General features: G+C 45.1%; 59 protein-coding genes and 1 tRNA gene (1 of these 60 only partly in view). 49 read left to right on the top strand and 11 right to left on the bottom strand.

What is annotated here, in order from left to right; translation table 11 throughout:
- Nucleotides 1-745 carry the 3' portion of a tyrosine-type recombinase/integrase gene (locus tag BQ9856_RS16560; protein WP_268875595.1) on the top strand. Its footprint begins 236 nt before the window's first position, so 745 of the gene's 981 nt are visible here — the last part of the coding sequence; its start codon lies beyond the left edge, outside the window; it ends in the stop codon at nucleotides 743-745.
- 182 nt (nucleotides 746-927) lie between these two features.
- On the opposite strand, the gene BQ9856_RS16555 is transcribed toward BQ9856_RS16560, so the two are convergent.
- Nucleotides 928-999: transfer RNA gene (locus tag BQ9856_RS16555), tRNA-Arg, on the bottom strand.
- Nucleotides 1,000-1,111: 112 nt separating this feature from the next.
- Between BQ9856_RS16555 and BQ9856_RS16550 the strand changes: the two genes are divergently transcribed.
- From BQ9856_RS16550 to argH, 13 genes are all read left to right on the top strand, one after another.
- Nucleotides 1,112-1,930, top strand: coding sequence for a hypothetical protein (locus BQ9856_RS16550; protein WP_077612027.1), 819 nt, complete (start codon nucleotides 1,112-1,114; stop codon nucleotides 1,928-1,930).
- 64 nt (nucleotides 1,931-1,994) lie between these two features.
- A complete protein-coding gene (queA, locus tag BQ9856_RS16545; protein WP_077612026.1) occupies nucleotides 1,995-3,062 on the top strand; it encodes a tRNA preQ1(34) S-adenosylmethionine ribosyltransferase-isomerase QueA in 1,068 nt (355 codons plus the stop codon).
- Between the two features lie 146 nt (nucleotides 3,063-3,208).
- On the top strand, nucleotides 3,209-3,676 hold the full coding sequence (locus BQ9856_RS16540; RefSeq protein WP_077612025.1) for a cupin domain-containing protein: 468 nt from the start codon (nucleotides 3,209-3,211) through the stop codon (nucleotides 3,674-3,676).
- A 375-nt stretch (nucleotides 3,677-4,051) separates the two neighbouring features.
- Nucleotides 4,052-4,180 carry a hypothetical protein gene (locus BQ9856_RS25480; RefSeq protein ID WP_268875594.1) on the top strand — a complete coding sequence of 43 codons (129 nt, stop codon included), beginning with the start codon at nucleotides 4,052-4,054 and terminating at the stop codon, nucleotides 4,178-4,180.
- Nucleotides 4,177-5,886, top strand: a complete 1,710-nt coding sequence (locus BQ9856_RS16535; protein ID WP_077612024.1) for an ABC-ATPase domain-containing protein — start codon at nucleotides 4,177-4,179, stop codon at nucleotides 5,884-5,886. The genes BQ9856_RS25480 and BQ9856_RS16535 overlap by 4 nt, the downstream gene beginning before the upstream one ends.
- Before the next feature lie 22 nt (nucleotides 5,887-5,908).
- On the top strand, nucleotides 5,909-6,571 hold the full coding sequence (locus tag BQ9856_RS16530; RefSeq protein WP_077612023.1) for a redox-sensing transcriptional repressor Rex: 663 nt from the start codon (nucleotides 5,909-5,911) through the stop codon (nucleotides 6,569-6,571).
- 17 nt (nucleotides 6,572-6,588) lie between these two features.
- Nucleotides 6,589-7,506, top strand: coding sequence for a LysR family transcriptional regulator (locus BQ9856_RS16525; protein WP_077612022.1), 918 nt, complete (start codon nucleotides 6,589-6,591; stop codon nucleotides 7,504-7,506).
- A 125-nt stretch (nucleotides 7,507-7,631) separates the two neighbouring features.
- Complete coding sequence (locus tag BQ9856_RS16520; RefSeq protein ID WP_077612021.1) at nucleotides 7,632-8,822, top strand: iron-containing alcohol dehydrogenase; 1,191 nt, start codon at nucleotides 7,632-7,634, stop codon at nucleotides 8,820-8,822.
- Between the two features lie 146 nt (nucleotides 8,823-8,968).
- Nucleotides 8,969-9,766, top strand: a complete 798-nt coding sequence (locus BQ9856_RS16515; RefSeq protein WP_077612020.1) for a sirohydrochlorin cobaltochelatase — start codon at nucleotides 8,969-8,971, stop codon at nucleotides 9,764-9,766.
- The gene (locus tag BQ9856_RS16510; RefSeq protein ID WP_077612019.1) at nucleotides 9,763-10,764 is read left to right on the top strand and encodes an FAD:protein FMN transferase; all 1,002 of its coding nucleotides are present in this window, start codon (nucleotides 9,763-9,765) and stop codon (nucleotides 10,762-10,764) included. The genes BQ9856_RS16515 and BQ9856_RS16510 overlap by 4 nt, the downstream gene beginning before the upstream one ends.
- Nucleotides 10,765-10,855: 91 nt before the next feature.
- Nucleotides 10,856-11,284 carry a GtrA family protein gene (locus tag BQ9856_RS16505; protein ID WP_235839234.1) on the top strand — a complete coding sequence of 143 codons (429 nt, stop codon included), beginning with the start codon at nucleotides 10,856-10,858 and terminating at the stop codon, nucleotides 11,282-11,284.
- Between the two features lie 15 nt (nucleotides 11,285-11,299).
- Entirely contained in the window at nucleotides 11,300-14,155 is a 2,856-nt protein-coding gene (locus tag BQ9856_RS16500) for a YfhO family protein (RefSeq protein ID WP_077612017.1), read from the top strand.
- Complete coding sequence (argH, locus tag BQ9856_RS16495) at nucleotides 14,152-15,525, top strand: argininosuccinate lyase (RefSeq protein ID WP_077612016.1); 1,374 nt, start codon at nucleotides 14,152-14,154, stop codon at nucleotides 15,523-15,525. The genes BQ9856_RS16500 and argH overlap by 4 nt, the downstream gene beginning before the upstream one ends.
- A 54-nt stretch (nucleotides 15,526-15,579) precedes the next feature.
- On the opposite strand, the gene BQ9856_RS16490 is transcribed toward argH, so the two are convergent.
- The 6 genes from BQ9856_RS16490 to BQ9856_RS16465 all read right to left on the bottom strand — a co-directional run bounded on the left by BQ9856_RS16490 (nucleotide 15,580) and on the right by BQ9856_RS16465 (nucleotide 20,340).
- Nucleotides 15,580-16,323 carry an ABC transporter permease gene (locus BQ9856_RS16490; protein ID WP_077612015.1) on the bottom strand — a complete coding sequence of 248 codons (744 nt, stop codon included), beginning with the start codon at nucleotides 16,321-16,323 and terminating at the stop codon, nucleotides 15,580-15,582.
- A complete protein-coding gene (locus tag BQ9856_RS16485) occupies nucleotides 16,310-17,044 on the bottom strand; it encodes an ABC transporter ATP-binding protein (protein ID WP_077612014.1) in 735 nt (244 codons plus the stop codon). Before BQ9856_RS16485 ends, BQ9856_RS16490 begins: the two co-directional genes overlap by 14 nt.
- A 69-nt stretch (nucleotides 17,045-17,113) precedes the next feature.
- Complete coding sequence (locus tag BQ9856_RS16480) at nucleotides 17,114-17,863, bottom strand: MerR family transcriptional regulator (RefSeq protein ID WP_077612013.1); 750 nt, start codon at nucleotides 17,861-17,863, stop codon at nucleotides 17,114-17,116.
- An 85-nt stretch (nucleotides 17,864-17,948) separates the two neighbouring features.
- Nucleotides 17,949-18,827, bottom strand: coding sequence for an L-serine ammonia-lyase, iron-sulfur-dependent, subunit alpha (gene sdaAA / locus BQ9856_RS16475; RefSeq protein WP_077612012.1), 879 nt, complete (start codon nucleotides 18,825-18,827; stop codon nucleotides 17,949-17,951).
- A gap of 18 nt (nucleotides 18,828-18,845) precedes the next feature.
- Nucleotides 18,846-19,505, bottom strand: a complete 660-nt coding sequence (sdaAB, locus tag BQ9856_RS16470) for an L-serine ammonia-lyase, iron-sulfur-dependent subunit beta (RefSeq protein ID WP_077612011.1) — start codon at nucleotides 19,503-19,505, stop codon at nucleotides 18,846-18,848.
- A gap of 37 nt (nucleotides 19,506-19,542) precedes the next feature.
- Nucleotides 19,543-20,340, bottom strand: a complete 798-nt coding sequence (locus tag BQ9856_RS16465) for a histidinol-phosphatase HisJ family protein (protein ID WP_077612010.1) — start codon at nucleotides 20,338-20,340, stop codon at nucleotides 19,543-19,545.
- Between the two features lie 249 nt (nucleotides 20,341-20,589).
- Here BQ9856_RS16465 and BQ9856_RS16460 point away from each other — a divergent pair, with 249 nt between their 5' ends.
- The 12 genes from BQ9856_RS16460 (at nucleotide 20,590) to holA (ending at nucleotide 37,687) form a co-directional block, all read left to right on the top strand.
- Complete coding sequence (locus BQ9856_RS16460; protein WP_077612009.1) at nucleotides 20,590-22,260, top strand: Na/Pi cotransporter family protein; 1,671 nt, start codon at nucleotides 20,590-20,592, stop codon at nucleotides 22,258-22,260.
- Between the two features lie 156 nt (nucleotides 22,261-22,416).
- Nucleotides 22,417-23,448, top strand: a complete 1,032-nt coding sequence (gene gap / locus BQ9856_RS16455; protein WP_077612008.1) for a type I glyceraldehyde-3-phosphate dehydrogenase — start codon at nucleotides 22,417-22,419, stop codon at nucleotides 23,446-23,448.
- 129 nt (nucleotides 23,449-23,577) lie between these two features.
- Nucleotides 23,578-24,789: a phosphoglycerate kinase gene (locus BQ9856_RS16450; RefSeq protein WP_077612007.1), complete on the top strand. Its 1,212-nt coding sequence runs from the start codon at nucleotides 23,578-23,580 to the stop codon at nucleotides 24,787-24,789.
- A gap of 368 nt (nucleotides 24,790-25,157) precedes the next feature.
- On the top strand, nucleotides 25,158-25,910 hold the full coding sequence (gene tpiA, locus BQ9856_RS16445) for a triose-phosphate isomerase (RefSeq protein WP_077612006.1): 753 nt from the start codon (nucleotides 25,158-25,160) through the stop codon (nucleotides 25,908-25,910).
- A 199-nt stretch (nucleotides 25,911-26,109) separates the two neighbouring features.
- Entirely contained in the window at nucleotides 26,110-27,648 is a 1,539-nt protein-coding gene (gene gpmI, locus BQ9856_RS16440; protein ID WP_077612005.1) for a 2,3-bisphosphoglycerate-independent phosphoglycerate mutase, read from the top strand.
- 179 nt (nucleotides 27,649-27,827) lie between these two features.
- Complete coding sequence (locus tag BQ9856_RS16435; RefSeq protein ID WP_077612004.1) at nucleotides 27,828-29,075, top strand: hypothetical protein; 1,248 nt, start codon at nucleotides 27,828-27,830, stop codon at nucleotides 29,073-29,075.
- 8 nt (nucleotides 29,076-29,083) lie between these two features.
- Nucleotides 29,084-30,865: an ABC transporter ATP-binding protein gene (locus BQ9856_RS16430; protein WP_077612003.1), complete on the top strand. Its 1,782-nt coding sequence runs from the start codon at nucleotides 29,084-29,086 to the stop codon at nucleotides 30,863-30,865.
- A 12-nt stretch (nucleotides 30,866-30,877) separates the two neighbouring features.
- A complete protein-coding gene (locus BQ9856_RS16425) occupies nucleotides 30,878-31,744 on the top strand; it encodes a DegV family protein (protein ID WP_077612002.1) in 867 nt (288 codons plus the stop codon).
- A 27-nt stretch (nucleotides 31,745-31,771) separates the two neighbouring features.
- Nucleotides 31,772-33,214, top strand: coding sequence for a sensor histidine kinase (locus BQ9856_RS16420; protein WP_077612001.1), 1,443 nt, complete (start codon nucleotides 31,772-31,774; stop codon nucleotides 33,212-33,214).
- 21 nt (nucleotides 33,215-33,235) lie between these two features.
- Nucleotides 33,236-34,219, top strand: coding sequence for a GerMN domain-containing protein (locus BQ9856_RS16415; protein WP_077612000.1), 984 nt, complete (start codon nucleotides 33,236-33,238; stop codon nucleotides 34,217-34,219).
- A 77-nt stretch (nucleotides 34,220-34,296) separates the two neighbouring features.
- A complete protein-coding gene (locus tag BQ9856_RS16410) occupies nucleotides 34,297-36,702 on the top strand; it encodes a ComEC/Rec2 family competence protein (RefSeq protein ID WP_235839233.1) in 2,406 nt (801 codons plus the stop codon).
- Nucleotides 36,703-36,715: 13 nt separating this feature from the next.
- On the top strand, nucleotides 36,716-37,687 hold the full coding sequence (gene holA, locus BQ9856_RS16405) for a DNA polymerase III subunit delta (RefSeq protein WP_077611998.1): 972 nt from the start codon (nucleotides 36,716-36,718) through the stop codon (nucleotides 37,685-37,687).
- An 86-nt stretch (nucleotides 37,688-37,773) separates the two neighbouring features.
- Here holA and BQ9856_RS16400 read toward each other — a convergent pair whose 3' ends face one another.
- The 3 genes from BQ9856_RS16400 to BQ9856_RS16390 are packed head-to-tail and all read right to left on the bottom strand — an operon-like array spanning nucleotide 37,774 to nucleotide 38,980.
- Nucleotides 37,774-37,959 carry a DUF6774 domain-containing protein gene (locus BQ9856_RS16400; protein ID WP_077611997.1) on the bottom strand — a complete coding sequence of 62 codons (186 nt, stop codon included), beginning with the start codon at nucleotides 37,957-37,959 and terminating at the stop codon, nucleotides 37,774-37,776.
- A gap of 59 nt (nucleotides 37,960-38,018) precedes the next feature.
- Nucleotides 38,019-38,474 (bottom strand): ImmA/IrrE family metallo-endopeptidase, encoded by a 456-nt coding sequence (locus BQ9856_RS16395; protein WP_077611996.1) that lies wholly within the window; start codon nucleotides 38,472-38,474, stop codon nucleotides 38,019-38,021.
- 23 nt (nucleotides 38,475-38,497) lie between these two features.
- A complete protein-coding gene (locus BQ9856_RS16390; RefSeq protein ID WP_077611995.1) occupies nucleotides 38,498-38,980 on the bottom strand; it encodes a helix-turn-helix domain-containing protein in 483 nt (160 codons plus the stop codon).
- Between the two features lie 140 nt (nucleotides 38,981-39,120).
- On the opposite strand from BQ9856_RS16390, the gene BQ9856_RS16385 reads away from it, so the two are divergent.
- From BQ9856_RS16385 to BQ9856_RS16305, 20 genes are all read left to right on the top strand, one after another.
- Nucleotides 39,121-39,375, top strand: coding sequence for a hypothetical protein (locus BQ9856_RS16385; RefSeq protein WP_077611994.1), 255 nt, complete (start codon nucleotides 39,121-39,123; stop codon nucleotides 39,373-39,375).
- Between the two features lie 116 nt (nucleotides 39,376-39,491).
- Nucleotides 39,492-39,905, top strand: coding sequence for a phage tail terminator family protein (locus BQ9856_RS16380; protein WP_077611993.1), 414 nt, complete (start codon nucleotides 39,492-39,494; stop codon nucleotides 39,903-39,905).
- Between the two features lie 13 nt (nucleotides 39,906-39,918).
- Nucleotides 39,919-40,116, top strand: a complete 198-nt coding sequence (locus BQ9856_RS16375) for a hypothetical protein (RefSeq protein ID WP_235839232.1) — start codon at nucleotides 39,919-39,921, stop codon at nucleotides 40,114-40,116.
- A complete protein-coding gene (locus tag BQ9856_RS16370; protein WP_077611992.1) occupies nucleotides 40,110-41,408 on the top strand; it encodes a phage tail sheath family protein in 1,299 nt (432 codons plus the stop codon). Before BQ9856_RS16375 ends, BQ9856_RS16370 begins: the two co-directional genes overlap by 7 nt.
- A 17-nt stretch (nucleotides 41,409-41,425) precedes the next feature.
- Nucleotides 41,426-41,899, top strand: a complete 474-nt coding sequence (locus BQ9856_RS16365; protein ID WP_077611991.1) for a phage tail tube protein — start codon at nucleotides 41,426-41,428, stop codon at nucleotides 41,897-41,899.
- A gap of 22 nt (nucleotides 41,900-41,921) precedes the next feature.
- Nucleotides 41,922-42,350: a phage tail assembly chaperone gene (locus BQ9856_RS16360; protein ID WP_077611990.1), complete on the top strand. Its 429-nt coding sequence runs from the start codon at nucleotides 41,922-41,924 to the stop codon at nucleotides 42,348-42,350.
- A 14-nt stretch (nucleotides 42,351-42,364) separates the two neighbouring features.
- Complete coding sequence (locus BQ9856_RS24915) at nucleotides 42,365-42,532, top strand: hypothetical protein (RefSeq protein ID WP_200801319.1); 168 nt, start codon at nucleotides 42,365-42,367, stop codon at nucleotides 42,530-42,532.
- Nucleotides 42,533-42,592: 60 nt separating this feature from the next.
- On the top strand, nucleotides 42,593-45,061 hold the full coding sequence (locus BQ9856_RS16355; RefSeq protein WP_077611989.1) for a phage tail tape measure protein: 2,469 nt from the start codon (nucleotides 42,593-42,595) through the stop codon (nucleotides 45,059-45,061).
- Nucleotides 45,061-45,729, top strand: coding sequence for a LysM peptidoglycan-binding domain-containing protein (locus tag BQ9856_RS16350; RefSeq protein WP_077611988.1), 669 nt, complete (start codon nucleotides 45,061-45,063; stop codon nucleotides 45,727-45,729). Before BQ9856_RS16355 ends, BQ9856_RS16350 begins: the two co-directional genes overlap by 1 nt.
- Before the next feature lie 15 nt (nucleotides 45,730-45,744).
- On the top strand, nucleotides 45,745-46,701 hold the full coding sequence (locus BQ9856_RS16345; RefSeq protein ID WP_077611987.1) for an XkdQ/YqbQ family protein: 957 nt from the start codon (nucleotides 45,745-45,747) through the stop codon (nucleotides 46,699-46,701).
- Nucleotides 46,694-47,008: a DUF2577 domain-containing protein gene (locus BQ9856_RS16340; protein ID WP_077611986.1), complete on the top strand. Its 315-nt coding sequence runs from the start codon at nucleotides 46,694-46,696 to the stop codon at nucleotides 47,006-47,008. Before BQ9856_RS16345 ends, BQ9856_RS16340 begins: the two co-directional genes overlap by 8 nt.
- Nucleotides 47,009-47,024: 16 nt before the next feature.
- Nucleotides 47,025-47,426: a DUF2634 domain-containing protein gene (locus tag BQ9856_RS16335; protein ID WP_077611985.1), complete on the top strand. Its 402-nt coding sequence runs from the start codon at nucleotides 47,025-47,027 to the stop codon at nucleotides 47,424-47,426.
- 129 nt (nucleotides 47,427-47,555) lie between these two features.
- The gene (locus tag BQ9856_RS16330; RefSeq protein ID WP_235839231.1) at nucleotides 47,556-48,506 is read left to right on the top strand and encodes a baseplate J/gp47 family protein; all 951 of its coding nucleotides are present in this window, start codon (nucleotides 47,556-47,558) and stop codon (nucleotides 48,504-48,506) included.
- Nucleotides 48,490-49,044, top strand: a complete 555-nt coding sequence (locus tag BQ9856_RS16325) for a putative phage tail protein (protein ID WP_159442019.1) — start codon at nucleotides 48,490-48,492, stop codon at nucleotides 49,042-49,044. The genes BQ9856_RS16330 and BQ9856_RS16325 overlap by 17 nt, the downstream gene beginning before the upstream one ends.
- Entirely contained in the window at nucleotides 49,034-50,935 is a 1,902-nt protein-coding gene (locus BQ9856_RS16320; RefSeq protein WP_077611982.1) for a hypothetical protein, read from the top strand. Before BQ9856_RS16325 ends, BQ9856_RS16320 begins: the two co-directional genes overlap by 11 nt.
- 11 nt (nucleotides 50,936-50,946) lie before the next feature.
- Entirely contained in the window at nucleotides 50,947-51,105 is a 159-nt protein-coding gene (locus tag BQ9856_RS24595; RefSeq protein ID WP_159442018.1) for a hypothetical protein, read from the top strand.
- Between the two features lie 288 nt (nucleotides 51,106-51,393).
- Entirely contained in the window at nucleotides 51,394-51,540 is a 147-nt protein-coding gene (locus tag BQ9856_RS16315) for an XkdX family protein (protein WP_077611981.1), read from the top strand.
- An 11-nt stretch (nucleotides 51,541-51,551) separates the two neighbouring features.
- Nucleotides 51,552-51,971 carry a phage holin family protein gene (locus BQ9856_RS16310; protein WP_077611980.1) on the top strand — a complete coding sequence of 140 codons (420 nt, stop codon included), beginning with the start codon at nucleotides 51,552-51,554 and terminating at the stop codon, nucleotides 51,969-51,971.
- A gap of 82 nt (nucleotides 51,972-52,053) precedes the next feature.
- Nucleotides 52,054-52,209 carry a hypothetical protein gene (locus BQ9856_RS24910; RefSeq protein ID WP_200801318.1) on the top strand — a complete coding sequence of 52 codons (156 nt, stop codon included), beginning with the start codon at nucleotides 52,054-52,056 and terminating at the stop codon, nucleotides 52,207-52,209.
- A gap of 1 nt (nucleotide 52,210) precedes the next feature.
- A complete protein-coding gene (locus BQ9856_RS16305; RefSeq protein WP_077611979.1) occupies nucleotides 52,211-53,041 on the top strand; it encodes a peptidoglycan recognition protein family protein in 831 nt (276 codons plus the stop codon).
- 136 nt (nucleotides 53,042-53,177) lie between these two features.
- On the opposite strand, the gene rpsT is transcribed toward BQ9856_RS16305, so the two are convergent.
- On the bottom strand, nucleotides 53,178-53,441 hold the full coding sequence (gene rpsT, locus BQ9856_RS16300; protein WP_077611978.1) for a 30S ribosomal protein S20: 264 nt from the start codon (nucleotides 53,439-53,441) through the stop codon (nucleotides 53,178-53,180).
- Nucleotides 53,442-53,618: 177 nt separating this feature from the next.
- On the opposite strand from rpsT, the gene gpr reads away from it, so the two are divergent.
- The 3 genes from gpr to BQ9856_RS16285 form a co-directional block, all read left to right on the top strand.
- Nucleotides 53,619-54,596 carry a GPR endopeptidase gene (gene gpr, locus BQ9856_RS16295; RefSeq protein WP_077611977.1) on the top strand — a complete coding sequence of 326 codons (978 nt, stop codon included), beginning with the start codon at nucleotides 53,619-53,621 and terminating at the stop codon, nucleotides 54,594-54,596.
- 109 nt (nucleotides 54,597-54,705) lie between these two features.
- The gene (locus BQ9856_RS16290; RefSeq protein WP_139348718.1) at nucleotides 54,706-56,100 is read left to right on the top strand and encodes a stage II sporulation protein P; all 1,395 of its coding nucleotides are present in this window, start codon (nucleotides 54,706-54,708) and stop codon (nucleotides 56,098-56,100) included.
- A gap of 745 nt (nucleotides 56,101-56,845) precedes the next feature.
- Nucleotides 56,846-57,671, top strand: an 826-nt coding sequence (locus BQ9856_RS16285; protein ID WP_139348793.1) for a GTP-binding protein, incomplete at its 3' end; no start/stop codon positions are given.

Here is a 57,671-nt window from a genome sequence, read left to right as displayed (position 1 = left end):
AGTATTCCAGTGTGCTTACAATTCTCAAAATATAACCTTTGATCCATGCCCTGCTGTTCAATTGCCGATTGAACGTAATATGAAGGTAAAAACGAAAAAGACAGAAATTTTGCCGGAAGACATAACTGAAAAAATGTATGAGTTCAACAATACATTACGACAGAGTAATAATCAGTTCTTCAAGCATATGCCAGTTCTGCTGCTGATTTTAAATGCAGGAATGCGAATTGGCGAGGCGTTAGCATTGGAATGGGACGATATTGACTTTAAGAATAAAGGTTTAAGGGTAAATAAAACCTTAACTAAGGCAAAAGAACGTGATGATAAAGGATATGTTGTGGGAAAGAGTAAAAAGACTTTTTGCGATATTACGAAAACAGAATCAGGCAATCGGTTGATACCTTTGAATGACATGGCTATTTCTCTTCTGAAACAAATTAAGGATTATAATAAGCTCAAGAATATTAAGACTGACCATGTTGCAAGCACAGTTGATGGAGGATATGTGTCAGAACGGAATATTCTCAGAACATATAAAAATGTTCCAGGTATTGTAGGGGCAGAGGATTATACGATTCACGCACTCAGACATACCTTTGCTTCCCGTTTGTTAAAGGCTGGAACAGAAATAAGCGTTGTTAGCAAACTTCTGGGACACGCTGATATTAAAACTACATACAGCACATATATCCACGTTTTAAACGATCAAATGACAAATGTAATGTCCGGTATTTCCAAGGTTTAAAGGGATTATTTTGACCCATTATCTCATCCATTATAGACCCATTATATTTCAGTAAAAATCAGAAAAAACCAGTAAAAAGTAGTAAAATCAGGGAAACAGTTAGGATTGAGAAAAACTAATAAAGCCGAGAAAACCTTGTAAAATAAAGGCTTTTAGAGGGTTAAAATTAGATAAACAAAAAGTGCATCTGATAGGAATCGAACCTACGCACGCGGCTCCGGAGGCCACTGCTCTATCCACTGAGCTACAGATGCATCTTTTACATTCTACTATAGATTCTTTTAAAGCGCAAGAGTATTTGTTGATTTTTATCTGTTTTTTTGTTAGAATGAAGAGGAGATTGATTCTCCAGGAGGTCAAGCCCATATGAAGGACTTATTAGAAAAATGGAAAAAGGGCTCAAAAGAAGAAACCAAACGGGTTTTAAAATTTCTGGCCATTCCGCTGATAGCGATAGTATTGATAATTGTCGTAGTTATATTGGATAAGCCCGGTCAGGAAGGTAAGGAGCCGGAAAATGTTTCGGCGGCAGCGAAAGGCTCGCCTGCAGGAGATGAGGAAGGTACGGCGAAAGAGCCTGTAAAAGCAGATTTTACGCTTCAGGAAGAGGCCATACCGGAGATCCATGATTTGATGGAGGCTTATTTCAAAGCCAGAGAGACTTGTGATGCGGATGCACTCTCAAAAGTGTATGGCGGTACGTGTACTCAGGAGCAGCTGAATGACCAAAGTGCCAAGATGGAAGAAGAGGTGAAATTTTATCAGAGTTTTGAGAATCTGGTATGCTATACAGCCCCCGGCGTGGAGGATGGCGACTATGTGGTTTATGCAAGGTTTGATATCAAATTCCGGCAGGCGGAGACCTTAGCGCCCAGTCTGATCGTATGCTATGCGAAGACTGCTGCGGATGGAGGCCGTTATCTGGTTGCTGATACCAGTGCAGAGCAGTCCCAATATATGGAGGAGGCAAACCGGTCGGACGGAGTGCAGGCCATGGCAAAAGAAGTGAACGATGGCCTTGAGAAGGCCTTAAAGTCTGACGAAAATCTTCTGGCTGTCTATCATATCCTGATGGATGGAACGGAAGAGCCGGAAGGGACAGACAACGCCCCGGGCACGGAAGCGGATTCTGCAGAAGAGACAGAAGCCGTTCCGGATTCAGGCAGCGAACCGGATAATATGTAAAACAGATGCTTCTCTGCGTGGCACCGTGCAGAGGGGCATTTTTGGCAAAGGAGAGAATTACTTTATGAACGTTAGAGACTTTTATTTTGATTTGCCCCAGGAACTGATTGCACAGGATCCGCTGGAGGACCGGTCTGCTTCCAGGCTTCTGGTATTAGATAAGCATACCGGGGAGATAGAACACAGGCATTTTAGAGATGTTCTTTCTTATTTAAAAAAAGGGGACTGCCTGGTCGTTAATGATACCAAGGTGATTCCGGCCAGACTGTTCGGTGTCAAAGATGGGACAGAAGCAAAAATAGAAATACTATTATTAAAAAGAAGAGATAACGACGTTTGGGAAACCCTTGTAAAGCCTGGGAAAAAGGCAAGGGTGGGAACTGTGATTTCCTTTGGTGACGGGCTCTTAAAAGGTACGATAATCGATGTGGTGGAGGAAGGAAACCGGCTTATCCGGTTTACCTATGAGGGGATATTTGAAGAAATTCTGGACCGTTTGGGGCAGATGCCGCTGCCGCCCTATATCACCCACCAGTTACAGGATAAGAATCGTTACCAGACTGTTTATGCAAAACATGAGGGGTCCGCAGCCGCGCCCACAGCCGGACTGCATTTTACAAAGGAACTGTTAAAAGAGATTGAGGATATGGGAGTTTCCATCGCTCATGTGACCCTTCATGTAGGTCTGGGTACCTTTCGCCCGGTGAAGGTGGATGAGATTGAGGAGCATCATATGCATTCCGAGTTTTATGTGGTGGAAGAGGAAGAGGCTAAAAAAGTCAATGATGCGAAGAAAAACGGCGGCCGGATCGTATGCGTGGGCACTACCAGCTGCCGTACGGTGGAATCCGCCTCTACGGAAGCTGGAATTCTGAAGGCAGGAAGCGGATGGACGGAAATCTTTATTTATCCAGGATACCGATTTAAGCTTCTGGACTGTCTGATAACCAACTTCCACCTGCCGGAATCTACCCTGGTGATGCTGGTTTCCGCGTTGGCCGGACGGGAGCATGTGCTCCATGCTTATGCGGAAGCAATCAGGGAGCGGTACCGTTTCTTCAGCTTTGGTGATGCAATGTTTATAGGAACGACCCCAAATGTTAAAAATGTAAGCAAAAACGAAAATCAGTAATATTTCACGAAGAGAAAAATAGAATATTGAGATAAGAGAAAGCCCAAGGAAACATAGGTATTCCAGGAGCTTAACTTAGATAGTCAGCTAAATCTTTAGTATTCTATCCGTAAAAATTAATTATATTTACGAAGGGGGAACTATATTTGGATATAAATAGCGTGGATAAATTATCAAAACAATATATTTGGCAAGATGCTGTTGGTCTTATTACAAAATCACTGGGTGAAGCAGCAGGAAGTCAAAAAATTTATGTAAATATTGATTATGTCCCACCCAAAGCGTACAGTACGAAATATCACAGCCATTCACAGCAGGAAGAATTTTTTATGATCCTTTCCGGAACGGGAACTCTACGCCTTAATGATGAGGAAAAAACCGTTAGACAGGGGGATTTCATAGCAAAACCGGCAGGAAAAAATATTGCCCACACATTTTATAATTCTGGTAACGACATTTTGACCATTTTGGATGTTGGGACAAATGAAAGTGAGGATACCTGCTATTATCCTGATGCCGATATGTATATGCAAAAATCTAATGGATTAAAACGAATTTTTAGTGGAGCCAATTTAAATACTTCATGGTCGCCAGAGCCGAATCCTAAAGAATAAAGATAATCTGAATCTAAATAGCTGAATACGATAAAGCTATTAGCTATCAAATTAGGTTAGTAGTTTTTTATGTAGCAATCCAGTCGGGAAAACTGAAATTTTTAGTATAAACAAGGGGGAAGGAAAATTGACATTATATACATGATATGCTACAATATATTTAACAAGACAGCCGGAAGATAGCTCAAGCCTATCCGTTCTGGTGAATAAAGATTAAAAAATAGCGCTTATCCGACCAGAGACAGGGCGCTATTTTTTATGTGTATAGTTGAGAATAGAAGAAGTGTTTACAGCAGTAGTTGCATTATAAAAGTATTTAAGGTAAAATTTTAAAAGAGCGAATACTAAAAAATAATTGAAAGTGGATGTTATAAAATGGGTAGAAAAATAAATGCTACAAAAGTAAGAAAAAATGCCGCCCCTGCAATCATAGGGAATACCATGTTTATTACGGATCTTCATGATAACAGACAGGAGCGGGAATCCTGGAGGAGGGGAGAATGAAAGCATCCGAAGATTTGAGACAGTTTCTTCGTTCCATAGACAGGAAAGGGTATCCTGCCTATAAGGGGGCGAAGGGAGAATACCGTTTTCCTGATTATGTGCTTTCTGTTGACCATGTACAGGGAGATCCTTTTGCTTCGCCTTCCAGAGTCAGCATCCGCGTGGACGGGAAAAGAGCGGGGTTTCCCGCTGCCTCCTATGACCGGTATTATAAGAGAATTGCCCTTGAGGATTATCTCTTAAGGCGTTTCGGGGAAAAGGTGGAACCGTTTCAGTTTAAGGCAAAGGGGTCCGGGAAAAGCGGTCTTATTACAGTAAGCTGTCCGGGCCAGGAGATTTTAGAGCGGACGGCCTGCTGCATCCGGGAGGCGGATGGAAGCCTGCTGCTAAGACTGGAAGTCGGGTTCCCGGCCAATGGCAGGACGATTAATTCTGCGGAGCTTATAAAAATACTTTTTGATTTTTTGCCTGCCTGTGTAGCTGAGACCTGTTTTTTCGGAAAATATACGGTTGAAGAAAAAATCCGGGTAGAAGAAGTGAGAAAGCTTTCCGAAGATCAGGAAGAGATAAGGAGGCAGCTTGCAGCCATGGATCTGGCGGCGTTTGTAGCAAACGGTTCTATTCTTCCGCGCCAGTCCGGCGTGTCAAAAAAGCCTTTAAAAAAGGCGGTGCCCTTTCAGGCTCCTGAACGTATGGAGGTGGAATTAAGCCTTCCTAACCGAGGAAAGATAAAGGGAATGGGCATTCCCAAAGGCGTTACTCTGATCGTAGGAGGAGGCTATCACGGAAAATCCACGTTGCTGAAATCTCTGGAATGCGGCATTTACAATCACATTGCAGGGGACGGCAGGGAACTGGTGATCACCGATGCTTCGGCTGTGAAATTAAGAGCTGAGGACGGAAGAAGCGTCAGGGAAGTGGATATCTCTCTGTTTATAAAGAATCTTCCCGATAAACGGGACACGATCCATTTCTGTACAGAGGATGCCAGCGGAAGCACCTCACAGGCCGCCGGTGTGGTGGAAGCCATGGAAAGCGGAGCCCATGTGTTTCTGGTAGATGAGGACACCAGTGCCACTAACTTTATGATAAGGGATCAGCTGATGCAGCAGGTGGTGAACCGGGAGAAAGAGCCTATCACCCCTTTTATAGAACGGGTAAGGGGACTTTATGACCAGAATGGGATTTCTACCATTCTGGTCGCAGGGAGCTCAGGGGCTTATTTCCATGTGGCCGATCATGTTATCCAGATGGATTCTTATCTGCCGAAGGAAATTACCGGGCTTGCAAAAGAAGCGGCAGGAGCTTATGGGGAAGAAGTTCATTCTCTGCCAGTGTCTTTAGTGAGCCTTCATCGCGTTCCCTCCGGTCTGCACACAGGAGGAAAAGAGGAACGTTTCCGGATGAAGGTCTTAGGACGGGACAGCCTTAAAATTGGCCGGGAAGTGGTGGATCTGCGGTTTGTGGAACAGCTCGCGGATACGGAACAGATTGCAGCACTGGGTTATTTCCTGAAATATGGGGCAAGTCATTTGATCAACGGTAAAAGGACGCTGGTCCAGGTGGTGGATGAGCTGGAGAAAAAGGTCAGGGACCACGGACTGGCTTCTCTGGAAGAGGACGGCTATCTGCCTGTTGATCTTGCACTTCCAAGAAGGCAGGAGATTTTCGCAGCATTTAACCGGTGCCGGAGTTTGATGTTTTAAAGGAGGGGCAGGGGACATACCTATGGAAGAGAAAAAACATATGGTCGGAGGCATTTCCAGGAAGACTCTGGAACGTCTTCCGGTATACCATCATTACCTGGAGCGGAAATGCAGGGAAGGAGCAGAGACAATATCAGCGCCATCCATTGCTTTGGATCTTCAGCTTAATGAGGTTCAGGTACGCAAGGATCTGGCAATGGTGACAAGGACAGCCGGAAAACCTAAAATGGGATATCTGGTGAAGGATTTAATCGGGGACATGGAAGAATTTCTGGGCTATCACAATGCAAACCAGGCCGCGTTGGTGGGAGTGGGATCTCTCGGTAAAGCCCTGCTGTCTTATAAAGGATTTGAACAATACGGGGTGGAAATCGTCATGGCTTTTGACTCGGATGGAAGAAAGGTGAATACCAAAATCGGAGGAAAGATGGTCCTGCCTCTGGAAAAGCTTGAAAATCTCTGTCAGAGAATGAACATTCACATCGGCATCATTACGGTTCCGGCGGAATATGCCCAGGATGTATGCAACCGTCTGGTCGCCGGAGGTGTGAAGGCAGTCTGGAATTTTGCCCCCATCCATCTGGCCGTACCGGATCACGTGCTGGTGCAGAACGAGAACATGGCCGTGTCACTGGCAGCTCTGTCCAAATATCTTTACGAGGCGGATAAGGAAGGCGGGCAGTAGACAAAGGAGGAAGATGATTGAATACTGTATTATTAAAATATGCCGTAGAGGTGGAAAAGACGGGTTCCATTACCCAGGCGGCGGCCAACCTTTATATGGACCAGCCGAATTTAAGCAAGGCGATCAAAAGTCTGGAAGAAGGCCTTGGCGCACCCATTTTCAAACGGACTCCCAAAGGGGTGATTCCTACGGCCAGAGGAAGGATTTTTCTGGAATATGCCAGAAATGTCCTGGTCCAGATCGAGGAAATGGAACATTTATATAAGCCGGAACAGGGGAACGGAATGGAATTTTCCCTGTCAATGCCCAGGGCCAGTTACTTAAGCTATGCTTTTTCCAGATTTATCCGAAATCTGGGCCATGAGGAAATCATGAATGTGTGGCTGCGGGAAACGAATTCTGCAGATACCATAAGAGATGTGGAAACAGGGGAATATAATCTGGGAATCATACGGTACCCTTACGCTTCTGAAAAATACTATGCCCGGACAGCGGCGTCAAAAGGACTTGTGCCTGAAACGGTTTTTGAATATCCGTCAAGGCTTCTCATGTCAGCAGACCATCCGCTTGCGGGGAAGAATGACATTGAACCGGAAGATTTGATGCCATACATTGAGATTACCCATGGTGATGGAACATCGGGCCCCAGGGAAGATCATGAAAAAGGGAAGAAAATTCCGGAATCCTCAAAGCACATCTACATATTTGAGCGGGGGAGCCAGTTTCAGCTTCTGTGTGAAGATCCGGATACGTACATGTGGGTGTCCCCTATGCCGTCGGAAATTCTTACAAGGTTTCATCTGGTGGAGCGGCATTGCAGAAAACAGGCCGGAAAATTCCGGGACGTTTTAGTATACCGGAAGGGATACCCTTTAACGGTCTGGGATAAAAAATTCTTAAAAGAACTGGAAACAGTGAAAGAAACTTTATCATAATCTGAATGTTAAATATATATCAGTATTTATATACTGATATATATTTTTTTACCTTTGTATTTCCTGTCCAATTGAACTACAATATTACACAGAAAGTACTGGAGATTCATAAGGAGGGTTTTACAATGGCTAGATTTACATTACCGAGAGACTTATATCACGGAAAAGGCGCCCTGGAAGAACTAAAGAATTTGGTAGGAAAAAAGGCAGTCGTGGTCGTTGGCGGCGGTTCGATGAAACGTTTTGGATTTCTTGATCGGGTTGAAGCTTACTTAAAGGAAGCTGGAATAGAAGTAAAGCTGTTTGAAGGAGTGGAACCGGATCCAAGTGTGGATACGGTTATGAAGGGCGCTGAAATGATGCGTCAGTTTGAGCCGGACTGGATCGTTGCGATCGGCGGGGGTTCCCCCATTGATGCGGCAAAGGCTATGTGGGCGTTCTATGAATATCCGGAAACCACATTTGAGGATTTGTGCATACCATTCAATTTCCCGACCCTGAGAACAAAGGCAAAGTTCTGCGCCATTCCGTCTACTTCCGGTACTGCTACCGAAGTTACGGCATTCAGCGTAATCACAGATTATAAAAAGGGAATCAAGTATCCGCTGGCAGACTTTAACATCACACCGGATGTAGCGATCGTTGATCCGGATCTGGCTGAGACAATGCCGCAGAAGCTGACTGCACATACGGGTATGGATGCGTTGACTCACGCGATTGAAGCTTATGTATCGACCCTTCATTGCGATTATACCGATCCTCTTGCGCTTCATGCGATTAAGATGGTACATAATGACTTAATTGATTCTTACAACGGAGATACGGAAGCACGTGCCCGCATGCATAATGCCCAGTGTCTGGCCGGAATGGCATTCTCCAATGCTCTTTTAGGCATTGTTCATTCCATGGCTCATAAGACAGGCGCTGCTTACTCTGGCGGACATATTGTGCATGGCTGTGCAAATGCCATGTATCTGCCGAAGGTAATTAAGTTTAATTCCAAGGTTCCCGAGGCTGCAAAGCGCTATGGGGAGATTGCCCGCTTTATTGATTTAAAGGGCAATGATGACAAGGAACTGATTGATGCATTGATCGCAGAAATCCGTTCCATGAACGAAAAGCTGAATATTCCCACCTGTATCAAGGAATATGAGGGCGGAATCATTGACGAAGCAGAGTTCAATGAAAAATTAGCGTCAGTAGCTGAGTTGGCAGTAGGTGATGCATGCACCGGCTCCAATCCAAGACCGGTTACTCCGGCCGAGATGGAGAAACTGTTAACCTGTTGTTACTATGATAAAGAGGTAGATTTTTAAATAATCTCCGAAAAATGAATGCAATGTGTGTCATGGGCGCAGAACCTTTTGGTTTTGCGCCCATGGTGCGTGAAAAGGGATTTGACAGCAAAATTCATCTGTGATATGGTAGTCAGGAAAATGGAAAGAAAGCATGGGACGGAAAGATGAAACAGGCAATTTTAGTAGTGAGCTTTGGGACAAGCTATAATGAAAGCAGGATAAAAACCATTGAGGCCATTGAACGGGCCATGAAAGATGAATTTGCGGATTACGAGTTACGCCGGGCGTTTACAAGCCGGATCATCATAGAGATACTGAAAAAGCGGGACGGCATCTATGTAGACAGTGTACCGGAGGCCATGGAAAAGCTGGCAAAGGCCGGATATGAACGGGTTATCATACAGCCGACACTTGTCATGGGCGGGGAAGAGAATGACTGTATGCTGGCTGCGGTAAAAGAATATGAGGAACAGTTCGACCGGGTTGTATGCGGAAAACCTCTGCTTTCCGAGGAAGAGGATTACCAGAGGCTTTCTGATATATTAGCAGATGATACAAAGGAATATGACCGGGAAGGAACGGAGATTATATTAATGGGCCATGGCACAGAACATGCGGCCAATGGTACCTATGAACGTCTGGCCGGAGTTTTCCGTCAAAAAGGTTATGGCAGGTATCATATCGGAACCGTGGAAGCCGAGCCGTCATTTAAAACCGTAAAAGAAGAGGTAGGGAAAACGGATTCCAGCCGGATGGTATTGCAGCCGCTTATGATCGTTTCCGGCGATCACGCCCATAACGACATGGCCGGAAGGGACGCAGATTCCTGGAAAAGCCAGCTGGAGTCTGATGGATACCAGGTGGTCTGTCTGTTAAAAGGCATGGGAGAACTGGAAGGAGTCCGTCAGATGTTTGTGGATCATGCAAAGACGGCGCAAAGGAAGATGGAGGATATGGGATGAAGAAAGGAAGAATCGTTGTTTTAACCGCCGGCCTGGTTATGTTTTTGCTTACCGGATGTGAGAGAAAGGTGGAGCCGGTCAGCAAGTCCGGCTTTATGCTCAATACCTTTGTGACTGTGACGCTCTATGATAAGGATGATCCGGAAATATTGAATGACTGTCTGGATTTGTGCCGGTCATATGAGAATATTTTCAGTAAAACCCTGGAAGGAAGCGAGGTCTACAAGCTGAATCACAGGCCTGCCGGGGAACAGGCCGTAACGGTATCAGCGGATGTGGCTGCATTGGTTTCCAAAGGGCTTTCTTATTCCCAGATGTCGGACGGAGCCTTTGATATAACCGTGGAACCGTTGTCATCGCTATGGGATTTCACTTCTCCTGATCCTGTGATCCCGCCAAAGGAGGACATCAGGCAGGCAGTGGAGAAAGTGGATTACCGGAATTTAAAGCTTGAGGAAAATACCCTTACTTTTTTATCAGCCGATACTTCTCTTGATTTTGGGGCAATTGCCAAAGGATATATTGCAGACCGGATGAAGGATTACCTCCTGAAACAGGGAGTGAAAAGTGCGGTCATTAATTTAGGCGGAAATGTTCTCTGCGTGGGGCAAAAGCCTGATGGCACTCCTTTTAAGGTCGGGCTTCAGAAACCATATGCGGACCGGAACGAGACCATAGAAACGCTGGATATCAGGGATATGTCAGTGGTATCCTCCGGTGTTTATGAACGCCACTTTGAAAAGGATGGGGTGAACTATCATCATATTTTAAATCCAAAAGACGGTTATCCTTATGAGAACGGTCTGGTGTCCGTCACCATTTTATCAAAGCTGTCCGTAGACGGAGATGCCTTATCCACCACCTGCTTTTCCCTGGGGCTGGAAAAAGGGATGGAGCTGGTGGAATCCATGGACGATGTGTACGGTGTGTTTATTACAGATGATTATAAGATCCATTATTCTGACGGTGCCAGGCAGTTTCTGGCAGCGAAGCCATAGAATCCCTTTACAATTTCCTCTCCCTATAATACAATGGGTACAAGTGAGATTCATGATCCAATAGTAGAAATGTAAATTTACAGGAGAAAAGATGATGATTAAAAAAATATGGGACAAGGTCATGAACCGTGAAGTCATTTCCTATCTGTTTTTTGGAGTGCTGACAACGCTGGTGAACTGGGCTGTCTACGCCGGGATGGTGAAGACCGGCATCGATTACCGGATCGCAACAGCGGCTGCGTGGGTGGTATCGGTCCTGTTTGCCTTTATTGTAAATAAAATCTTTGTTTTTCAAAGCTATGACCTGCATCTGGGCTTTGTCATGAAGGAAATCGTTTCATTTACCGCATGCAGAGCAGCGTCAGGCGTCATGGAAATGGTTTTTATGGTGATGATGGTTTCCTGGCTCAATATGGATGAATATGTAAGTAAAGTACTGGTATCCATAGTTGTTGTGATTGTAAACTATGTATTCAGCAAGCTTTTCATATTCCGTAAGAGTGAGGAAAAACCCCTGTAAAGAGAGGTAAATGAAATGGAACACGATGACGAGATTGAAAAGATTTCAAAAGAACTAGAGGATATGCTAAGGATGACATCAGGTGAAAAAGAAGATACAGCAGGGGATAAGGTTTTGAAAGCCGGGGAAGAAGAGAAGGCGGAAATTCTCAGATCCCATGGGGAAGAGGCGGCTTTGGATTTTAATGAGGCATCCATGCCGGGGATACGTCTGGATATTCCGGTTGAAGGTATGGAAGAGCTGTTTGATGAAGATATGGAATATGCGGAAGAAGAAAGAATAAAGCCGGATCCTATTGATGAACACATAGGGCTGGAGGCCTTAAACGAAAGTACGTCCCGGAAGAAAGAGCGGAAACACTCCAATCTGGTGAAGCCTTCCGATGGCCTTGCGGCAGCGTTCTTTGTGCCAATAGCTATCATGATCATCATATTTGCCCAGCGCGGGATTTTTCCGTTTGGTGAGGAGAGCTTTCTTCGGACCGATATGTATCATCAGTATGCCCCGTTTTTTTCGGAGTTCCAGTACAAGCTGACTCATGGAGGAAGTCTTCTGTATAGCTGGGATATCGGCATGGGCGTGAACTTTGCGGCTCTTTATGCCTATTATCTGGCAAGCCCTTTGAATTGGCTGATCGTCCTTTGCCCGAAGAACTATATCATAGAGTTCATGACTTATATGATCGTTTTTAAAATCGGGTTAAGCGGTCTTACGTTTGCCTGGTATTTGCGCAGGCATAATAAAACCAATGATTTCGGAATCGCCTTTTTTGGCATCTTTTATGCGTTATCCGGATATATGGCAGCCTATAGCTGGAATATCATGTGGCTGGACTGCATCTTTCTCTTTCCGCTCGTCATGCTGGGATTGGAACGGCTGGTCAAAGAAAAGAAGTGTTTCCTATATTGTATAACTCTTGGGTTATCGATTTTATCTAATTATTACATATCTATTATGATATGTATATTTATGGTATTCTATTTCGTTGCGCTTCTCGTTTTAGAAGGAAGGGAGCCATGGAAGGAAATTTTTATTCACACAGGGCATTTTGCCTTGTTTTCCCTGTTGGCCGGAGGGCTTGCGGCGGTCGTTCTGCTGCCGGAAATTTATGCACTGCAGTCGACTGCTTCCGGGGATTTTAATTTTCCGCAGACCATTAGTTCCTATTTTTCCATATTTGATATGATAGCAAGACATCTTCCGGCAGTGGAGACGGAAATCGGACTGGATCATTGGCCAAATATCTATTGCGGAGTGGCAGTCCTCATGTTCTTCCTTCTGTACCTGGGCTGCCGGCAGATCCGGCAGAGGGAAAAGATTGTGATGTGTACGCTGCTGCTGTTTTTCTTTGCCAGCTTTTCGATAAATGTGCTGAACTTTATCTGGCATGGATTTCATTATCCGAACAGCCTGCCATGCAGACAATCCTTTATCTATATTTTCCTGATGCTGCTTGTGTGTTACAATGCTTATATCCATTTGGATGAAATTCCATGGAAGCATGTGGTATTGGCCTTTTTTGCTTCGGTAATTTTTGTTTTGATGGCCCAGAAGCTGATCACCGATGAAGCTTACCATTTTTCCGTATTTTACGCAGCCATTTTGTTCCTTTCCGTTTATGCCGGACTCATAGGTTTGTACCAGAGGGGAGTCAGCAGAAATGTGCTGGTCCTTTTGACTCTTGGCGTCATTTCCTTAGAAGCGGCGGTCAATACTACGGTAACCAGCGTGACAACCACCAGCCGGACCGGTTATGTAAAGGACAATAAAGCCTCCTCGGACCTTGCGGACAGCCTGATGCCCAATGCTTCTTTTTACCGGGTGGAAAAGGTAACCCGCAAAACCAAGAATGACGGAGCCTGGCTGAACTTTCCGACGGTATCCTTATTTTCGTCCACTGCCAATGCGGATCTTTCCAGTTTCTTTAAAAAACTGGGCTGCGAGAGTTCTACCAATGCTTACAGCATTACAGGAAGCACACCTCTGGTGGATGCTCTGTTTGCGGTCAAATATGCGCTGTATTCCGAAGAGGCAGAGAATACAGGCACTTCGGCCATGATTTCCATGAAAGATGAGATGTATCTCCATGAGAATACCTATGCATTGTCTCTGGGGTTCATGGTTCCTTATGACCTGGAGAACAACTGGCAGCTGGAGCTTACAAATCCGGCGGAGGTTCAGAATGATCTTTCTGTGGTTTTAGGAGCCGGCCCCGTGCTGTCGGAGGTTCCAAGCGAGATTTCGGGAACGAGCTTTACCTTTACACCTGAGGCCGATGGGGACTATTATGTGTTTGTAAACAATAAGAAGGTGGAAAAGGTAACTGCTTTTATAGGAGAAAGGACCAGGAGCTTTGAAAATGTGAGCCGCGGATATTTACTGGAGCTTGGGTTTTTAAAATCAGGAGAGCAGGTCACACTCCGCAACGATGACAATGAGCAGGATCTGGTGGCAGCAGCCTATTGTTTTCTGCCGGAGGGGCTTCAGTCCGTGTATAATATTTTAAACCGGAATCCCTTGAAGCTCACAAAATGGACGGATACTCAGATCCAGGGAACCGTAGAGGCCGAGCGGGCCGGACTTTTGTATTTAAGTATTCCTTATGATAAGGGCTGGACCATCAAGGTTGACGGAAAGACAGTGGAACCCTATAAAATATTTGATACGTTTTTAAGTGTGCATATGACTGCAGGAAGCCACGAAGTTTCTCTTGAATATATGCCCCAGGGCTTAAAAGCCGGCGGTATGATCACGGCAGGAACGGTTCTGATTCTGCTGGTTCTTGCAGGGGTGTCCGTAAAAAAAGACCAAAAGCGCAGGCCTATGCGGGTTCATTCAATTAATAAAGGGAAGAGGAGATCTGAATTATGAAACTATGGGGCGGACGCTTCACAAAAGAAACCAATCAGCTGGTTCACAATTTTAATGCATCCATATCATTTGACCAAAAATTCTATCATCAGGATATTGAAGGCAGCATTGCCCATGTAAAGATGCTGGCGAAACAGGGGATTCTTACGGCCGGGGACAGGGATCGGATCGTAGAAGGCCTTTTGGGGATCAGAGCCGATTTAGAGAGCGGAGCCTTAACCATTACTTCCGAGCATGAGGATATCCATTCCTTTGTGGAAGCAGTCCTAACGGAGCGGATCGGAGAGGCGGGAAAACGTCTTCACACCGGGCGCAGCCGCAATGACCAGGTGGCTCTGGATATGAAGCTGTATACAAGAGATGAGATTGATGAACTTTCCGGACTGGTAAAGGGTCTGCTAAAGGAACTTCTAAAGCTGATGGAAGAGAATCTGGATACTTATATGCCCGGATTTACCCATTTACAGAAAGCACAGCCAATCACCCTGGCCCACCATATCGGAGCTTATTTTGAAATGTTTGACCGGGATGATTCCCGGCTTCACGATATTAAGAAGAGAATGAATTACTGTCCATTGGGCTCCGGCGCTCTGGCCGGAACCACCTATCCCCTGGACCGGGAATATACGGCAGAGCTTCTTGGCTTTGACGGACCGACCCTTAACAGCATGGATTCGGTAGCTGACAGAGATTATCTGATCGAGCTTTTAAGTGCATTGTCGACCATTGCCATGCATTTGAGCCGGTTTTGTGAAGAGATCATCATCTGGAATACCAATGAATACCGTTTTGTGGAAATTGATGATTCCTACAGTACCGGAAGCAGCATCATGCCCCAGAAGAAGAATCCGGACATTGCAGAACTGATCCGCGGTAAGACAGGCCGGGTTTACGGTGCCCTGGTATCCCTGCTTACCGCCATGAAGGGCATACCGCTGGCTTACAATAAGGATATGCAGGAAGATAAAGAGCTGACCTTTGATGCCATTGATACGGTAAAAGGCTGCCTTGCCCTGTTTACGGGAATGATTTCCTCCATGACTTTCCGCAAGGACGTAATGGAAACCAGCGCAAAGAATGGCTTTACCAATGCCACAGACGCAGCCGATTATCTGGTAAATCACGGTGTGGCCTTCCGGGATGCCCATGGAATCGTGGGACAGCTTGTGCTGTTCTGCATTGAAAAGGGAATTGCCTTAGATGATATGAGCCTGGAGGAATACAAGGCCATCAGTCCGGTTTTCGAAGAAGATATTTATGAGGCCATCAGCCTGAAGACCTGCGTGGAAAAGAGGATGACAATCGGAGCGCCGGGTCAGGAGGCAATGAAAAAGGTGATTGGGATTTATAAGAAAAAACTTGAAAATTAAAGCATGGAAAAAACCGGGAAACAGCAGGAGTGAGAGGCTGTTTCCCGGTTTCGTTTATTCCCATCGAAAGAATTTTAAAGAAATGCCCATGCAGAGGACAAGAAGAGCTGCCATGATCATGATTGAAAAGGCGACGTGTTCCATCGGTAATCCCAGGGAAGCTGCCTTTAACAGCTTGATTCCCTGTGTCAGGGGCAAAACGTCAGAGGCCTTTTTAAGTGCTGCCGGCATTACTTCATAGGGAAGCGTGGCTCCGGAAAGGATCAGCATGGGAAAGTACAAAAGGCTGGCTGCAATACTGGCTGCCTTGGTATTTGGTGCGATACCGCCCACCATAACACCAATGCTGAACATTGAGAGCATAACAAAAAGGAAACTGATAAGAAAACTTACCAAAGATCCGTTCATGCGGTAACCGAAAAATGCTTTTGCAGTACCGTAAATAAGCGTCAGGGAAGCAATGGAATAGAATGCGTAAATGGCGATATGAACCGCTAAAATCATGATAGGTCTTACCGGCGTCACTTGAAAACGCTTCAATATTTTCTTATGGCGGTAATCGGATATCAGCAGCGGCAGCCCCATGACGCCGCCCGCACAGATGGAAATCGTTGAGAGCGCAGCAAAGGACTGTTCTAAAAACGTATACTCCGCGCCTTCGAAGGCCGGTTTTCTTCCATAGATGATACCCAATACAACCACCATAACAACCGGAAGGCAGATTGCAAAGATAAACATGTCCATCCCGCGGAGGGACAGCTTCAGTTCTGTTTTGAACATGGCTTTAAATGGCCTCATGGATCAGTACCTCCTCACCGGTATACCAAAGGTAGGCATCTTCCAGTTTTTCATAAGGGCTTGCCTCAATGGCTTCTTTTACGGTTCCGTAGAATACGGTCCGGCCTTTTTTGAGGATCATGATTCTGTCACAGAGGAACTCTACTTCATCCATGAAGTGAGAGGTTAAGAGAACCGTAAGGCCTTTTCGTTTTAATTCAGCAAGGTATTTCCATACATCCCGTCTTGCTTTTGCATCAAGACCTGTTGTGAGCTCATCAAAAAACACAACCTCAGGATCAGGGATCAGCGCAAGAAGAATGAATAGCCGCTGCTTTTGCCCGCCTGACAGTTCCGATACAGGACTTTTTTTCTTTTCGGAAAGCTGGAACTGCTGCAATAGGTTTTCATAATCCTTTGCCTTTTTATACAATGACTGGATTTCCTCACACAATTCTTCCACCGTGATTCTGTCCTGATAGTTGGCTTCCTGAAACTGTACTCCGACATGCTCAAATAATTTTTTCCGGTCAGCGGCCGGATCCATGCCCAGAATCGAAACCGTTCCCTTCTCCGCCCGTCTGGTCCCCAGGAGGCACTCTATGGAAGTGCTTTTCCCTGCTCCATTTGCGCCCAATAAACCGAATACCTCACCCCGGTATACCTCAATGTTGAGATTTTCAACGACCGGGAGCCCATGATAGGATTTGCACAGATTTTCTGCTTTTAACGTTGGTTTCATTTTCTTCCTCCTTATCGATTTGTAGAACAATCATAACACTGGCGCAAAGGCTGGTGGGAAAGTGGAGGGTTAAGAAAATTTACGTTTCATTTTTACCAGATGCTTTTGGATCAATTGCGCATTGGTTTCTGCGTGGTTAAGGGAGGTCAGAAGATTGTCGCAGGCAGTTAAAATATCATCGTTCCCCTGTGGGGCATCTATGGCAGCCCGGATATTGGCGCCCGGATCGGAAGAAAGGATATGAAGCATGCGGAGAATGGAGGCAAGGGAATAATTGGCACAGCGCAGGGAGCGGATGATTTTCAGCCTCTTTAAGTCCGGTGAGGTATAAACCCGGTATCCATTTTTCTTTCTTTTTACGGTTAACAGTCCATTCAGTTCCCAGTTCCTTAATGTATCGATGGAAATGTTCAGATAATCGGCGGTCTGTTTGCGGGTAAGGCAGCAGCTCCCGGTATCTGTTTCTGAACCGGTTAAAATACGTTCTGCGATCAGGATCGCGTCTTCAGCATTTCTTTTTTCTTCTTTTAACTGTTCTAAATAGTCCCGGGTAAGTACCAGTGCCCTGTCAAAGTCCTGATTTGCGGAAGCTTTTATGATTTTTACAGCCTTTTTCCTCAGGCCGTTTTGAAGCACCTCAACCTGAAAGGCGAGACGGGCAATGTAGAACTGTTCCACGTGCAGGCCCGTAAATATTCGGTATCCATTTTCCAGCCTGTCAGGTTGTGAAATAAGCTTTAGGTCTTCGTAAAGACGTACGGTATTTGGATGGATTCCGATTATTTTTGCTATTTCTGAAGTTGTATAGGTATCCTTCATGTAAATCCCTCCTTTCTGTTTTTCATATTAACACAGAAATAAAGTCTGGTGGATTAGTGGAGGGTTTGCAGCAGGAAAAAAATGCCTATCCGAAGATCTGCCTGCATAAACGGCAGCCGGTCGGCGTGGCAGCAAGCCCGCCTTCTGCTGTTTCCTTTAAGGATGTGGACATCTGCTGTCCCACCTGTTTCATGGCCAGGATCACCTCATCGGCGGGAATGGCGCTTCTAATGCCGGCACATGCAAGTTCCGAAGCAGCAAAGGCGTTTGCAACTCCCATGGCATTCCGTTTGATGCAGGGAACCTCCACCAGCCCGGCAACCGGATCACAGACCAGACCCAAGGTATTTTTTAAGGCAATGGCGCAGCTGTCGGAAACCATCTGGGGAGTGCCGCCAAAGATTTCTGTGAGGGCGGCAGCAGCCATAGCAGAAGCTGAGCCCACCTCGGCCTGACAGCCTCCCTCCGCACCGGCAATGCTGGCACATTTGGCAATGACCATGCCAATGGCGGATGCGGTAAACAGGGACATGATGATATCGTGTTTGGGCAGCTTGTATTCTTCCATGACAGAAATAAGGGCTGCCGGAATGACGCCGCAGGAGCCGGCTGTGGGCGCTGCCACGATCTGCCCCATGCAGGAATTGTATTCCGTAACTGCAAGAGCCATGCTGATGGCGTTTCCGAATAAATGTCCGTAATGGTTCCGTCCCTCATCTACCGCCTTCTTTAACCTGGCGGCTGCACCGCCGGAAAGCCCGCTGGATGAGCGAAGCTTCTCATCCATCCCGTTTGAGACGGATTGTCTCATGACTTCAAAGCTCTTTTCCATGGTGGAATAGACGGCTTCCTCCGTGGATTCCATGTCCCCGGCCTGCTGCTCCAGAACGATCTCTGCTATTTTTTTATTGGACGACAGGGCGGTGTTCACCAGTTCTTCTACAGATTTATATTTTAATTTCATGGGTTCCTCCTTACCGGATCAGCTTAATTTTAAAAGTATGGTGTGATACACATGAGGAAGAGTCCGGATCCGGGAGACCAGAGACTGGTCAAAACCGGAGTCCATTTCAATGGTCATAATGGCTAATCCTCCCTTTTCCTGCCTGTTTAAGCGGATGTTGCAGATATTGGCATGACCGGCAGCCACCAGACCGGTAACATGGGCGATGATGCCGGGAACATCCTGATGCATGACGATCAGGGTGGTGTTCTGTCCGGTAAAATATACTTCCATGTCATTTACCCTGGTAATGATGATGTTGCCGCCTCCTACTGATGATCCCTGAACCGAAATGCTGCTGTCTTCCGGAGAGGTGAGGGTAATAAGAACTGTGTTGGGATGGGCATCTTCTATGGTTCCGGTGCGGATCGTGACAGAAATCCCCTGTTCCTCTGCCGTTTCAAGGCTGGTCCGGATTCCCGGGTCCCAGGGGTCCATTTTTAAGATTCCCCCTACAATGGCCTTGTCCGTACCGTGGCCTTTATAGGTTTTTGCAAAGGAGCCATGAAACAGGATGTCCGCCTTTTTAACAGGGGCATCTAAAAGCAGGGCAGCTGTTTTTCCAATGCGGGCCGCGCCGGCCGTATGAGAGCTGGAAGGGCCGATCATAATGGGGCCGACGATGTCAAATACATTCATGTTGTTTCTCCGATTCCAAGCACTGAGGCTCAAAAATTTACAGCGGTTTGAATTCCGGCTTACGTCCCCGGAATTCCGTATAATAGGAAAATCCGCATTCCAACAGAAGTTTTCTGGCTGTATGAAAGTCCGAACCCAGATCTTCCGGTATATGGGCGTCTGAACCGATGGTCAGGATTTCCCCGCCCAATTCCCGATAGCGTTTTAATACCTTTCTGCATGGGTTTGGCTGTCCAAGGCCTTTTCGGAAGCCGGCCGTGTTGCATTCGATCCCTTTGCCGCGTTCAATGATGGTTTTCAGGATATCATCCAGAATGTCCCGGTACGCTTCGTAGCTGTAAAAAGCTGATTTATTAGGACCGTAGCGGACAATATAGTCAATGTGTCCTGCTGCATCGTAAGCATCTAAATTCTTCACATTATCCAGTGTGACCTGGAAATACTGAAGATATGCTTCCCGTTCGTCCCTTCCTTCAAAAAATTCCGGATAAGCAGGATCCTTCCTGTTTACGAAATGAGTGGAACCGATAACAAAATCAAAGGGCTGGCTTGATAACAGTTCGTTAAAGTATTCTTTTAAATAGGGTTGAAGTCCAAGTTCGATCCCTATGCGGAGGTCGATCCGGTTTTTATATTCTTCTTTTAATGCGGACATGGCCTCCATATACCGGTCCACTTTAAGGGTAAAATCAATGGCAGATTCCACATCATAATCATGGTGGTCGGTAACGCAGAGGGATTTCATGCCAAGACTTATGGCCTGTTCTAACTGGGTGCGCATGGGGGTGTCGGAGTCTCCTGAAAAATTCGTGTGAAAATGATAATCTGGCAGCATAAGGTTCTCCTTTCGATGGGCATTGGTGTTTCGGAATCTAATAATCAAGTTCATTATAATCAATCCAGAGGAGAAAAGCAACGCAGGGAATCGGGCGCTTTACCTAAATTTCACCAAAACTTTACATATTTTATAAAAAGCGTTGAAAAAACAATTCTGTCTATGCTATTATTTTAAACGGTACCGTTTTGGCAAAAGCCGGAAGGTGCTTCAAATAAAATATTTATAGTGGTTACAAGGAGGTAACACATGTCTGTAAATGACATATCAAGTCTGTTTGGTTTCATCGGGGGACTGGGAATGTTCCTGTATGGCATGAACACCATGGCGGACGGCATGCAGAAAACTGCAGGAAGCCGTATGAGCCAGTTTTTGGGAATGCTTACAAACAACCGTTTTATGGCAGTGCTCCTGGGAGCGCTTATAACAGCCATAATCCAGAGCAGCGGAGCAACCACGGTCATGGTGGTGGGCTTTGTAAGCGCAGGAGTCCTGAATCTGACTCAGGCGGTAGGCGTTATCATGGGCGCTAATATCGGTACCACTATTACGGCCTGGATCGTATCCATGAATCAGCTGGGAGATGCATTTTCCATTTTTCAACCCTCCTTTTCGGCCCCTCTTTTAATCGGAATCGGGGCGATCCTTCTGCTGTTTGGGAAGAAGCAGAAAATGAAAACCATAGGCGAGATACTGGTGGGCCTTGGCATGCTGTTTGTCGGCCTGGATTTCATGTCCGGAGCAATTTCTCCTTATACCGATGCTCCTGTTTTTTCAGAAGCGTTCCGTATTTTGGGGAGAAATCCTTTGCTTGGCATGCTGATCGGTGCTGTGGTGACAGCACTTCTCCAGAGTTCTTCCGCATCGGTAGGGATCCTGCAGACCCTTGCCATGAACGGTGTGGTTACCACCAATGCCGCTATTTTTATCACTCTTGGACAGAACATCGGTTCCTGTGTAACTGCGCTGCTTTCCAGCATCGGCGGTTCCAGGACGGCCAAACGTGCCGCTGTGATCCATTTGTCCTTTAATGTGATCGGGGCTGTTGTATTCGGAATTGCTGCCCTTATCTTTTTTATGGCTTCCCCGGTTCTGGCTGCCCATAACATCACAGCGGTTCAGATTTCCATTTTCCATACGATTTTCAACCTGACGAACACATGCCTTCTTTTTCCATTTGCAAAACAGCTGGTGAATCTGTCCGGATTCTTCATTCCGGAGAGCCGGAAGGGTGAGGAGGAATCAAAGGATGAAGAAGCTGAAACCATGAAGCACCTGGATGAGAGGATCTTTGAATCCCCGGCCTTTGCAGTTGAAACAGCCTCCATGGAGGTCGTACATATGGGGCAGATTGCCATGGAAAATGTGAAACGTGCCATGGATGCGGTCCTGACGAAAAATGCGGATGAGGCCAATGCTGTGTATAAAACGGAAAAGACGATTAATAATATGGAAAAGATGCTGACCGAATATCTGGTCAAAATCAACAATCTGTCCCTGACAGAGGAACAAAAACTGGTAGTCAACAACTTATTTTACAGCATCAACGACATAGAACGCGTGGGCGACCATGCGGAGAATCTGGCGGAGCAGGCGGAATATATGGCCCGGCATGATATCAGCTTTTCCGATACCGGTGCTGCCGATCTGGATATCATCTGCCAGGCAGCTTACAAGTCCTTTTTCCATTCGATCGAAGCCAGGAGAAGAGGCGATATGGATGATGTCCGCAAGGTGAGCCAGTACGAGGATCAGGTGGATATTCTGGAGGAGGATTTAAGGGAAAAGCATATTGAAAGGCTTTCCACCGGTGAATGCAACCCTTCGGCAGGCGTTGTGTTCCTGGACTTAATCAGCAATCTGGAGCGTATTTCAGACCATGCCTATAACCTGGCCGGCTACGTAAAGAACGAGATGTAAAGAAAGAGTAAGGATTTCAAATAGGAGTCTATCGGAGAACTTTCCTGTAAAATAAAAAAAAGGACTTGCTATTTACTGGATTATTAGGTAAAATAAAGGGTAGTTGATTATTATTTAACAATCAAATTTAATTTTATTCTTAGGAGGAATTGAATTATGGCAGTAAAAGTAGCGATTAACGGTTTCGGACGTATTGGCCGTCTTGCATTCAGACAGATGTTCGGTGCACAGGGCTATGAAGTAGTAGCTATTAATGATTTAACAGATCCAAAGATGTTAGCACATTTATTAAAATATGACACTGCACAGGGCGGATACGCCGGACACTACGGTGAGAAGCTTCACACGGTAGAAGCTTCCGATGATTCCATTACCGTTGATGGAAAGACCATCAGGATTTATGCTGAAAAAGAAGCTTCCAATCTTCCATGGGGACAGATTGGCGTAGATGTAGTATTGGAGTGTACCGGATTCTACTGCTCCAAAGACAAATCTCAGGCTCATATAAACGCAGGCGCTAAGAAAGTTGTTATCTCTGCTCCGGCAGGCAGCGATTTACCGACAATCGTTTACAGCGTAAATGAGAAGACATTAACAGCAGATGACAAGATCATCTCCGCTGCTTCCTGTACTACAAACTGCTTAGCTCCTATGGCAAAGGCTCTTAACGATTATGCACCGATCCAGTCCGGTATCATGAGCACGATCCATGCATACACAGGCGATCAGATGATCCTTGACGGACCACACAGAAAAGGCGATTTAAGAAGAGCAAGAGCAGGTGCTGCCAATATCGTTCCAAACTCCACCGGTGCGGCAAAGGCAATCGGCCTGGTTATCCCGGAATTAAACGGCAAGCTGATCGGTTCTGCACAGCGTGTTCCGGTGCCCACAGGTTCCACAACCATCTTAACTGCAGTTGTTAAGGGTGCGGATGTTACCAAGGAAGGCATCAACGCAGCGATGAAGGCAGCAGCAAGCGAGTCCTTCGGATACAACACGGATGAGATCGTTTCCTCTGATGTTATCGGAATGAGATTCGGTTCCTTATTTGATTCTACTCAGACCATGGTATCTAAGATCGGTGATGATTTATATCAGGTTCAGGTTGTTTCCTGGTATGACAATGAGAACTCCTATACAAGCCAGATGGTTCGTACAATCAAGTACTTCGCTGAATTAGGCTAATGATCCACGAAGGGTCCGGTCGTTAAGGACCGGACCCTTTATTTGTGCGGGTAACGAGCCAAACGGACATGTTTGCGTGAGCAGTGAGTGTTGGAAAATAAATAGTAAATCTGAAAGGAGCATCCAAACATGCTTAATAAGAAAACAGTTGATGATTTAACCGGATTGCAGGGAAAGAAAGTTTTAGTAAGATGTGACTTCAACGTACCGTTAAAGGATGGTGTGATCCAGAACTATAACCGTATTGACGGAGCGATACCTACTATTAAGAAATTGTTGGACCAGGGAGCAAAAGTGATCCTCTGTTCCCATTTAGGAAAACCAAAGGGTGAGCCTCTTCCGGAGATGTCCCTTGAGCCGGTCGCTCCTGCTTTAAGCGAAAGACTCGGCGTAGAAGTGAAATTCGTAAACGATCCAAAGGTAACAGGTCCTGAGACGAAAAAGGTCGCCGCAGAATTAAAGGATGGCGAAGTTTTACTGCTTCAGAATACCCGTTACAGAGTCGAAGAGACAAAGTACGGCAAGGATGAGAATGCGGAGGAATACGCAAAAGAGCTGGCATCTCTTAGCGATGGCATTTTCGTAAATGATGCATTTGGAACCGCACATAGAGCTCACTGCTCCAATGTTGGTGTTACCAAATATACAACGACCAATGTAGTTGGATATCTGATGGAAAAGGAAATCAAATTTTTAGGCCAGGCGGTTGAGAATCCAGTACGTCCTTTCGTGGCAATCCTGGGTGGAGCAAAGGTTTCCGATAAGATCAACGTAATCAACAACCTGCTTGACAAGGTTGATACACTGATCATCGGCGGCGGTATGGCTTATACCTTTGCAAAAGCTCAGGGCAGGGAAATCGGTAATTCTTTATGTGAGGAAGATAAACTTGACTATGCATTGGAGATGATCAAAAAAGCGAAGGAAAAGGGCGTGAAGCTGCTTCTTCCGGTCGACAATGTGGAAGGAAAGGAATTCTCCAACGATACTGAAAGAAAAGTAGTGGAATCCATTGATGCGGGCTGGTCCGGATTCGATATCGGACCGAAGACCATCACACTTTTTAAGGATGCCTTAAAGAACGCTAAGACCGTTGTATGGAACGGACCCATGGGCGTATTTGAATTCGCTAACTTTGCAGAAGGAACCTTGGAGGTATGCCGTGCAGTTGCGGAGCTTTCCGATGCTACCACAGTCATCGGCGGCGGCGATTCTGTAAATGCTGTTAAGAGACTTGGCTTTGCTGACAAGATGACTCATATCTCCACAGGCGGCGGTGCTTCCCTTGAATTCCTGGAAGGCAAGGAACTGCCGGGTGTGGCTGCAGCTGATAATAAATAAGGAAACACCCTTCAGGCATACCTTTACGCCCGGTAAAGCGGGGCGGACCCTGTCCAAAAAGCATGGACAGTAATAAGGAAACACCCTTCGGGTATACCTTTATGTCCAAAAAGCATGGACAGTAATAAGGAAACACCCTTTGGGTATACCTTTATGTCCAAAAAGCATGGACAGTAATAAGGAAACACCCTTTGGGTATACCTTTATGTCCAAAAAGCATCGACAGTAATAAGGAAACCATACCGGCCCGGGCGGTCCATGACTGTCCGGGTTTTGCAGACAGAAGAATTTGTGAATCAACTGGATATGCTTGTGTGTCCGCTTGATTCATTCGCAGACAAATAAATGAAAAAAGGAAGGTTAACAGTATGTCCAGAAAGAAAATTATAGCAGGTAACTGGAAAATGAATATGACACCTACTGAGGCGGTTCAGTTAGTGAATACATTAAAGCCTTTGGTAGGAAACGATGAGGTTGATGTGGTTTTCTGTGTTCCGGCTATTGACATTATACCTGCAATGGAGGCTGCCAAGGGATCCAATATCCACATTGGCGCCGAAAATATGTATTATGAGGATAAGGGTGCTTATACCGGCGAAATCTCTCCAGCCATGTTAAAGGATGCAGGCGTGAAGTATGTGGTGATCGGCCATTCCGAGAGAAGAGAATATTTCGCTGAGACGGATGAAACCGTGAATAAAAAAGTCCTTAAGGCTTTTGAATACGGCATTACGCCCATCGTTTGCTGCGGAGAATCCTTAACCCAGAGGGAACAGGGGATCACCCTTGACTGGATCCGTCAGCAGATTAAGATTGCTTACTTGAATGTTCCGGCTGGGAAGGCAGCGGAATCGGTTATCGCTTACGAGCCGATCTGGGCAATCGGTACCGGAAAGGTGGCAACAACCGGGCAGGCACAGGAAGTCTGCGGTGCGATCCGGGCATGCATTGCTGAAATCTATGATGAAGCGACAGCAGAAGCCATCCGCATTCAGTACGGCGGCTCGGTATCCGCAGCAAGCGCACCGGAGCTGTTTGCACAGCCTGATATTGATGGAGGCCTGGTTGGCGGAGCTTCCTTAAAACCGGAGTTTGGATCCATCGTGAATTACAACAAATAAATGAATCAAAGCTGCTGTCTTTTTTCCGAAAGGATTGGAGACGGCAGTTTTTTTCTGCAGCCTGGAATTGTGATAATATTTTATCATTCATAGGTTGCAAGAAATTTGCAAATCATGTAGAATATAGTATTGTGAGACAACAATTTCCATAGGTACTTCCATTTTAATAGAACGAACAGTAAGAAAAGGAGAACTAGTTATGAGCAAGAAACCGGTTGTATTAATGATACTTGATGGTTACGGATTGAATGATAACTGCGACCATAACGCTGTCTGTGAAGGAAAGACCCCCGTCATGGATCAGCTTATGAGCCAGTGCCCCTTTGTTAAGGGCAATGCCAGCGGCCTGGCGGTAGGTCTTCCTGACGGACAGATGGGGAACTCTGAGGTGGGCCATTTGAATATGGGTGCCGGACGTATTGTATACCAGGAACTTACCAGAATTACGAAATCCATAGCGGACGGTGACTTCTTTGAAGTGCCGGAATTTTTACAGGCAGTGGAAAACTGTAAGAAGAATGGTTCTGCGCTTCATATGTGGGGCCTGGTATCAGACGGCGGCGTTCACAGCCATAATACTCATATTTACGGGCTGCTGGAGCTGGCAAAAAGAAATGGCCTGGACCGGGTTTATGTCCACTGTTTCTTAGACGGGCGTGATACTCCTCCGGCTTCCGGCAAGGGCTTTGTGGAAGCGCTGGAAGCAAAGATGAAGGAAATCGGCGTGGGTAAGGTGGCTTCCGTTATGGGCCGTTATTATGCAATGGACCGTGACAACCGCTGGGATCGCGTGGAGGGGGCTTACAATGCACTGACCAAGGGCGAAGGAAACCATGCGGAGTCAGCGGTTTCCGGAGTACAGGCGTCCTATGATAAAAATACCTTTGATGAATTCGTAGAGCCCCTTGTTGTGACAGAAGGAGGGAACCCGGTTGCCACCGTGAAAGATGGTGATTCCGTGATTTTCTTTAACTTCCGCCCGGACCGCGCCAGAGAAATGACAAGAGCATTCTGTGATGACGAGTTTAAGGGTTTTCCAAGAGAAAAGCGCTTAAATCTGACCTTTGTATGCTTTACCGATTACGATGAAACGATCAAAAACAAACTGGTTGCCTTTAAGAAGGAATCCATTTCCAATACCTTCGGCGAATTTCTGGCAAAGAATAACATGACGCAGGCCAGAATTGCCGAAACCGAAAAATATGCTCATGTAACATTTTTCTTTAACGGAGGCGTGGAAGCCCCGAATAAGGGAGAGGACAGAATCCTGGTTCCCTCTCCTAAGGTTGCCACCTATGATCTGCAGCCGGAGATGAGCGCTCCCATTGTCTGTGACAAGCTGGTTGAGGCAATCAAATCCGGAAAATACGATGTGATCATCATCAACTTTGCAAATCCGGATATGGTAGGCCATACCGGGATCGAAGCTGCAGCCATCAAGGCCATTGAGACGGTGGATGCATGTGTGGGAAGAACCGTGGATGCGATTAAGGAAACGGGTGGAATTCTGTTTATCTGTGCGGACCATGGAAATGCGGAACAGCTTATGGATTATGAGACAGGTGAGCCGTTTACCGCCCATACGACCAATCCGGTTCCCTTTATCCTGGTAAATGCAGACCCATCCTATAAGCTGAGAGAAGGGGGCTGTCTGGCTGATATCGCTCCAACGCTGATTGAGCTGATGGGAATGGAACAGCCGAAAGAGATGACAGGAAAATCTTTACTTGTGAAATAAATTGGAAGAAAAATGAGGGCTTTCCAGTGAATGTACTGGCCGGCCCTTATTTTTATTTACGCGGGCAGCGAACCAAACGAATTACACTGGAAAATTAAATTCGTCCATATTCGTTTTATGCTTCCATTTCTAACGAAAATACGATAGAATAGAGAAAGATATGTTAGGAAGGGTTTCAGATGAGTATTCGAATCAGATTTTCTTTGGAGCCAAAGAAAAAAATTTTTTCCGGAATTAGTTGGAGTTGTCAGTCTGCGGAGAATATGGCAAAAGATCTGGCAAAAGAAATGGGGTACCGATGCTTTCGAATAGAGGGATTTTTGCTTGTTCAGTTATGTCCGGAAGGCTATATCTGGCTGAAGTGGAACAAGCGCAGGCTTCAGGGAGAAAGCCAGACCAATATTGCTGGCCCCGGCTTTCATGCGGCTGCCATTGATTTCCTGGAGAAACTGGCCCAAAGGGAGAAGCTAAAGCTTAAGGTAGAGGACCGGACCGGGTATTTTTTAAAACGGGATTTCCTGACCATGAGACAGAAATATTTTTACCAATGGTTTTCCGATCTTATGGATCTGGTATCCCGCTGGGGCGAGGATGGAGAATATATGTTCTGCTGGCCAGCGGTTTATTATATTCCGGACCGGCAGGAAGGCAGGCTGATCACCCATATCCGGTCGTTTTCTTTTCAGGAAATAAAAGGGATGATCCATTCCGGAATGAGTGTGGCATTTGCAAAGGATTTTTTTATCTGGAATGAGATAGAAAAAGATGCCTGTTTTTATAGAAACAGCGCTATGGTGCTGTTAAACCAGTCTTGTTATTTCATGCCCTCAGAGCGCAGCGCCCAGGATAAACAGGTGAATCAGGCCATTACCCAACTGCTTGAAAAATCATTATCCATGAGCCGCAGGATTCCATTTCCAAAGAAGGAGTATTTAGAGATTTGCAGCCTTGATGACCATACGCCCGCAGATTTAGAGGATGCAGTGTCTATGCCGGAGGATATCCGCATCGGCTGCCGCAGGCATCTGGTCTACCGGAAGATCGGCAACATGAGCTTTGGGATTCCGGGAAATTTTCTGTTTGATGAGGCAGATAACGGCAGCATGGACCATTACTATGATGGAAACGGGTATGGGGGGCATGATTATTATGTTTATGCGGCTGCTTTTGAAGGCCGTCAGGCTGAATTCAAGAAGCAGTGGTTTGAACAGGGGAAGGCAGAAGAGATCCTGGATTTCGACATAGGAAAGGCCCGGGCCCGGACGGCTTTTTACGAGCCGGAAGAGCGGGAGGGAGAAATCCTTTACGGGATGTCGGCCCAGGTGCTCTATAAAGAACAGCGAATGAACATTAATATCATAAGCAGAAGGCCGGGGGAAAGAGATTGGGCTTTGGGGCTTATTAAAAATATTAAGATTACAGAGTAGAGGATCGTATGAAACAAAAAGAGATGAAAACGAGTACATTGTTAAAGCGCTTTGTGCCTTATTATAAAAAATACACGAAAGTCATGGTCATGGACTTATTCTGTGCGTCGCTTACCACCATCTGTGAGATGGTATTGCCGCTGATTCTGCGTTATATCACGAATCAGGGACTAAAAGATCTGACTTCATTGACCGTTCAGACCATCATCGGAATCGGAGCCCTGTATTTCGGGCTCAGGATCATTGATGGAATGGCCAGTTTCTATATGGCTTACACCGGTCATGTCATGGGAGCAGCCATTGAGACTGACATGAGACAGGATGCATTTGGACATCTGCAGAAGCTGTCGGATAACTACTTTAATAATACAAAAGTGGGGCAGATCATGTCGCGGATCACCAGCGACTTATTTGACGTGACAGAATTTGCCCACCACTGTCCGGAGGAATTTTTTATTGCCTTCTTAAAGACTGTGGTATCCTTTATTATACTGGCGGGGATCAACCTGCCACTGACGCTCATTATTTTTCTGCTGATACCGGTTATGGCGGTATCCTGTACTTACTTTAACCTTCAGGTGAGAAGGGCTTTTAAGCATCAGAGAAACCACATCGGTGAGCTGAATGCCAGGATCGAGGACAGTCTTCTTGGCAACCGGGTGGTACGCGCTTTTGCCAACGAAAAGGTAGAAATCGAAAAGTTTAACCGGGATAACCTGGAATTTTTGGAGATCAAGCGAAAGACCTATAAATACATGGCCGCTTTCCAGAACACCATTCGGATGTTCGACGGCCTGATGTATGTGGTGGTTATCGTTGCCGGCGGAATTTTCATGATTAAGGGAATTATCAAACCAGGAGATCTGGTGGCTTATACCCTGTATGTGACAACGCTTTTGGCGACCATCCGCAGAATTATTGAATTTGCAGAGCAGTTCCAGAGAGGAATGACCGGAATTGAACGTTTTATGGAGCTTATGGATGCCAGCGTGGATATCTTTGATGAAGAGGGGGCAGAGCCGCTTCATGAGGTAAAAGGAAGCATTGCCTTTCGCCACGTATCCTTTGAATATCCGGATGACCATAATCCGGTATTGACCGGTATTGATTTTGACATCAGGCCGGGAGAAAAAGTGGCTCTCGTAGGCCCTTCCGGCGGCGGCAAGACCACGTTATGCAACCTGATCCCCCGTTTCTATGATCCGACGGAAGGAGAGATCCTCATTGATGGGCAGGATATCCGGAATGTTACCCTAAAGAGCCTTCGAAGCACCGTAGGCGTGGTCCAGCAGGATGTTTATCTGTTTTCCGGAACGGTTTTTGAAAACATTGAATATGGGCGGCCGGGCGCTTCCAAAGAGGAAGTGACAGAGGCGGCAAAGATGGCCGGAGCCCATGAATTCATCATGGGGCTTAAGGACGGCTACGATACATATGTGGGAGAGCGGGGCGTGAAGCTTTCCGGGGGACAAAAACAGAGGATCAGCATTGCCAGGGTATTCCTTAAAAATCCTCCGGTGCTGATCCTTGATGAGGCTACCTCTGCCCTGGATAACGAGAGCGAACACCTTGTATCCCAGTCCCTGGAACGCCTGTCCGTAGGACGTACCACACTGACCATCGCCCACCGGCTTACCACCATCCAGAATGCAGACCGGATCCTGGTGCTGTCCGACAGCAATATTGTGGAAGAGGGAAATCATGAGGAGCTGCTTTTAAGGCGGGGAATGTATTATCAGCTTTATACATCTGCGGGGGAGGCAGAGCAGGAGGCTCAGACCGAGGAATAAAGGAGAACAGAAATGAAAGTAGCGATAGTGACAGACAGCAACAGCGGGATTACGCAGAAGCAGGGAGCGGAAGCAGGGATTCACGTGATCCCCATGCCTTTTATGATGGATGGGGAGACGTTTTATGAGGATATCAGCCTGACACAAAAGGATTTCTATGATAAACTGGAGGAAGGGGCGGATATTTCCACATCCCAGCCGTCACCTGCCGATCTGATGGATTTGTGGAAAAAGCTTTTGGAGGAGTATGATGAGGTAGTCCATATTCCCATGTCCAGCGGCTTAAGCAGTTCCTGCCAGACGGCCCTGATGCTGGCAGATGATTTTGACGGGAAGGTTTTTGTCGTTAATAATCAGAGGATATCCGTGACTCAGAGGCAGTCTGTTCTGGAAGCCATAAAAATGGCGGATTCCGGAATGGCGGCCGTGGAAATCAAGGAAAGGCTGGAAGAGACAAAGATGGAGTCCACCATCTATATTACTCTGGATACCCTGGAATATTTGAAAAGGGGCGGGAGGATCACTCCGGCAGCCGCCCTGCTGGGCACATTTTTGCGATTAAAGCCGGTTCTTACCATTCAGGGAGAGAAGTTAGATGCTTTTGCCAAGGCGAGAACCATGAAGCAGGCCAAATCCATGATGATCGCTGCTGCCAAAAAGGACATGGAAGAGCGTTTTGGTGATCCGGAGGGAATCCGTACTCACATTGCGGTCGCCCATTCCAATAATGAAGCGGCCGCTATGGAATTCAAACAGGAACTGGAAGAACTTTTCCCCGGGGCCGGAGACATCTACGTGGACAATCTTTCTTTAAGCGTAGCCTGCCATATCGGGCCTGGAGCACTGGCAATCGCATGTACGAAAAAGCTGGAAATATGACAGGGATGAAGTTGGAGGTGTGTGGACATGTTTCAGATAAAGGCTTTTAATCAAAAACACACCATAAGCCTGCGGATTACCCTGATTCTTGTTCTTCTGGTGGTTGGAAGCATACCGGTACTGATTCAGAACCAGGTCATGCTCAGTGCTTATAAACAGAATCTCATTGAGTCCAGAATGCAGGAAATCCAGAATCAGTGCTGGATTCTGAGCAATAAGATGACAAGAGCCGGATATTTAACCATGGAACCCAGGGATTCCCTTTTGGATAATGAAATGTCCGTGAAGGCGGATATGCTTAATGGGCGGATTGTGGTTGTTAACCGGAATTTCAGGATCATCAGTGATACATTTTCCCTTTCCCTTGGAAAGCTTAACGTGTCGGAGGAGGTAATCCGCTGCTTTAACGGAGAAAACAGCAGTAAGTATAACGCGGAAAAGCATTATTCCGCATTGACGATTCCGGTTTATACCAATAGCCAGGAAAAGGAAATTGCCGGTGTGATGATCGTTACTGCATCCACGGCGGATCTGCTGGGCAGGATTTCCTCGGTATCGGAGAAGGGAACGTTTCTTCATCTTATGATTTTTTCCATTCTGGCTATCATCGTGGTTTTCTTAGCAAAGCTTTTGATGAAGCCTTTCCGGGAGCTGCAGCGCATGTTAAACCGGGCGGCGGAAGGAAACTTAGATGAGGATATCAGCTCCCATGCTTATAAAGAAACCGTGCAGATATCCGAGTCCATTAACATGACGCTTAAAAAGCTGAAGGCAGTGGACCAGTCCAGAGAGGAATTTGTATCAAACGTTTCCCATGAATTAAAGACGCCCATTACATCCATCCGGGTGCTGGCGGATTCCCTTATGGGGATGGAAGATGTGCCGGCAGAGCTGTACCGGGAATTTATGAGTGATATTTCCGATGAAATTGAGCGGGAAAACAAAATTATTGACGATTTACTTGCCCTGGTCCGTATGGATAAGACCTCAGGCGGAAATTTAAATATCGCTCAGGTGAACATCAACGGCCTGATGGAGCTGATCTTAAAAAGACTCCGTCCCATTGCCGGAAAACGCAATGTGGAGCTGACCTTTGAGAGCATCCGGGAAGTTACCGCCGATGTGGATGAGATGAAATTATCCCTGGCTTTAAGCAATCTGGTTGAAAATGCCATCAAGTACAATGTGGAAGGCGGCTGGGTCCGGGTAACCCTTGACGCTGACCATAAGTTTTTCTATGTAAAAGTGGCAGATTCGGGAATCGGCATTTCGGAAGAATTTCAGGAGCATGTGTTCGAGCGGTTCTACCGGGTGGATAAAGCCCGGTCCAGAGAGACGGGAGGCACAGGCCTTGGGCTTTCGATCACGAAAAAGATCGTCCTGATGCACCAGGGGGCCATTAAGCTTCAGAGCAAAGAGGGAGAGGGAACCACATTCACGGTACGCATTCCTCTCACTTATATTTCATAGAGACAGGAGGGGATAGTGATCATGAAACGGCTAAGCAATGCTCTGCTCCTTCTGGTATGCCTGATCTGCCTGACCGGCTGTGAAAGAGGTCCTGTCAGGGGGACGGAAGCCACTGACAGTGTATACAGGATTTATTATCTGAATTCAGCTATGACAAAGATGGAACCTCAGGACTATACCATGCCGCAAAAGCCGGAAGATGATTCCGCAGAAGTGACGGATTGGGAGATCCGGAACCTGATGGAACAGCTTCGTACCGTGCCAAAGGATCTGGACCGGCAGGCTGCAGTTCCGGATAAGGTAGGCTTTGAACGCTATAAGCTGGAGGACACAGTTCTTTATCTGTATTTCGATAACAATTATGCCATGATGAATGCGACCAGGGAGATTTTATGCAGGGCTTCCCTGGTAAGGACTCTGACCCAGATAAAAGGGGTGGACTATGTGGCAATCTATACGGCAGAACAGCCCCTGATGGACAGCTCAGGAAGTCCGGTAGGCCCTATGGCAAATACGGATTTTATTGATAATATCAGTAATGTCAATTCTTATGAGAAGACGGAACTGGTGCTGTATTTCGCTGATGAAACAGGGGAAAAGCTTGTGAAGGAAACAAGAGAAGTGGTGCATAACGTTAACACTTCTCTGGAAAAGCTGGTCATTGAACAGCTGATAGCCGGTCCCGGAAGGCCGGGTATGAATCCGACCCTACCGAAGGATACAAAGCTTTTAAACGTGTCGGTCAATGAAAATGTATGTTATATTAATTTTGATGCTTCATTTCTTAATAATACACTGGAAGTTAAGGAATACATCCCCATTTATTCCATCGTAAATTCCCTGGCTGCGGTCTCCTCCATCAATAAGGTTCAGATCACGGTAGGCGGTTCCCAGGAGGTCATGTTCCGGGATTCTATTCCCTTAAATCAGCTGTTTGAACGCAACCTGGATTACAATGCGGAGAATGAGGAAGCACCGGAAGAAATAGGAGGAATCGAACAATAAAACGCCCATTATGTCTGATAGCAGGGGGATTTGTACTTGGAGAGACTGCCATTCTGCTGGCTCTGACATCTTGGCTTTTGATCCCGGCTTTTTTAGCCGCCGGGATTATTCTTTATGGTTATCGGAGAGGCAGAAGACCGCATTGGGTCTTTTTGCCTCTCATTTTCTTATACCTTGGTGCAGGCTGGGCCGGGTATGATTGCAGGAAGTGGGAGGAACGGGAATTAAATACAGAAGAAATTTCCGGATGCTATGTGGAGGCAGAAGGACGGATTTCTTCTCTGGAAGAAGAGAATGGAGCTCTTCGGATGATATTAAATGAGAATCAGGTTTGGAAGTGGAAGAAAGGAAGAAGGGATGGGGCTTCCGGTTATCCAATTCCCGGTTTGCTGGTGACCATGAAGCCGGCCGGGATTTCCGGAGCTCTTTCCGGGAAAGAAGGGGAAGCGGACCCTTGCGTTGGACAGGTTGTCAGGGTCAGAGGGGAGGTACAGCCTTTTTCCCAGGCCAGAAATCCGGGGGAGTTTGATTCCAGAGCTTATTATGAGGCTTTGGGGCTGGACTGTAAGCTTTCCATGGAAGAGCTGGAGATCGTGGATTCCGGTAAATCGCCTGTTCTGGAAGGGCTGCGCCGGGCAAAGGTATGGGCAAAAGGGATTCTTTACCGGTTTACCGGAGAGGAAGATGCCGGTATTTTAGCAGCGGCAGTTCTGGGGGATAAGAGCGGGATTTCAAAAGAAATCAAGTCTCTGTATCAGAAGAATGGAATTGCCCATCTGTTAGCCATCAGCGGTCTGCATATGTCGTTTATCGGTCTGTTTCTTTACCATGTGTTAAGAAAGGCCGGGCTGGGCTATGGAAGCGCCGGTATGGCAGGGACGGTTCTGGTGGTTCTGTATGGAATCCTGACGGGCGGGGGATCCTCGGTGGTAAGGGCCGTTACTATGATGTGTGCAGGATTTTTGGCTTCTTATCTTGGAAGAACCTATGACCTTTTGTCCGCCGCTTTCCTGTCGCTGTTCCTTTTAGCGGTAAAATCACCTCTTCTCATTACCCAGGGCGGCGTTCAGCTGTCCTTTGGTGCAGTTTTTGCCATCGGAGGAGTAAGGCCTGTATTGGAGAATTGGCTTGGTAAGGAAAAGCCTTTTGCAGGTACCATTTCTACCGCTGTTGCGGTTCAAATGACCACCATACCGTTGATTCTGTATCATTTTTACCAGATTCCCGTTTATGGTATCTTCTTAAATCTTCTGGTCATTCCGCTGATGGGAGGCGTCCTTTGCTCTGGGATCGGTGTTATCTTTCTCGGAAGCCTGAGCTCTTTCCTTGCGGTTGGAGCAGCAGGAACCGGGCATTACATTCTTGCTTTTTATGAATTTCTTTGCAGGAGTGTGTCAGGGCTTCCCGGCAGCAGCCTGACGTTTGGAAGGCCGGGGCCGGAACGGATTGCAGCGTATAGTCTGGTGATGTCAGCCGGGCTGATCTTTTTAAAAACGTATGGGAAACCTGATAAGGAAACGGCCGGGAAGCAAAAGGAAGGCTTGGAGAAAGAAGAAAGGCAAAAAGAGATTTCATACGCCTTTAAGACTTTCCTTCTGTTTGTGAGTTACGCTTTCTGTATTCTGATTTTCAAACCAGGGCCTGTTAACGGGCTGGAAGCAGTGTTTCTGGATGTGGGGCAGGGGGACGGCATTCTGCTGCGGACGGAGCGGTCGGCCGTGCTGGTGGATGGAGGAAGTTCCTCGAAAAAGTCTCTGGGGGAATATTCCCTTGAGCCCTGCTTAAAAAGCCTGGGAGTTTCTGTAATCCATTATTCCTTTATCAGCCATGGAGATCAGGACCATTTAAGCGGCGTGGAGTATCTTCTGGAAAACTCTGATGACATAAGGATTGAAAACCTCATGCTTCCTTTCCAGGGAAGAGAGGATAAAGCAGTAAAGAAGCTGGCAGAGCTTGCTGAGGAGCGGGGAACAAAAGTATGGTATCTGGCCGGAGGAGATGTGATTCAGGCCGAAGGCCTTCATATCACCTGCCTTTATCCGAAGGAGGAGGATGTACCGGAAAATACCAATGAGGAATCCGAAGTGCTGAAAATGGATTATGGAGACTGTCATATGCTGTTTACAGGCGATATGGGAGAAAAGGAGGAGGAACGGCTTTTGGAGCGGCCCGGGGAAAAGCGGCTTTTATCAGAGGTAAATGTATTGAAAATTGCGCATCACGGTTCTAAGTATTCCTCCAGTGAGGCATTTCTTGATGCAATAAAGCCCCGATGGGCGGTTGTTTCTTATGGAGAGGGTAATTCCTATGGCCATCCCCATAAGGAGGTACTGGATCGTTTTGAGGAGCGGAAGGCGGCAGTTTTTAAAACAGCAGAATATGGGGCAATCCGGTTGTGGACTGATGGGGAGAAAATCCGGTTCACAAGTTTCGTTGACGGAGAGGGATTCACCCGGTATAATAGAAAGAGTATACAAAAATGAGAGGAAGGATACCATGCAGACGCTGGCCCAGGATATGAAGAATCACAGCTTCAAGCCGGTCTATCTTTTATATGGGGAAGAAGCATTTTTGAAGAACAGCTATAAGAATCAGATGAAGGCTGCCATTACGGCCGGCGATAACATGAACTTCAACCAGTTTGAAGGAAAGGGAATCGATGTTCGGGAGATGATCAGTCTTGCGGATACCATGCCCTTTTTTGCGGAAAAACGCTTGATCCTGGTGGAGGACAGCGGTTTTTTCAAGACAGCATCTGACGAACTGGTATCTTATCTGTCCGGGATTCCGGATACTACCTGCCTGATTTTTGTGGAATCAGAGGTGGATAAACGAAGCAAAATGTTTAAAAAGGTAAAGGAAGTGGGATATGCTGCCGAAATGGAACGGCAGGATTCGGCCCAGCTTTCCAGGTGGGCGGGGACCATACTTGCCAGAGAAGGGAAGAAGATCACGGGACATACCATGGAGCTGCTCCTTAATATGGCCGGAGATGATATGGAAAACATCCGGATGGAGCTGGAAAAGCTCATAAGCTTTACTCTGGGAAGGGAAATAATTACGGATGAAGATCTGGAGGCCATCTGCACAGTCCGCATAACCAATAAGATTTTTGATATGGTAACAGCTATCGTAAACCGGCAGACCAAGAAAGCTATGGACCTTTATGAGGACCTTCTTACCTTAAAGGAACCGCCCATGAGAATTCTGTTTCTCATAGCCAGGCAGTTTAACTTGACTTTGCAGGTGAAGGAACTGATGGGTAAGGGAATGGATCGGGGAGGCATTGCCTCCAAGCTTAAAATTCCTCCCTTTGCGGCGGGGAAAATCATGCCTCAGGCAAGGAGCTTTTCCAGGGAACAGATCCTTTCCTATGTAAATTTATGCGTAGACACAGAGGAGGCTGTGAAGACCGGAAAGTTAAATGACAGGATGGCGGTGGAATTGTTGCTGACGCAAAAGTATTAGGATAGCCTGTCTTAGCTTGGAAAATGGGAGAAAAAAGGGTATTTCCAGCCCTCTTTTTCTCCCACTTTTTTGTCTTAAGATTGCTGTCAGCAGGATGTGTCCTTTTCATCCTTGTTATCACAACAGATCGCCTGTTGAGCGGAAATGGTTTCCAGGGTGTCACCAAGCTGAGAAAATATGGAACCGAGCAGAGTAATTTCATCCGAGGACCGGCCCTCAGCGATACAGCAGGCCAGTGAGGACACGAGCACCACGAGTTCACAGGATTTCATAAACGAATCACCTCTCGATAGTATATGTGGCAGAAAGGCGATATAAGACAGAAAAAATCTCAATCTACTAACTTATAGATGTTAAAAGGCTCAAAGAGGATCAGATAATCATCTTTTTGCAGCCCTTTTCCATATTTGGCCTGATAGCAGTGAATGGCATCCGATAAAAACTCTTCGGTCACATTTAAGTGCTCCGCAATCTCATATCCGTTTCGGCAGCCGGCTTCTTTGGCTGCTACCAGTTTTTCCAGAGTTATCATTTTATTGTAAGCCCATAACCGGGCTGTACGCTCCTGCTTCTGGTTGGATACGTCGGACTGGTCCAGTATATTGCCCGCGGTCGTGTGATAGTGGCCCAGCTCTTCCGCAAGGACACAGGCTTTCTGGCAATCCGGCATGTTCTGGCGGATCAATATCTGCGTACCTCGGATCCTGCCGTCATTGGCAATCAGCGGACGTTCCTTAATACTTATTCCATTGGAGTCCGCTTCTTCTAATAATGCTTCATAATCCAAATAAATCACCTCAATGAGTTATCTTATTCATCGAAAAAGGCATCATCATGCCGCTTCATTTCCTCGGTCACCTCGATATCGGTCCGTTCATGGGCTGCCACCGGTTCCAGATAAGTCCTGTTATCCGCATTTAAAATCTTTACAGAGCTTTGATCTTTGCTGTATTCGGGGATATGGACCATCTCCCTGATACGTTTCAGGGCTTCTTTTTGACCTCTTTCATTCAAACGGTGAAAATTCTCGAGCATCTCTCCTGCATATTCCCCGAAACAGCCGCTTACATAATCAAAAACAGAAGCAGTATCGCTTTCCCAGCCCATGAGATAAGCTGGTGTTGTTTTTAAGGCATTGGCGATAGCTATGATCTTTGACTGAGGAAGTCCTCTGCCGTCTACCTCGATTTTATTAATGGAAGAACGGGATTTATAGCCTGCTTTAAGCGCCAGCTCTTCCTGAGAAATTCCCAGCTCTTCGCGCCTCTTTTTAATGATCTGACCTATTTCCATAAGATCACCTCCATAATAGCATTATACCACGATGTAGAAAGATGTTCAACAAAATTTCAAAAGGGTGTTGACAAATATGATACAGTGGAGTATGATAATGAATGTAGACAAAATGACTACAAAAAAGGAGGGAGGCAGGTATGACGGATACGGTTCGGCTAAATGATGAGATCAAAACATCCGGACTGAAAAAGGGGTGGATCGCGGCGGAATTGGGCTTGTCAAGCTATGGATTTCATAGGAAAATAAACAATGCGAGCCAGTTTAAAGCCGGAGAGATCAAAGGGCTGTGCCAGCTGCTTAACATTACATCACTGGAGAAGAAGGATGAAATTTTTTTTGCTGACGATGTAGACAAAAAGACTACAAACGAGAGCGGAGAAAGGGGAGCTTGATGAAAATGGAGGATTTAGGGAAGGTGAGGAGTCCCACAGAAATCAATGTATCCAAAATGGAATGGCCGATGCTGATCGTGATAAAAAGGACAGCAGAGTGTCAAAGGAGGTATTAGATGTATAACGAAATTATGGTTGCAGTGGTAGGAACGCTGAAGGAGCTCTTTCCGGAAGCAGAAATCGGTACAAATACCTGGGGGGATGGAATCGAAAAGCCTTATTTCGAGGTTGGGCTTTTAGAAACATCAGAAAAGTCTGTGAATGGCCGGCGTTATTTCCGAAGCATAAACATGTATGTCAAATATTACCCGCAGAATTCGCAGCTGCGATCCAGTGATTTAAATCTGGTGCTGGACATTCTGATGGACAAGCTGGAATATCTCTCTCTGGAGAACGGCTCCTTGATAAGAGGAAGCAGCAGAAGCGGAAAAAATGAGGGGGGCATATTAAACTTCCTGGTTGATTACCATGTTTATTTTATAAAAACGAATGAGCCGGAAGAATCCATGGAGGAAATAAGATTAAAATGAAGGAGGTGCTGATATGGCAAAAAAAGATATGAATAAAGCAGGTGCGGCAGGTATCGTACGCTATACGAAGAAACAGCTCATCGGTTCTGAAAAGTATCGGGACCGGAGGGACTTGTTATGGGCTCTGCTTGAGGATGAGAAGGTGTATTCGGCAGCAGAGGCCGAGGAAGTAATAAACCAATTTATGAAAGGAAAGGTGAAAGTATGTTAGGTGGAGGAAATTTTACAATACAAAATAAGGTGTTTCCTGGTGCTTATATCAATTTTGTAAGCACGGCTTCTGTTGGTACAGCTATGGGAAACCGGGGCGTTGCAGCGGTTCCCATGGTTCTTGGCTGGGGGCCGGAGAAAGAGATATTTGAGGTTACCGCAGAGGATTTTCAGAAAAACTGTAAAGAAATTTTTGGTTATGCCATGGATGATATGGCTATGCTTCCGGTCAGGGAACTATTTAAGAACTTGACGAAAGGAATTTTTTACCGCTTAAATGGCGGCGTTTATGGGGCCAATGATTATGGCACGGCAAAATACTCCGGTAAACAGGGAAACAGTCTGATGACTGTCATTCAAAAAAATGTGGATGATGAAACAAAGTTTGATGTAAAAACACTGTTTGGAGGAAAGGAAGTTGATAGCCAGACGGTAACAGAAGCAAAAGAACTGAAAGACAACAGCTATGTAATATTTAAAAAGGATGCTTCATTAGCAGAAACAGCCGGACTATCCTTCACAGGAGGGACCAACGGCACAGATGTAACAGGAGAGGATTATGCCGGTTTCCTGGAAAAAATCGAGAGTTTATCCTTCCAGATTCTTTGCTGCCCTTCTGCAGATGATACGGTCAAAGCCTTATTTACGGCATTTACGAAACGCATGAGGGATGAATCCGGCGTTAAGTTTCAGACAGTATTATACCGGTATTCCAAGGCTGATTATGAAGGTGTCATCTCTGTGGAGAATGAAACAGAGGAATCAGCGGCAGGTCTTGTTTACTGGGTTACCGGTGCAGAAGCAGCATGTGCCGTCAACAAGACCATTGAGAATAAGTCTTATGACGGTGAGTATACCGTGAAAGCTTCCTATACCCAAGCTCAGCTGGCTGATGCAATGAAGGCGGGTAAGTTTATGCTTCACAAAGTAGGGAGCGAAATCCGGGTCCTGACGGATCGTAACACTTTGTTTACTTATACAGAAGAGAAGGGAGAAGATTTCTCTAATAACCAGACAGTCCGTGTTTTGGATCAGATTGGAAATGATATTGCTTCTCTTTTCAATACACGCTACCTGGGTAAAATTTCAAATGATGATGCAGGACGCGTAAGTCTTTGGAATGACATTGTTACATATGGAAAGCAGTTAGCGGTGTTAAGAGCGATCGAAGCTGTGAATGCAGAGGAGGTTACCGTGGAAAAGGGAGAAGGTAAGCGGTCTGTTGTAGTGAATTTCCCGGTTAAACCGATTAATTCCATGAGCATTTTATACATGACAGTGGTTGTATCATAAGAAAGGGGTAATGAATTATGAGTAATATTACTATGGACGCATGGGACGCTATCAGTGCGACAAAAGCAGAGTGTTTTATCACAATTGGAGATGAACGGTATAATTTTATGCAGGCATTAAATCTGGAGGCAAAGATTGAAAAGGTAAAGTCAGAGATACCGATTCTGGGACGGGCCATGAAAGGAAATAAGACTGTGGGAATGAAGGGAAGCGGATCAGCTACTTTCCATTACAACACAAGTATTTTTCGGGATATCTTATACCAGTTCCAGCAGACCGGAAAGGATATTTATTTTGATATCCAGGTGACCAATGAGGATCCTACTTCCAGTGTAGGCCGTCAGACTGTGATTTTAAAGGATTGTAACTTAAATGGAGGAATTATCACAAAATTTGACGCAACGGGCGAGTATCTGGAAGATGAATTTGAATTCACATTTGAAAGCTGGGAAATGCCGGAGAGATTTAATACCCTTGCAGGAATGCAGTAAAAGAAGGAAAGGATAAAAGAATATGGGAGATTTAAGCTGTTTTTTAAGCCAGAATGCGGTTAAGGCAGAGCATGAAAGGTTCGTTGCATCCAAACGTTTTTTAGGTTTGAACAAAAAACCGGTAGAATGGGAAATTAAAGCAATTACATCAAAAGAAGATGAAACATTAAGAAAAGAGTGTACGAAACGGGTTCAGGTAACCGGAAAAAAGGGACAGTATACCCAGGAGACGGATTATAACCTGTATCTGGGAAAGCTGGCTGCCGAATGCACGGTTTATCCGAATTTAAACGACAAAGAGCTGCAGGATTCTTACCATGTCATGGGAGCGGACGGGCTTCTAAAGGCGATGCTGACAGCCGGAGAATACGCGGGCTATCTGGAACGCATTCAGCAGGTGAATGGTTTTGACATTACGCTGGAAGAACAGGTTGAAGATGCAAAAAACTGATAGAAGGAGGCGATATGGAGGCAAACATTGCCTACTATTGTCTCCACAAGCTCCACAAATGGCCTCATGAGTTTTTAAGTCTGGACCGGTATGAGCGGGCCTTTGTCATGGCAGCAGTACAGCTTAAGCTGGAGAATGATAAAAAAGAAGCACAAAAGGCAAAGGCTGCAAGGAAAAAGTAGAAAAACAGGAGGACGTCCTCGGCGGCGTTCTTCCTATTAAAAGGAAAGGAGGGAAAGGGTATGGCAACAGTACAAAACTCGATACAGCTTTATGATGGAGCATCATCCGTTTTAAGGAAAATCAATAGTTCGATCAATATAACAAGTGAATCTTTTCGAAATCTTCAGATGTCTGCGGGGAATTCTATTGGCCTTCCCGGATTGCGGACTGCGAGTTCTGCTCTTGGCAGAATGGAAGTTCAGTTTGAACAGGTTGAAGAAGTAATCGTCCAGACAAGGGAACGGCAGATAGAATTAAACAAAAGTATAGAAAAGGGTGAGAAAAAGTCCATAAAATTAAAGGATATCTGGAATAAGATATCGTCAGGACTGGGTAAAATAGGAGTCGCTGCCAGCCCGGAAGAAATATTTACCCAGGCAAATAGTGTGAAAGCTGCCGGAAATATCATACAGTCTCAGACCGGAATGCAGGGGCAGGGGTTGGGCATGGCAAAGCAAAGTGCGAAAAAACTTTATATTGATAACATAAGCGACAGCCCGGAAGATGCTGCAAAGAGTTTGTCTGTGGTTAATCAGATGACCGGTCAGACAGGCGCCAGTTTGGAACAGCTTACAAGAGCAGGGCTGCTTATGCAAGATACGTTTGGTTATGGCTTAACAGATAGTATAAGCTCTGCCGGGGTGCTGGAAAAGCAATTTGGAGCTTCCGGAGCTGAGGCATTTGATCTGGTAATACAGGCAACACAGGCAGGGTTGAATAAAAACGGAGAATTGCTTGATACAATTAATGAATATTCCGCTCAGTTTAAGAGTTTGGGTTTTGGCGGCGCAGATATGTTTAATATGTTGATTAACGGAGCGCAGAGTGGAGAATACTCGGTCAGCACTCTGGGAGAGGCTATTAAGGAATTTTCGACAAGGGCTGTTGGGGGAGGAAAGGATGCACAAGAAGGCTTTACAGTTTTGGGTCTTGACGCGAATAAAATGACAGAGGCATTTGGAAGCGGAGGCGAAACTGCCAAGCAGGCGTTCCAGCAGACCATTGATGCGTTAAGCGGTATGGAAGATCCGGTCAGCAGAAATATTGCAGGTATGAAGCTGTTTGGCAGCGCCTGGGGAGAGTTGGGGAATGAAGGAATCATGGCGTTATCTGATTTGAGTGGTTCTGTGGATTTATCAACGGAGCATCTGGAGGAATTAAATAATGTGAAATACGATGATGCAGCCAGTGCGCTGAGTTCTCTGGCTAAGACTGTTAATATGGGACTTGGCGGGGCTGTGGGGGGGATGGTTGATAATGTGACCAGAGCGATAAATAACTTTACAGCCGGGCTACAGGGAGATGTCAGTGAAATCAGTGGGATTTTTGGTGTAATTGGATTCGTTGCCGGAGTTGTTGGGAGCGCCATTTCAGATAATTGGTCTATTATTGAGCCTGTTTTGTGGGGAATTATAGCAGCTCTGATTGTTTACAATGCAACCTCGGGACTAAGTTGGTTGACTACATTAAAGGAAGCAGCGGCGCTGGCATGGAAAACAATTTGTGATTGGGCAGAAACAGCAGCAATTATTGCAATGATAGCTGCTCAAGATGGATTGAATGCAGCATTTGCGGCTTGTCCTCTAACATGGATAATCATATTAATTATCATTTTGATAGCTCTTTTTTATGCAGGCGTAGCAGCTGTAAATCAGTTTGCCGGCACATCATACAGTGCTACAGGATTAATATGTGGAGCATTTGCTGTCGCAGGAGCGTTTATTGCAAATTCATTAATGGGAATTTTAGAAATTGGTTTGGGAATCATTGAATATTTTTACAACGGCTGGGTTGCTTTTGCAAACTTCTTTGGGAACCTGTTTAACGATCCGGTATCGTCCATTATATATTTATTTGCAGATTTGGCGGATGGAGTACTTAATATTATACAAAAAGTAGCAAAAGCCCTGGATTTTGTTTTTGGTTCTCATTTGGAAGATACTGTACAAGGCTGGCGGGACGGTTTGTCAGACATTGCCGATGAGCTTGCTGAGAAGTATGGAAATGGAACGTATGAAGTTAAGGCAGGTAACTTGGATATGGATCAGGTGCTTGCTGATATCGGATTTTCCCCAGAGCGGTTTGGGTATGAGGATTCTGCCCAAAAATGGTATGCAGGTGGGGCCGGAGCAGAAGATAATGTAAAGAAAGGATTTGAAGATATTAAAGAAACATTTGACAGGCAGAACCAAGATCCAGGTTTTAATCCGTCGGATATGACCGACAGCATCAATCAGAATACCGGGGATACTGCTATGAATACGGCAGCAATGACAGATTCAATGGATATTATGGATGAGGAGCTTAAATACATGCGTGATGCTGCGGAGCAGGAAATCATCAACCGATTTACTCTTGCTGAATTAAAGGTAGATATGAATAACAATAATACAATAAAAACCCAGACAGATATTACAGATATGGCCCGTATGCTCAGTGACGTTACCGCTGAAATGCTTACTTCAGCTGCGGAAGGAGTGAATATATAATGGCATATGAAGTTTATATTGACGATATGCTTCTCCCATTGCCACCGGAAAAAATCCCTATTAAGTATAGCGGGCAAAACAAGACAGTGAATCTGATCAGTGGAGAAGAAATAAATCTGATTAAGTCCTTTGGTCTTGCGGAAATAAGCATTGATGTAATGATTCCTCAGATGGACTATCCTTGTGCGGTTTGGGATGGAAGCATTGACAGTGCAGAAGATTTTCTGGAAAGGCTTCAGGAACTAAAGGATGGGAAAAGCTCTTTTGAATTTATTGTTATCCGTCAGGGGATGGGCGGTGATAGTCTTTTTGATACGAGCATGGACGTAACTCTGGAAGATTATAAGGTTACAGATGATGTGAGTGAAGGACTTGATATTATAGTCTCCCTAACAATGAAAGAATACAAAAATTATGGAACCAAAATCATGGATTTTACCATTGTTGAGGATAAGCAGGAGATTGGAACTGCTCAAACGGATAATGAACGTCAGGGAGAAGCACCGCCAGTAAAGAGTTATACTGTTGTGAAGGGAGATTGTCTGTGGTCCATATCGAAAAAACAGCTTGGTAATGGGAGTCGGTGGCAGGAAATCTATAATCTGAACAGGGATAAAATATCAAATCCCAATGTTATTTATCCTGGACAGACTCTTACCATGCCATAGGAGAGGAGAAAAGAAATGGAAGCACATTTATATATCCAGAACGGTCAGACCGTATATGAACCAGTGGTTAAAGGATCCATTACCTGGGAAACACAGCGCAGAGGCCAGCCCGGAAAGTGCTCTTTTACTCTTATTCCAGATAACCGCCTCCAGATTGTGGAGGGCAATGCCCTCCGTCTGGATGTGGATGGAAAACCCGTTTTCTTTGGATTCATTTTTGAACGTAACTGGAACAGCGAAGGAGAGATGAAGGTTACCGCTTATGATCAGCTGAGATATTTAAAAAATAAAGAAACCTATAATTACACGGATTTAACTGCCGGTGAAGTAATTCAGATGATAGCTAATGATTATAACCTGAAAACAGGAGAATTAGAGGATACGGGGGATAGAATTTCCAGAAAGGAAAAGGATAAAACACTGTTTGATATTATTTTGAACAATTTAGACCTTGCCATGATACACACCAAAAATTTATTTACATTTTATGATGATGTAGGAAAGCTCACCCTGAAAAATATGAAGAACATGAAGCTTGACATCATGATTGATGATACGACAGCTCAGGATTACGACTATAAGGTCAGCATTGACAGCAATACTTATAACCAGATCAAACTGTATTGCGACAATAGTGATACAAAACAAAGAGAAATCTATATGACAAAGAATAGCGAAAACATCAATAAATGGGGGATTCTCCAGAAAGATGAGTCCATTGATAAGGGGGTGGATGGCCAGGCGATAGCAGAAACATATCTGACTTTGTATAATCGTCCCTCCAGAACCTTAACCATCAAGGATGCCTTTGGAGATATCCGGGTGCGGGCCGGTTGTCTGATTCCGGTATTTTTAGATATAAAAGATATGGAGTTAAAGAATTATCTGGTGATTGAATCTGTAACCCATAAAATTGATGAAGGAGTTCATACCATGGATTTAACATTGAGAGGAGAGAAAATCAGTGGCTGATGTAGAATGGATTGAAAATATTAAGCGGATTGTTATTCAGGCAATCGAAGCGGGGGATCCATGTGACGTGATTCCAGGAACAGTTATTAAGGAGAATCCGATTGAAATACAAATAGACCAGAAAACAATACTGTCAAAATCACAGGTTATTTTGCCGAAGCAATTTACAGACCATGAAGAGGGAATGGATATTCCGGGAGTCGGAGAGGTGTCTGTAACCGTGAAAAATAGATTGAAATCTGGAGAAAGGGTTTTGCTGCTTCAGAAGCGAGGGGGACAACAGTATGTGGTAATAGGTACATGGTAGGAAAGGAGGCATTGCTATGATCCCGGTGGCAGGTGATATTTTGGAAAAGGATTTTAAGATGGTGCAGATGCCATCAAAGACCTTTCGGCTGGATACGGAAAACAAGCGTATTATTGGAACGGCAGACGGCTTGGAAGCGTTAAAACAAACGGTTTTCTGTATTCTTAATACGGAACGATTTGATTGGCTGATTTACAGCTGGAATTATGGTGTGGAGCTTAAAGGATTATTTGGGAAGCCCGTAAGTATGGTAAAAGCAAAAATAAAAAAGAGGATTAAAGAAGCATTGCAGCAGGATGACAGGATTCAGAGTGTTGACAATTTTTCATTTAACAGCAATGGGCGGATACTCCATGTAAAATTTATGGTTCATACCACTTTGGGTGAAATTGAGGCGGAGAAAGAGGTGAGTATTTAAATGTATGAGGATATAACATATGAAGTTATTTTAAAACGGATGTTGGACAGGGTACCGCAGGACTTGGATAAACGGGAAGGCTCTCTGATTTATACGGCTCTTACAGCGGCAGCAGCAGAAATGCAGGTCATGTACATAGAATTTGATACAATTTTAAACGAAACATTTGCAGATACTGCCTCCAGGGAAAATCTTATCCGCAGAGCTGCTGAAAGGGGGATGCAGCCTGGAGAGGCAACCAGGGCAGTTCTGAAAGCGATTGCCGTACCCGATACAGTTGAGATTTCAATAGGCGAGCGCTTTCGGCTGGGGTTATATTATTATGTGGTTTCAAAAAATATGGGCGGTGGAGAATATCATGTTACATGTGAGACCGCTGGAACAAGTGGAAACCGGCAACTGGGCCGTTTGATTCCGGTATTGAATATTCCCGGGCTTGCAACTATGGAAATGACAGAACTGTTAATTCCCGGGGAAGATGATGAAGAAACGGAAGTGTTCAGAAAAGCTTATTTTAACTCTTTCAATGAGAAATCTTTTAGCGGAAACCGGAGGGACTATATGGATAAGACAAATAATATTCCCGGAGTTGGAGCGACAAAGATTACAAGAGCCTGGAATGGTGAGTCAACGGTGAAGCTGACAATTTTAGATTCTAATTTTAACAGAGCTTCTGAGCTTTTGATGCAAACAGTTCAGGAAACAATAGACCCAGCCCAGACTGGCAGCGGAGATGGTTTAGCGCCTATCGATCATATTGTAACAGTCGATACTGCTGAGGAAGTGAAAATACAGATAAATAGCCGGATTGAATTTGACAATGGCTATACTTATGCAGCTTTACAGGCTCAGATAAAGGATACAATAGAGGCATATTTGCGAGAACTAAGAGAGTCTTGGCAAGGTCTTGGTGACCAGGGATGTATTATAAGAATATCACAGTTAGAATCGAGGATTCTGGCTATCCAGGGAATTTCCGATATCGGTAATACACGAATAAATGGAGCGTCAGAAAATCTTGAGTTAAACAAATATCAGATTCCGGTATATGGAGGGGTTGAAATTGATTCGAGAAGTTGATTTGCTGTCTTATATTCCTGATTTCCTTAAAGAATATGAAGAAATGAAGGTCATACAGCTTGTGGTCCAACCAGAAATTCAGCTGATGGAGGATGAGACTGAGGTATTGTTTGATAACCAGTATATTAAAAGCTCTGATATCCGAAGCATCAGGCGTTATGAAAAAATGCTGGAAATGCAGCCCTTTGCTGATGACACGTTGGCTGACAGGCGCTTTAAGGTGTTGTCGAGATGGAATCGCATGATTCCATATACAAAAATAACTTTAAGGCAGAAACTGGCCGTATTATGTGGTGAGGATGGTTATACCCTGGATATTAATCCGAAAAAGGTTGTCACTGTTCGTGTTGCATTAAAAAGTAAAAGAAATTTAAATGAAGTGAGGGAGATGCTGGAAGAATTTGTACCTTGCAATATGGTTATAGATCTGGATCTCCTCTATAATCAGCACAGTGTGCTGGGGAAATTTACGCATAAACAATTAGGAGCCTGGTCTCACAGGCAGATAAGAAATGAGGTGCTTATTAGTGGGGAATGAAACAAAAAATTATAAGTTTCCGAAACCGGAAGAAGATGATTTTTATGATATAAAGGAATATAATAAGGCTATGGATATCCTGGATGAAACGCTAACCGGTATGGATAACAAAAAGCTGGATAAGAATGGGGATATATCAGATACAAAGATAAATTTACTTGAAACCGTAACATCAGAATTTCCGGTTCCGACAGAGGGAGAAACAACAAAAGTTTTTATGGGGAAGGTTAAAAAATTTATTGAAAATACGAAGCCTCTTGAATCTGATACCACATATTACGTAGCAACAACTGGCTCAGATGTTACAGGTGATGGCTCTGCTATGGCTCCATATGCTACGATTACAAAGGCATTAAGTGTGATACCAAAAGACTTAGGTGGATTTAGTGCTACAGTAGACATTTCTGAAGGAATTTATACTGAAAGTATAGATATACAAAATTTTCTTAGAGGAACAATTAAGATTAGTTTATCCGGAGATGTTACTGTACAGGATTTACAAATAATTAATAGTTATGTAATATGCACAACTTCTGGAAATGTAAATACTCTAACGCTAGCATGGATATATCTTACAGCTAAAGCTAACGTATATTCAAGTGATTTAAATTTTCAAATACATACTACGGGTGCATTTACTTCTTCGGATACTCCGTCTATATTTATTTTTGATGGTTCGGATTTTTATATTCCCGGACTAATTACATTAGATACTCATACTGGAATTGCGGTAGAAGTACAACATCATTCTAAAGCATATTTAGGTAGTGCACAAGGTACGGGCTTTGATATTGGATTTGGAGTCTATTTCGGGGGAATATGTACTTGTATAAATAATAATCTAAGTGCAACTAAACCAATAGTGGCTACTAGTGGTGGAATGTTTATCAAATCAAGTGGCTCCGTTGTAGGGACATTGCAAAGTAATGTAACATATTATGTAGCAACTACGGGATCTAACATAACTGGTAATGGCACTCAAGCAAATCCATTTAAAACAATTCAATATGCAATTGATATTTTACCTAAAGATTTGGGCGGATATAGTGCAACTATAAATATAGCTTCCGGTATTTATAATGAATCTGTCCGTATTTATGGGTTTCAAAATGGCGTTTTGTATGTGAACAGTGACACTCAAAATACATTAGCAGATACATGTAAAGTAAAGAGTATGAATGTAAGGCACATTAATGGTTATGTGCAATTAAATGGTTTAACCTTCACAGATATGTCTCACACTGTTTTGGAAGTATGGAGTAGTATTATTAGAGTAAATTACTGCCAAACAACAGTTCCTTCTTTAAATACGTCTGGGTTTTATTTCGGAGAGTCTACTGGAGATGTCTATGCATGTAAGATTGCAAATCGAAACATTGCATTGTCACTTCAAAACAGTAGAATATGTAGTAACTCCTGGAATTCAGGTTCAACGGGCAATACTTATTCATCAAACATTTATTTAGGCAGCATACTTACCAAAACGGGATCACAACCTACAGGTATAGAGTACGCTAGTCAAGGCAGTATGTTTATTAACGAAAATGGTACACAGATATCAAATTTAATTACTTCTGGATTGTCTTGCACATGGGGTACAATTTCTGGTGGATATGTTAGACATGGAAATCTAAATGGACCTGCGATGGTAACTATTTGTGTACATATAGTCAATACTGTCGAATTAACCGGAGGGCAAGAATATAGGATAAACGGTTTTCCTAAACCCTCGACACCTATGGGTATGGATATTGCTGTTGCGTCTAATTCTTCCCCGAATGTGAATAGTTGGCTTCGTACAGCTGATGGTGCTATTGGATTCGCTTCATATAATACAAGACCGATTGGCACTGTATTACAATTTAATGTAACATACCCAACAAACCAATAAGGAGAAAATCTATGAAATATGAGAGCGTTAAAATTGGAAATACAACTTATAACATTGTAAACGGCAGTTGCAGCTTAGATAATTTAAGTGGGCAAACTGCCACGGTTGCAATTATCATCGGATCAAACTCTATTGAGAATATTCACAAGAATCTTACGGAAACAACATAATTACGAAGTATTCAGTAGATGGCATGGAAGAATGGCAGCGCAATAATCTGGTCTATACCGGGAAAATGACCTTGCAATCTTCTTTCCCTGTTGGATTTGAACAGGTGAAGGAAACCGACAAGTAGGGAAGACAGTATACATAAATAAAGAAGCTATCGACTCTGTTGTTATTGTACAGGATACCAAACATTCAAGATGAAATAAAATCGCAAAAGGAACAGATTTTTAACTTAAATGCTCAAATAGAATATATGTCCATGATGTCTGGGATAGAAATGGAGTCAAACAATGAGTAAGAATTTTGAAAAGGTAAAAAGTTTTTATAATGCAGATCTATGGTCTGAGGGCATGGTACGAAATGCCGTAGACCGCTGGATCACAGTCGATGAGTTCCTGAAGATTCCCGGGAAAGAATATGAGAATAAGAAAGAGTGAGGAAAGTGAAAATGAAAAATACATTATGTACAGTATCGGGTGTAGTAGGCAGTTTTATTGCCTCCTTATTTGGAGGCTGGGACACAGGAATCGGCACCCTGGTCCTTTTCATGGCCGTCGATTTTTTCTCCGGCTTAGCGGTTGCCGGAGTATTCCATAAAAGCAAAAAAACAGAATCAGGAGCTTTAGAATCGAAAGCTGGCTGGAAGGGAATTTGCAGGAAATGCATGACATTTCTGTTTGTACTCGTAGCCCATCGTCTGGATTTAGCTATCGGGACAAGCTACATACGGGATACCGTTATCATCGGCTTCATGGCAAACGAACTGATCTCCATCGTGGAGAATGCCGGTCTCATGGGCCTGCCGTTACCGTCTGTCATGGCCAGAGCCATAGACATTCTGAATAAGAAAGCAGAAGCACCACAGTAGCACCTTAAGCAATGGGTTTTAAGCCCCGGTACATCCCCAGCCCCTCCTTCATATTATAAAATAAAAAGGACAAGGTAACTTTATGGTTAAAAGTGAATCTACAAGAGATATGACGCGTGTAGAGCTGCTGGGAATACAGGAAAATCTAAAGGATTCTGATTATACGGAGGTCGAGCGCTTCCGGGAATCCTTTGATGCAGATGAAATGGGCTTTGTGGGCAGAAGGGAAGGGATTTAATATGGAAGTTCACAAACTATTAACACCATATAACTATAACAACGGCCAGACCGACCGGATTCAATATATCGTGATCCACTATGTAGGGGCTCTTGGAGGGGCTGAAGCAAACTGCAAATATTATGCCTCCCAATACATTGGAGCAAGCGCCCATTATTTTGTTGGGTTCAGCGGAGAAATATGGCAGTCTGTTGAGGACAAAAATATTGCATGGCATTGCGGGGCAAAAACATATACTCACCCGGAATGCCGTAACAGCAACAGCTTAGGGATTGAACTTTGTGTCAGGAACAAGGGCAGCCAGTCAGATACAAGCAGAGATTGGTATTTTGAAGATGCAACTGTAAAAGCCGCCATACAGCTGACAAAAGAACTGATGAAACAATACGGAGTCCCGGCAGATCATGTAATCCGCCATTATGATGTGACAGGAAAGATTTGTCCGAATCCATACGTATACAATCATACCCAGCATACCTGGGACGATTTTAAAGCGGCTCTGGCAGCGGAGACACAGCTTAAATCCGGCTGGGCAGAAGAAGAGGGAGGCTGGAGGTTCTACTTAGGAGATACAGGAAATTATGTTAAGAACGACTGGTATAAAGATGGGGATGACTGGTATTGGTTCGATGGGGCCGGATTTATGGTAAAAGAAACGTGGAAAACCGGATCAGATGGCAAATGGTATTATTTGAACAGCAACGGTGCCATGGCAAAAGACCAGTGGGTCATCTGGAAGGGAGAACTTTACCGGGCTACGGAAGATGGCAGCATGTTCGAAGGAAAAATGTATCTGAGTACCGATGAAAAAGGTGTTCTGCACATGAACTGACAATAAGGCGGGAGTCCTGTAATCCGGCCCCGTCTTAAAAAGTGGCATTATCAATAGGCACAATTCCCTTTATAATATTACAAAAAAATCCCATTCAGCGGGTTAGTCTGAATGGGATAAAATTCTGTTCTATAAATTAAGCCAATGCGTTAACAGCCTTAGAGATTCTGGATACTTTTCTGGAAGCGGTATTCTTATGATATACGCCCTTTGTAGCAGCCTTATCGATCTCTGCGATAGCGCTGATTAAACTTGCCTGTGCAGCAGCCTTGTCACCGGCAGTAATAGCAGCCTCTACCTTCTTAATAGATGTTTTCACTCTGGATCTGATCGCTTTGTTTCTAGCAGCCTTAGTTTCGTTAACTAAGATTCTCTTCTTTGCAGATTTAATGTTAGCCAATCTGTACACCTCCAATAAAATGATATATGATTATTCTTTGTTTTGCATCAAAGCCTGGACACGGACAGTTCAATGTAAACATACCTTTGTATTCTAACGAATTTCAGCGCATATGTCAATACATAATTCCCGCTTTTTTGCAGAAAATACCTTAGAAATGGTAGAAAGGAGGAAGAAATGGAAAACACATTTGAAGTGCGTACAGACCTTGCGGTAGAAGAAAGAGAAAGTTTTCCGGGTGACGGCGGTGAAATCTCAGGAGTAGCCTTGCGGGAATGGCATCGGGCGGACAGTCATATAAAAATGACCGAGGTAAAAATTCTTGATGAAAAGGGCGAAAAGGCGATGGGAAAGCCCATAGGGACCTATATTACTCTGGAGGCGGACGAACTTTCCATTAAGGATGAGGACTATCACAGGGAGATTTCAGACGAACTGGCAAGTCAGATTGAGCGGCTTTTAGAAGGGAAAGATTACCGGAAACCGGATTTTCACGTGCTGGTAGCCGGTCTTGGCAATGCTTCCGTAACGCCGGATTCCTTGGGCCCCAGGGTCCTTAAAAATCTTCAGGTAACAAGGCATTTAAAAGTACAGTATGGAGATGATTTCTGGAAAGGCAGGAGCATGCCGGTCATTAGCGGGATCGTACCAGGGGTTATGGCGCAGACCGGAATGGAAACCGCAGAGATTTTGAAAGGAATCATAAAGGAAACAGATCCGGATTTGATCATTGCCATTGATGCGCTGGCAGCCAGAAGCGTAAAACGTCTGGGGACAACCATTCAGCTTACGGATACAGGGATCCATCCTGGCTCCGGAGTTGGAAATCACAGGCACAGCCTGACAAAGGAAAGTCTTGGAGTCCCGGTAATGGCGATCGGCGTCCCTACCGTAGTTGGGGCAGCAGCCATTGTCCATGATACCGTTTCCGCTATGATAGGCGCCCTGTCAAAGAGCATGGAAACAAAGGGAATGGGAGATTTTATCGGAAGCATAAGCTCGGATGAGCAATACGATCTCATTCGGGAATTGCTGGAGCCGGAATTCGGTCCCATGTATGTGACCCCGCCTGATATCGATGAAACGGTAAAGGAACTGAGTTTTACGATTTCCGAGGGCATCCACCTGGCCTTTCTGGGACAGGAAGATTCGTAGTAAATGACAGGCTTTCTGCATAGAATGTTGGAGGAAGCAAAACGCTTCCTCCGACACCCGGGAACAAGTTCCCTTTATATAATTTGAATCAGTATGCAGGAAGGTATCTATGAAACAGAGGAACAGCGGAATAAACCGGTTGATAAAAAAAATGATGATCGCAGTCAGCCTTATTCTGGCCGTTCTTCTGAGTATAAAGGAAGTTTCGGAGGCCGGAAGAAAAGCAGACTTCCGGAAAGCCGGAGAGTGGGTAAAAGATGGGGCCAGTCTGGGAATTTCCTATATCTGGCGCCACCAGTATCCGGCTGCATCCTGGGAAGAAAGCAGCGGTAACAGTGTGCAGGCCGCAAAGCATGAGGATACCATTGGCAGCATCCTCTGCGGTTTTCTTTTCAGCCAGTCCCCCCTTTACCGTTATGCAGGAAGCAGCGGAAAAACGGAAACCGATTATGGTGAAATGGATCCGGCATATAAAGGATATCTGGAAAGCGGGAAATTTTATGAGGAACACAGTTTCTTACTGTATGACGGCGGGGAAGAAAGCGGAGAGGACGGAAGTGTTAACGCCGGAGCGGCAAAGGCACAGCCGGAACAGCCGGCAGCCGGTGCGGGTACAGAAACAGAGGCTGGGACGGAACAAAATCAGGAGGCAGAAGCAGGAAAGGCCAATACCCAGGCATTGGGTAAAGAGCCCGCTTTGACCTGTGCGGTAAGCAGCCAATGGCCTATCGTGGGAACTACATACCGCAAGGAACAGCTGGCTGATTACGATTACTTAATGAAGCATTTTTACAGTGTCCATACTTCTACGACTGCCGGCCGGGATTTGATGAAGTCAGATAAGTTTCTTGCAGAAGATTTTACCCTGGAAGGCGGAAACGACAAACCCCAGATTCTGATTTACCATACTCACTCCCAGGAGGAGTTTGCTGACCACGGTCCCAGTAATCCAAATGCGACCGTGGTGGGGATCGGAAGCTACCTGACCGACTTATTGACTGCAAAGGGATATAATGTGATCCATGATACTTCGGTTTATGACCTTCAAAATGGAAAGCTTGACCGGAACAAGGCATATACCTATGCGCTTGACGGCATTTCCGGGATCCTGCAGGAAAATCCGTCCATTGAGGTAGTGCTGGATATTCACCGGGATGGGGTAAATGAAAGTCTGCATATGGTAAACCAGGTCAATGGAAAGCCCACAGCCCCCATTATGTTTTTTAACGGAGTCAGCCAGACTCCGGAGGGGCCCATAGAATATCTGCCCAATCCATACCGGGAGCAGAATCTTGCTTTCAGCTTTCAGATGCAGCTGGATGCAGCGGCTTATTTTCCCAACCTGACGCGGAAAATATACATAAAAGGACTTCGTTATAATCAGCACTTGCGCCCCCGGTCAGCCCTGATCGAAGTGGGGGCCCAGACCAATACATACCAGGAAGCATTAAACGCCATGGATCCTCTGGCAGAAGTTTTGGATATGGTGTTGCAAGGAAATTAAAAAGGTCACAGATTGACCCCCTTTATGATAACGGGTACTCAAAATTGCCTCCTCCCCTCGGTTTACAGGGGTCAAATAGATTGCAGAAAAGAAGATTGTGGAATTAGGAAATATATGGTAATATGTTTTATGGAGTAACCGAACTCAGGGCGGAACCTTCCTGCTTTTATGCCTTTAAGTCATAGTAAGAGGGGAGGTGGTGTCAGAATGTTTTCATTTAGCGATATAATCCTATTTGCAACATTCCTTCTGGCATTGCTGACTTACATAGATAAGTTAAAAAATAGCCTACCCTGCTGCGAACAGGATAGGCTGGCTCATGGCCACATGAGCAATTAGTCAACACTGGGAGCTTCCACCTTGTGTGGCGGTTGCTCTTTTGTAATTCTAATATATCACATCGTTAAAAAAAGTTCAATGAAAATAATATAAGAAATATAGTATTAAAAGTTAGAAATAATGTACGTAATAGTGAATACATCCGGGTAAATGGGCTAAAAATTGTTAATTATCGTGATACTAATATGATACTGTTATTTTTGGCAAAGATAGTAAAACAAGCAATCGTCCTTGTTTTTCCAACGGAATTACAAGGAAATACAATGCTTTCACGGTGGACAATTTCCTATTTTAATGGTATATTTTTAAAGATATCATAGTATTCTGGCGGTTTGTGCCCGGCGGATGCCAGACGGCCAGAAAACATCAGAAACATCAGAAACATCAGAAAAGAGGAATTTACTATATGGCAGCTGCCCAGCAGAATCGGATACGCAATTTTTGTATTATCGCTCATATTGATCACGGAAAGTCAACCCTTGCAGACAGGATTATAGAGAAGACAGGACTGTTGACCAGCAGGGAAATGCAGGCCCAGGTGCTTGATAATATGGATTTGGAACGAGAACGCGGAATTACCATCAAAGCCCAGGCAGTCCGCACGGTTTACAAAGCCGGCGACGGACAGGAATACATCTTTAACATGATTGATACTCCAGGTCATGTGGATTTTAACTATGAAGTTTCCCGAAGTCTTGCAGCCTGTGACGGCGCAATTCTGGTGGTGGATGCTTCCCAGGGGATCGAAGCCCAGACACTGGCCAACGTTTATATGGCTCTGGACCATGATCTGGATGTATTTCCGGTATTGAATAAAATTGATCTGCCAAGTGCCGAACCGGAACGTGTGGTGGAAGAGATCGAGGATGTCATCGGAATCGAAGCTCATGATGCGCCCAGAATTTCTGCTAAAACAGGAGAAAATGTGGAGGCAGTCCTGGAAGCCATAGTAGAGAAGATCCCGGCCCCTGAGGGAGATCCTGATGCACCGCTTCAGGCCCTGATTTTTGATTCCCTTTATGATTCTTATAAAGGAGTCATTGTATTCTTCCGGGTAAAAGAGGGCACGGTAAAGAAGGGCGATAAGGTGCGGATGATGGCAACCGGAGCGGTGGAAGAAGTGGTGGAGGTCGGTTATTTTGGCGCAGGCCAGTTCCTTCCATGCGAAGAATTAAGCGCAGGTATGGTAGGTTACTTAACCGCCAGCATCAAGAATGTGAAGGATACGGCGG

It is taken from the genome of Clostridium sp. Marseille-P2415, assembly GCF_900155545.1.
GTDB lineage: Bacteria > Bacillota > Clostridia > Lachnospirales > Lachnospiraceae > Lacrimispora.
The sequence above is the reverse complement of the archived record's forward strand: the minus strand, read 5'-3'. Positions and strand labels throughout refer to the sequence as shown.

Excerpts from the sequence above, each read along its gene's own strand:
- BQ9856_RS16550 (WP_077612027.1), top strand. The coding sequence starts at position 1,112 with ATGAAGGACTTATTAGAAAAATGGAAAAAGGGCTCAAAAGAAGAAACC.
- queA (WP_077612026.1), top strand. The coding sequence starts at position 1,995 with ATGAACGTTAGAGACTTTTATTTTGATTTGCCCCAGGAACTGATTGCA.
- BQ9856_RS25480 (WP_268875594.1), top strand. The coding sequence starts at position 4,052 with ATGGGTAGAAAAATAAATGCTACAAAAGTAAGAAAAAATGCCGCCCCT.
- BQ9856_RS16535 (WP_077612024.1), top strand. The coding sequence starts at position 4,177 with ATGAAAGCATCCGAAGATTTGAGACAGTTTCTTCGTTCCATAGACAGG.
- BQ9856_RS16530 (WP_077612023.1), top strand. The coding sequence starts at position 5,909 with ATGGAAGAGAAAAAACATATGGTCGGAGGCATTTCCAGGAAGACTCTG.
- BQ9856_RS16520 (WP_077612021.1), top strand. The coding sequence starts at position 7,632 with ATGGCTAGATTTACATTACCGAGAGACTTATATCACGGAAAAGGCGCC.
- BQ9856_RS16515 (WP_077612020.1), top strand. The coding sequence starts at position 8,969 with ATGAAACAGGCAATTTTAGTAGTGAGCTTTGGGACAAGCTATAATGAA.
- BQ9856_RS16510 (WP_077612019.1), top strand. The coding sequence starts at position 9,763 with ATGAAGAAAGGAAGAATCGTTGTTTTAACCGCCGGCCTGGTTATGTTT.
- BQ9856_RS16505 (WP_235839234.1), top strand. The coding sequence starts at position 10,856 with ATGATGATTAAAAAAATATGGGACAAGGTCATGAACCGTGAAGTCATT.
- BQ9856_RS16500 (WP_077612017.1), top strand. The coding sequence starts at position 11,300 with ATGGAACACGATGACGAGATTGAAAAGATTTCAAAAGAACTAGAGGAT.
- argH (WP_077612016.1), top strand. The coding sequence starts at position 14,152 with ATGAAACTATGGGGCGGACGCTTCACAAAAGAAACCAATCAGCTGGTT.
- BQ9856_RS16490 (WP_077612015.1), bottom strand. The coding sequence starts at position 16,323 with ATGAGGCCATTTAAAGCCATGTTCAAAACAGAACTGAAGCTGTCCCTC.
- BQ9856_RS16485 (WP_077612014.1), bottom strand. The coding sequence starts at position 17,044 with ATGAAACCAACGTTAAAAGCAGAAAATCTGTGCAAATCCTATCATGGG.
- BQ9856_RS16480 (WP_077612013.1), bottom strand. The coding sequence starts at position 17,863 with ATGAAGGATACCTATACAACTTCAGAAATAGCAAAAATAATCGGAATC.
- sdaAA (WP_077612012.1), bottom strand. The coding sequence starts at position 18,827 with ATGAAATTAAAATATAAATCTGTAGAAGAACTGGTGAACACCGCCCTG.
- sdaAB (WP_077612011.1), bottom strand. The coding sequence starts at position 19,505 with ATGAATGTATTTGACATCGTCGGCCCCATTATGATCGGCCCTTCCAGC.
- BQ9856_RS16465 (WP_077612010.1), bottom strand. The coding sequence starts at position 20,340 with ATGCTGCCAGATTATCATTTTCACACGAATTTTTCAGGAGACTCCGAC.
- BQ9856_RS16460 (WP_077612009.1), top strand. The coding sequence starts at position 20,590 with ATGTCTGTAAATGACATATCAAGTCTGTTTGGTTTCATCGGGGGACTG.
- gap (WP_077612008.1), top strand. The coding sequence starts at position 22,417 with ATGGCAGTAAAAGTAGCGATTAACGGTTTCGGACGTATTGGCCGTCTT.
- BQ9856_RS16450 (WP_077612007.1), top strand. The coding sequence starts at position 23,578 with ATGCTTAATAAGAAAACAGTTGATGATTTAACCGGATTGCAGGGAAAG.
- tpiA (WP_077612006.1), top strand. The coding sequence starts at position 25,158 with ATGTCCAGAAAGAAAATTATAGCAGGTAACTGGAAAATGAATATGACA.
- gpmI (WP_077612005.1), top strand. The coding sequence starts at position 26,110 with ATGAGCAAGAAACCGGTTGTATTAATGATACTTGATGGTTACGGATTG.
- BQ9856_RS16435 (WP_077612004.1), top strand. The coding sequence starts at position 27,828 with ATGAGTATTCGAATCAGATTTTCTTTGGAGCCAAAGAAAAAAATTTTT.
- BQ9856_RS16430 (WP_077612003.1), top strand. The coding sequence starts at position 29,084 with ATGAAACAAAAAGAGATGAAAACGAGTACATTGTTAAAGCGCTTTGTG.
- BQ9856_RS16425 (WP_077612002.1), top strand. The coding sequence starts at position 30,878 with ATGAAAGTAGCGATAGTGACAGACAGCAACAGCGGGATTACGCAGAAG.
- BQ9856_RS16420 (WP_077612001.1), top strand. The coding sequence starts at position 31,772 with ATGTTTCAGATAAAGGCTTTTAATCAAAAACACACCATAAGCCTGCGG.
- BQ9856_RS16415 (WP_077612000.1), top strand. The coding sequence starts at position 33,236 with ATGAAACGGCTAAGCAATGCTCTGCTCCTTCTGGTATGCCTGATCTGC.
- holA (WP_077611998.1), top strand. The coding sequence starts at position 36,716 with ATGCAGACGCTGGCCCAGGATATGAAGAATCACAGCTTCAAGCCGGTC.
- BQ9856_RS16400 (WP_077611997.1), bottom strand. The coding sequence starts at position 37,959 with ATGAAATCCTGTGAACTCGTGGTGCTCGTGTCCTCACTGGCCTGCTGT.
- BQ9856_RS16390 (WP_077611995.1), bottom strand. The coding sequence starts at position 38,980 with ATGGAAATAGGTCAGATCATTAAAAAGAGGCGCGAAGAGCTGGGAATT.
- BQ9856_RS16385 (WP_077611994.1), top strand. The coding sequence starts at position 39,121 with ATGACGGATACGGTTCGGCTAAATGATGAGATCAAAACATCCGGACTG.
- BQ9856_RS16380 (WP_077611993.1), top strand. The coding sequence starts at position 39,492 with ATGTATAACGAAATTATGGTTGCAGTGGTAGGAACGCTGAAGGAGCTC.
- BQ9856_RS16375 (WP_235839232.1), top strand. The coding sequence starts at position 39,919 with ATGGCAAAAAAAGATATGAATAAAGCAGGTGCGGCAGGTATCGTACGC.
- BQ9856_RS16370 (WP_077611992.1), top strand. The coding sequence starts at position 40,110 with ATGTTAGGTGGAGGAAATTTTACAATACAAAATAAGGTGTTTCCTGGT.
- BQ9856_RS16365 (WP_077611991.1), top strand. The coding sequence starts at position 41,426 with ATGAGTAATATTACTATGGACGCATGGGACGCTATCAGTGCGACAAAA.
- BQ9856_RS16360 (WP_077611990.1), top strand. The coding sequence starts at position 41,922 with ATGGGAGATTTAAGCTGTTTTTTAAGCCAGAATGCGGTTAAGGCAGAG.
- BQ9856_RS24915 (WP_200801319.1), top strand. The coding sequence starts at position 42,365 with ATGGAGGCAAACATTGCCTACTATTGTCTCCACAAGCTCCACAAATGG.
- BQ9856_RS16355 (WP_077611989.1), top strand. The coding sequence starts at position 42,593 with ATGGCAACAGTACAAAACTCGATACAGCTTTATGATGGAGCATCATCC.
- BQ9856_RS16350 (WP_077611988.1), top strand. The coding sequence starts at position 45,061 with ATGGCATATGAAGTTTATATTGACGATATGCTTCTCCCATTGCCACCG.
- BQ9856_RS16345 (WP_077611987.1), top strand. The coding sequence starts at position 45,745 with ATGGAAGCACATTTATATATCCAGAACGGTCAGACCGTATATGAACCA.
- BQ9856_RS16335 (WP_077611985.1), top strand. The coding sequence starts at position 47,025 with ATGATCCCGGTGGCAGGTGATATTTTGGAAAAGGATTTTAAGATGGTG.
- BQ9856_RS16330 (WP_235839231.1), top strand. The coding sequence starts at position 47,556 with ATGTACATAGAATTTGATACAATTTTAAACGAAACATTTGCAGATACT.
- BQ9856_RS24595 (WP_159442018.1), top strand. The coding sequence starts at position 50,947 with ATGAAATATGAGAGCGTTAAAATTGGAAATACAACTTATAACATTGTA.
- BQ9856_RS16315 (WP_077611981.1), top strand. The coding sequence starts at position 51,394 with ATGAGTAAGAATTTTGAAAAGGTAAAAAGTTTTTATAATGCAGATCTA.
- BQ9856_RS16310 (WP_077611980.1), top strand. The coding sequence starts at position 51,552 with ATGAAAAATACATTATGTACAGTATCGGGTGTAGTAGGCAGTTTTATT.
- BQ9856_RS24910 (WP_200801318.1), top strand. The coding sequence starts at position 52,054 with ATGGTTAAAAGTGAATCTACAAGAGATATGACGCGTGTAGAGCTGCTG.
- BQ9856_RS16305 (WP_077611979.1), top strand. The coding sequence starts at position 52,211 with ATGGAAGTTCACAAACTATTAACACCATATAACTATAACAACGGCCAG.
- gpr (WP_077611977.1), top strand. The coding sequence starts at position 53,619 with ATGGAAAACACATTTGAAGTGCGTACAGACCTTGCGGTAGAAGAAAGA.
- BQ9856_RS16290 (WP_139348718.1), top strand. The coding sequence starts at position 54,706 with ATGAAACAGAGGAACAGCGGAATAAACCGGTTGATAAAAAAAATGATG.